Origin of the sequence: Streptomyces sp. NRRL F-2664, assembly GCF_000719345.1 — a bacterium.
GTDB lineage: Bacteria > Actinomycetota > Actinomycetes > Streptomycetales > Streptomycetaceae > Streptomyces.
This window is the reverse complement of sequence record NZ_JOFX01000038.1, coordinates 1-57,357: the sequence shown is the minus strand read 5'-3', so window position 1 is coordinate 57,357 and position 57,357 is coordinate 1. Positions and strand designations below refer to the sequence as shown.

Genomic DNA, 57,357 nt, shown 5'->3' with positions numbered 1-57,357 from the left:
TACGAGGAGCCGGACCTGACCGCGGTGCCCGCTGAACTCCGCGAGGCGATCGGCGCCTGTCTGGCCAAGGACCCGGCGGCACGGCCCACCCCGGCCGCCTTCCTCGGCGCTCTCACGGTCCGCCACCCGGACGGTGACTCGTGGCTGCCCGCGGCGGCCACGCAGCTGCTCCCGCCCCCGGAACCGACGGTGACGGCCACCGCCCCCGACAGCCCGCCGGTGAGCCGTGCGGAGGAGCTGTCGGAGAGCCCGCAGGCGGAACCACCGGCCACCCCGCAGCCCCTGCCGACGTCGGACACCGCCCGGCCCGGCGTGGCGGAGCCCCGTACGGAAGAGCCCCGTACGCCAGAGCCCCGTACGCAAGAGCCGCGTGCCGAGCGGCCCTTGGCGGAACAGCCCCGAACGGTGACGGGACCCGTGGTGGCGCCCTCGTCGTCCGCAGCCGCGACCGCGCACGCCCCGCATGCCCCGCATGCCTCGCACGCGCAGCAGGCGGCGACGGAGCGGCCCCGGCGTCGTCCCGCCCTGGTGGCGGCAGCGGTCGTGGTGGCCCTCGTGGCTGCCGGCCTGTCCGCGTGGCAGCCCTGGAACGATTCCGCCAAGGACAGCGCGAAGCCCCCGGCCGAGTCCCCCACCGGATCGGCCTCCGCCCCGGGTCCCGCCCCGTTCCCGACCGGGCCCCTGCTGATCCGGCAGGACACCGCCCCGGGCTGGCCCGCCACCTGCCACGGCGTCATCGCCCGCCGGGACGCCGGGACGGAGAAGCCGGTACCGCTGATCGCAGGAGGCGCAGGCGCCTGCGACACGCTTCCCCAGTGGTCTCCCGACCGGAAGTCGTTCGCGTTCACCCGCACTACGCCGGAGGGCACGGCCGTGTGGACCGCCGACGCCGACGGTTCGAACGCGCGCCGGATCGCCCCCATCGCCGCCGGCCGGGTGTCGTGGTCGCCGGACGGCAGCCAGCTGGCCGTGCTCCGCAAGAAGGACGGCGTGCAGCAGCTGTTCGCGGTGAGCGTGGCCGACGGGGCGTCCCGCCAGCTCACCTCGGGCTCGGCGCAGGTCGAGGATCCCGCATGGTCGCCGGACGGCAGGAGCATCGCGGTCTGCCTGCAGGCAGGGCCCGAGAACTGGCAGATCCACGTGGTCGACCCCACGGCCCCGGACCGCGCCCCCCAGCAGGTGACCCGGCTCCCCCACGCGGCACTCGACCCGGTGTGGTCACCCGACGGCACCACCTTCGCCTACACGGCGGGCATCTACGGCACGGGCACCCAGGGCGACATCCGCCTCGTGGACGCCGACGGCAGCGACGACCGCGGACTCGTCACCACCGGCGACCACGAGATGGACCCCACCTGGTCGGTCGACGGCGCGTGGGTGGCGTTCGTCCGTGGCCCCTACGAGAAGCCGGCGATCCGGGCCGTCCGCAAGGACGGGTCCGACGAGCGGGCCCTCACGCCGGGCGGCTCCGCGGAGGGGCACCCCGCCTGGCGGTGAGCCGCGGAATCGGGGCGCCGCCGGAGGACGCGGGCGTGGGCCGCGGCTCCGGGGCCACGTCCGCTGCCCGGTCCCCCGACCGGTCGCTGCGCTGCTCCGCTCCCTCCCGCGCAGTGCCTTCAACGCAGTGCCTTCCGTCCGCGCCGGAGGGGGCATGTTGACGCCGTACGCCGCCCCGCTTCCGCCCGCTCTGCCCGGCGGGAGCTACGTCGTGCCCGCCGGGCCGTCCCGGCTCCGTGGCGAACCGGTGCTGTGCAGCCGGCAAGCCCCGATTCGTGACGCCGTCACCACCGCCCGGATGCGGGGGCCTTCGGAACCGCTCACCGGCGTGGTGTACCCAGGCCCCGCCGCAGCGTTGACGCGCGAGAAGCGGTAGCGGCGGCGCGGACCGCGTGCCGGGAGCGGTAGGCGAGTGACGGTTTGCCGTGGGTGTCCGCGGCGGTGATCAGCAGACCGCCCAGTGCGGACAGGTCCGTCAGGAAGTGGGTGCGCTGCCGTGCGCGCTCCTCCGGGTCGTCCTCCGTCCAGAAGGCGTGTGCGGCGAGGGAGGTCGGCACCAGCGTGGCCGCGAGGGTGACCGCGGCCAGGCGTGGGGCGCGCCCCGTCGCCAACAGCAGACCCGCCGTGGCCTGGAGCGCGCCCGTGGCGCGCAGCAGTTGCCGCGGATCCGCGGTGGCGAGGGCCGGCAGGCGGTCCGAAACGGAGATGCGGTCCGCCGGCGGAGTACGGTCCGCCGGGATGCGGTCCGGCACCGTGGTGGGGTGCGTGGGGATGCGATCGGCCACCGCCCGTACGACGGACTGTACGAGGTCCGCCGACGCGGTGTCGGGCCGGCGTACGGTGTGCAGCCCGGCGGTGATGAACGGGGCGGCGAGCAGGGGGCGTGCGAGTTTTCGTAGGAGAGCCATGTCGCGCTGCTGCCCCGCCCGGAGGCGTCCATCCGGTCCATCCGGGCCGTACTGCGCGTCAGGACTCGCCGTCGATGCCCGTGACGGCGGGAGGACCGAGCGGGGCGTCCTTCTCCGCGAAGCCGAGTTCCTGGAGGGTGGACGACAGGAGCCGGACGGCGTCGGCCTCGGCGTTCGACCGGTCCAGGGCTTCGACTTCGAGCCGTACGGAGAAGGTGCCGCCCTCGTGGACCGTGAGCAGTTCCACGTCTTCCGTCTCGCTCAGGTCGGTGTGGTGCGAGGCCAGCCTCTTTGCCAGCTCGGAACGGGTCGCGTCGTCGATGTCCCTCAGGAACGTGCCGGGCACGGTGATGACGTAGGTGGTCACTGCTGCCTCCAGTCGGTCGGCTGGGCTGAGTTGTGTGGATGCCCCGGTATCGGCCTTCGAATCCCCCGCGGTGGGCCGGCGCAATCCCCGGGGCGACCGGTCGTGCCCGATGTGGTGAGGCCGTGAACGGTTGCCGCGCCACCGAATAGAGCCACCCATAACGGCCAGGAGAGGGAGGAAGGACATGGACGAAGACGAACCGGATGGAGGAACGACGATGAACTGGCGCCATGAGGCGGCCTGCCGGTGGGAGGACCCCGATCTCTTCTTCCCCGTCGGCTCCAGCGGCCCGGCACTCCTCCCGATCGAGGAGGCCAAGGCGGTGTGCCACCGTTGCCCGGTGCGGGAGGCCTGCCTGGAGTGGGCCCTGGACGGGGGTCAGGAGTTCGGGGTGTGCGGAGGCTTGAGCGAGGAGGAGCGCCGGGCCGCCAGGAGGCGCAGGGCGCGGGCTCGGGCGAGTCGTTCCGGCGGATCCTCCGGCTGATGCCCCTGATGCCCCGGCGGTGGCGGCGGGAGGGGTGTGGTGCGGGAGAGCGGTGCCCGCTCGGCTGCCCCGGCACGCCGGAGGGCGCCGCTTCCTCGGCGGTCAGTGGAGCCCTCGGTCGTCGCCGCGGAACGCGAAGGACTCGCCGATGGTGCGGCCGGTGCACTGACCGGCACATGCGCCAGAAGCGGGTGGTGAGGTGGTCGAAGCGGGTGGCGATCGCGACGCGGAATTGCTCGACGTGTATGCCGTGTTCGACCAGGTTGCGGGGCTTGAGAGCTCCCGGTCGGAGGCCGGCGGCCTTCCGGCGGCCTGAAGCCCGCCGCGCCCGGTCGGCCCTCGGATCCGCCGGTTCCGGCGTCACCGCACGGATGGCCCCCGCGCCGCACGAACCGGCGGATCGCCCCGGACAGTACGCCTTGTCCGCGGTGGGCGCGTCGGACCTGCGGCGGACCTGTACGGGCTCAGGACCGCAAGTAGGTGAGGACGGCGAGAACCCTGCGGTGGTCCGGCGCCGAGGTCCACGCCGGCTCGTCGAGCGCCGTATTCGTCCTGGAGGACGGCGTGGCGCTCGTCGGGTCCGACGCCCGGGCTGTTGAGCCGGTGTCCCTCGCGGTAACGGCCCGCCTTCCGCTCGCCGCGGGGAAGGTGAGCGACCTGGACGACGACTCGATCATCGTCAACGAGGCGCGGTGGAGCTGGCGGGTACAGCCCTGCAGGCGCACCGAGGTGACGGCTCGGCCCCCCGCCGGGACGGTGTGTCCGGCCCCTCGGGGCCGGACACACCGCGGTGCGGGGCAGGGCTCGCAGCACGCGCCCGCCGCGCACTCGCCACGGGGACGACCGTTTCTCCGTGGCCGACAGGCCCGGGACCACGCCTGCGCCACGGGCCCGGGGGATCCCCGCCTGCCTGCCGGGTGTCGTCCTCGGATCAGCCAGTCGTCCGCGAGGGAGCGGTGGCCGTGGCGTCCGCCACCGCGTATCCGGTCATCCGTACCGGTTCGGTCCCGGCAGCGTTGTGCCGTGCGGCCCAGTTCTCGAGGGCTGCCCTGCAGGCGTGGTCCAGGTGCCGGACGTCGGTCAGGTCGAGCTCGATGGGCCGGTCCTTCGGGAGTGCCTCCAGGGTGTGCAGGATGCGGGGCAGGCGGAGGAAGGTGGCATTGCCGGAGAGGACGACCACGATCCGCCCGCCGGTGAGTGGCCGCGTTTCGAGGTGAACGTGGGAGGTCTCCCATGCCGACTTCGCCACCGCAAGCACCAGTCCCAGCACCACCCCTTCGAACATGCTGGTGGCCAGAATGGCGACGGCCGTGATCACGAGGATGAGGAACTCGTCGCGGTGGCTGCGCCACAGCGCGACGAGGTCCTTGACGGGGATCAGCTTGCAGCCCGCGTGGACCAGTACGCCGGCGAGCGCTGCGAGCGGGATGACTCCGATCGCCGCCGGGAGCAGCGCGGTGAAGAGCAGGAGCCACAGTCCGTGCAGGATGCGCGAGGCTTTGGTCTTCGCGCCGGCCTGGACGTTGGCGGAGCTGCGGACGATGACCGCGGCCATGGGGAGCGCTCCGAGTGCTCCGCATACGGTGTTGCCGATGCCCTGCGCGACGAGTTCCTTGTCGTAGTGCGTGCGCGGACCGTCGTGCATCCGGTCGATCGCCGCTGCGCTGAACAGCGATTCCGCCGACGCGATCAGCGCGAAGCCCAGGACGGTGCCGAGCGCGGCGGCGCTGCCCAGGGATGCCAGGTCGCTTGCGGCGGGCGGTTGGACCGCCTCCAGGAGACCCTGCACCTGCACACTGGCGGTGTCCAGGCCGCCGATCGCCGCGGCGGCGGTGGCGAGGGCCACGGCGGCAAGCGGGGCGGGCACCCGTTGCACTCCGGCAGGGAGCCTCTTCCATCCGACGAGGACGGCGATGGTCCCCAGGCCGACCGCGAAGGAGGTGAGCGCGGTGCCGCTGGTGGCGATCTGCCCCATCAGGCCCGGGGTTCCCAGGACCTTCTCCGGTCCCGAGCCCGGCTGCTTGGCGCCTGCCATCGTGTAGAGCTGCCCGAAGATGAGCACGAGCCCGATGCCGGCCAGCATGCCCTGGACGACGGACACGGAGATGGCCCGGAACCAGCGCCCGAAGCGCAGCAGGCCGAGCGCGATCTGGAGCATTCCGGCGGCCAGCACGATGGCGCCGAGCTTGCCGAGGCCGAATTCCCGTACGGCTTCGAAGACGAGCACGGTCAGTCCGGCTGCCGGGCCGCTGACCTGCAGGGCGCTGCCGGGCAGGAAGCCCACGACCAGTCCGCCGACGATGCCGGTGACCAGGCCGAGTTCGGCGGGCACGCCCGAGGCGACGGCCACCCCGACACAGAGCGGCAGGGCCACGAGGAACACCACCAGCGAGGCGAGCGCGTCCTGGCGCAGCGTGGCGGGGTTCCCGCGAACGGCACGCATGAGTAACTGTCGTCCCGATGTCATGGCGCGCCGGTTCACAGGACGCCGAACGCGGGGTTGCCGTCGTCGGCCCGGTGCGCCCTGACGTAGCCGGTGTGCACCTCGTAGTACCAGGCGTGGAGCCCCAGCCGGCCCGCCTCGACGCCTTCCCGCACGCAGGGGTAGCCGCGCAGGGCTTCGAGTTGTGCGAGGGCATGGGCCTGCACAGCGTCCGCGACGTCGGACGAGTGGCCCGGCAGTGAGCGGACGGGCGCGTCCGCGGGTACGGCCACGTCCAGCCAGTCTCGGACGGCGGGTACGGAGGAGAGGTCCTCGCCGCGGACCACGGCCCCTACCGCGCCGCAGTGGGAGTGCCCGCACACGACGATGTCGCGGACGCCGAGCACGCGGACGGCGTACTCGATCGTGGCCGCCTCACCGCTGGGGCGGCCGTCATCGGGACAAGCCGGGACGATGTTGCCGGCGGTGCGGAGTTCGAAGAGCTCACCCGGGCGCGCCCCGGTGATCAGAGCGGGTACGACGCGCGAATCCGAACAGGTGATGAACAGGACTTCCGGGGACTGCCCTGCCTCCAGGGCCTGGAAGTGTTCGGCGTGTCGGGGGTCGGCGACGTGCAGGGCCGAAAAGGAGCGCGCGTTGTCGATCAGTGACTTCATGATGGCCTGCCTCCTGCGCCTGCGCGGCTTGCGGCCGGGGCGCGGTGTGGTCGGTCGGGTCGGTCGGGAGGGGTCGGGTGTGGCCGGGTTTCATCGGTGCCGCGTCTTCGGGGCATGCGTCACACCCTGTTGCGGCGGAGGGCGTTCGCAGCCGCAACTCCAATTTTTCTAGCACATTACCTATCGGTGACAGATTATTTACTGTCAGAATCTGTACAAAAATGAAACTTGACCTTGAGGCGCGGCTTCGGGCCCTCGCTCGACCTCGTCGGGGCCAGGTACTTCGCATCCGGAATCAGGAGCGCGGCGCCCTCAAGGCGTCTGCGCCCCGAGCCGTCCGCAGCCGTGCACCGGATCCAGCAGTCACCGAACGGCGGCGCGTGCGACTCGACTACTCTCAAACGCGTGATCGAGTACGTGCATCAGCTCGGAGCCGCCCCGGCCGTCGCAGGCCCCGCGCCCACCACCGCAACCCCCGTGGTCTGGGCCCTGAACACCACCATCGACGTCGTCGGCGGCCACCCGGTCGCCGACGCGGACTCCGTCCTCGACGGCGAGGAGCGCGAGCGCGCCGCCCGCTTCCACCATCCCGGGCTGGCCCACCGCTACGTCGCCTCCCACCTCGCCCTGCGCATCCTGCTCGGCATCCACCTCGACCGGGCGCCCCGCACCATCCGGCTGGGCCGCGAGGACTGCCCGTGCTGCGGCGCCCCGCACGGCCGCCCCAACATCCCCGGGAACCCGCTCCACTTCTCCCTCTCCCACAGCGGCGACCACGCCTACATCGCGCTCGCCACCACCCCCGTCGGTGTCGACATCGAGGAACATCCCACCCCGCAGACCATCACCGACGTCCTCCACCTCCTCCACCCCACCGAGACGCAGGAGCTCACCGCCCTGCCCGCCGAGCGGCGCACCACCGCGCTGGCGCGTTGCTGGGCCCGCAAGGAGGCCTGCCTGAAGGCAGCCGGTACCGGCCTCGCGAACGGCCTTGCCGACCCGTACGTCAGCACCCTCCCCCGACCGTCCGCGGTCCCGGGCCACTACCTCACCGACCTGCCGGCCCCCGCCGACTACGCGGCCGCTCTCGCCACCCTCCTCCCCGCCTGACGACGGTGCTCCGGCGGGCGCGCCCGTCAGGAGGCCGGGGGCGGAGCAGCCGGGCGGCCTGTCGGGGGTGGGCTCAGGTGCTCTTCAGGCGGCGGACGAACTCGTCGCCCAGGCGCCGCTGGAGGTCGGCCAGTTGTTCGTCGGTCAGGCCCTTGAGGTCACCCGGGTCGCCCCCGCCCTTCGCCGCGCCGTCCTGTTGCTTCTGCTGCTCGCGGCGTTCGAGTTCCTGCTGCTCGGGCGAGCCGGGCGCCGCGTACGCGCACCGGATGAGGGCGCCGTCGGCGGCCTTGAGGCAGGTGGCCTCGCGCCCGTCGACGGGGCCCCGCCCCTCCACGCGGTAGCGGATGTTCTGCTCGCTGCCGATGGTGGCCGTCCACGTGCTGCCGCCGGTGGGGACGATCTCGAACACCTCGTCGTCGTTGTAGCAGCAGACGTCCCGGTACTCGGCCTTGATGAGCGCCACGAGGGCCTTCGGCGAGGACCAGGCGGGATCGAGGCGGTAGACGGTCATCGGGGCGAGGGCTCCGCCCTGGTGGCGGGTCGGCACCGTCGACACGGCCACCACCGAGCTGGCGTCGCCCTGCGGGGTGAGGGGGGTGACGTAGGCACTGCCGCCGGTGGAGGCGCCGTGGCGGAGGGTGAACTCGGACTCGTTGCCGTCGTTGGCGCCGTCCTCGGATGCGTCCCAGCCACTGCGCTCGAACCACCAGTCGCCGAAGCCGCCCACTGCGGCCGTGCCCTCGCGCTGGCGCGCGGCGAGACTGAGCGGGTAGGAGGGGCCGGGGACGTCGGACGTGTCGGCGGTGACCGTGAGCCGGCCGGTCCTGCCGTCGTAGAGGGCCACGCCCGCGGGGCGTTCGGTCACGACCAGGAGCCCGGTCTGGCGCTTGAGGGGGACGACGACGACCGGATCGCCGTTCGAGCAGGTGACGTAGGCGTCGTCGGCCTCGAAGCGGACCCACCGCTTCACAGCCGAGATCTTCCGGCCGAGGTTGTGGGTGAACCAGCCGCCGATCCGGGCGTCCGCCTTCTCCACGTCGAAGGGGCAGCGCTCCTGGCTGCGGCCGGTGCCGCCGAGGGGGACCTCTTGCACGAGGCCGACCTCGTAGCCGGCGAGCCAGCCGCGACGCTCGACCAGGGCGCCGAAGCGGTCGGAATCAGGGAGGTAGGTGATGTCCGCTATCTCACCGGTCACGTCGCCCAGGTGCGGGGCGGCCTGCGCCTTGCCCACCACGTACGGGGAGCGGGCGGACAGTGCGGGCACCGGGTCGGTCACGATCTGCGCGGAGGTCATGTAGGCGCGGTCCTGCAGGTAGGCCCCGTACACGAGCCAGCCGACGGCGAGGACCAGCGCGAAGGCTCCGCCGAACCAGCCGAGGACGATGGCCGCGGTACCGCCGCCCGCGGGACGGCCGGCGCGCCGCCGGAGCCGTCGCAGGACCAGCCCCACCGCGATGCAGCCCGCCACGGTGAAGAGGGGCAGGGCGAACCAGGCGAACAGCTTGCGCAGTTCCCAGACCATGACGGTCGTGTAGTAGGAGGCGTACCACAGCACGAATGCCGTCGTCAGTACGGTCAGTCCCCAGCCCCATGCCCGTGCCATCGGTGCCCCCGCCCCCGGACCGGGCCCCCGCCCGGTGCCGCTCGATCGATTCTGCACCTCCGGGCCGGACCGTGTCAGCGGTCATGCGTCATCCACCGCGAGACATGGGCGGGCCCGCACGGGCCGAGTCGTACGCGCCCGTACGTGCGCCGGCGCGCCTCCGCACGCCCCCGCGGGAGGTGATGACCGCATGCTTCGCCACCTCGACCATGGCCTGCACCACCACGATCCGGAACGCTCAACTGTCACGGGGGAAGCATGGGACGACGCTGGCTGATCACCGGATGCTCCTCGGGGCTCGGACGTGCGCTGGCCACGGCCGCGGCACGGGCCGGGGACGCACTGGCGGTCACCGCACGCAAGACCGCAGATCTGGAGGACCTCGCCGCCGCCCTGGCCGGCCGCATCGTGCCGATCCCGCTCGAACTGCGGGACGCCGCCTCCTGCGAGGAGGCGGTGCGTCGTGCCGCCGACCGCCTGGGCGGCATCGACATCCTCGTCAACAACGCCGGGGGCGGGCTGTTCGGCGCGGTCGAGGAGGTCTCGGACGCGGAACTGCGCGACCAGTTGGAGACCCTGGTGGTGGGTCCGTGGCGGCTCGCGCGCCTCGTCCTGCCGCTGATGCGCGCCCAGGGCCACGGCCACATCGTCAACGTCTCCTCCGTGGCCGGCCGCATGGCGTTCCCGGGCCTGGCCGCCTACGTCGCCGGCAAACACGCCCTGGAAGGCATGAGCCAGGCCCTGGCCGCCGAGGGCGCCCCGCACGGCATCCGCGTCACGGTGATCGAGCCGGGCATGTTCGCCACGCGCTACGGCGCGTCGATGACGCAGGCGCACCGGAGGATCCCGGCGTACGACGTGACCAACCGCGAGATGCTCGAAGGCGCGCGGGGCATGGCGGACAACCCGGAGACCGGACGCCCCGAGGACTTCGCTGCCCAGGTCCTGGGCATCGTCACGGCCGAAGAACCCACTCCGCTGCGCATCCCGGTCGGCGCGGACGCCTACGGCTACCTGGAGCAGGCCGACGACATCTGGCGCGAGGAATTCGCCACGGCCCGAAGGCTCACGCAGGGCACACCCCCGCCGTCGCCCTGAGCGGGGCGGCCGAGCCGGATACGGATGCCCGCTGCGCGAGCCACGATCGTCCGCGGCACAGGACGGGCGACCGCCGAGTACGTCCCCGCCACCACCAGTTCCGCCCGCCCGTTCGTGACCGGGCGGTCGGGTCGGGGGCGGCCGCTCGGTGTCGAGGGGGGTGTGTGAGACTCCTTGCGGATGATCACTCGGGGGAGTCGTGGTGAACGCACTGATGAAGAGGGTGTGGAGCGGGCTGGCTGCGACGCTGATCGTGAGTCTGGCTGCCGTGGTCGTGCCCGATCACGTCCAGGTGGACGACGACGGGCGGATCCGGCTGGGCGAGCCGGCGCCGTCCGCGTCCGCGGAGGCGCCTGCGTCGGAGCCGACGTCGCCGCCGCTGACGCGGGACGCCGTGGACGAGGTGATCCGGACCGCGCTCGCAGCGGCAGGCCTCGATCCGGCGCAGGGTCGCCCGATCGCCCCGGCCGGCGCCGACTCCGACCGGACGGGCTGGACGGCCGTCCGGGAGAAGAGCGCCGCGCAGTCCGAGATGAACGCCGTCTGCGCCGACCTGGAACGGCAGGGCTGGACGCCCAACCCGAACGGCGACCGGCCCGACGCTTCCCGCAGCTACAAGCGCGGGGGCTGGCACCTGCTGGTGAGCACGCGCGGTAAGACCCTGGCGCCGTCCACCACCTCCGCCCTGACCGACTCGCAGACCCATCTGACCCTGGCCGGGCTGCAGTTGAACCTTTCCGGCCTACCCCTCCCGGAGATCACCGTCCGTATCGGCTGAACCGTCGCGGGGCACCGGGGCGGGAGCGGGCGGCGCCCCGGGCGGAGTGCCGCCCGCGCGAGGTGCCGGCGCACGGGGCGGGGCCGCGAACAGCGGCGGGCCACTTGGTGCCGGGGTCCGTTCCGACCAGCAGGCCGGCACGGCGTCGCTGCGCCCTATGATCCACCGATGGAACGGGTGCTCGTCCTCGGGATCAGCGGAGCCGGGAAGTCGACCTTGGCCAGGGCGCTGGGGCGGGGCCTCGACCTGCCCTACCACGAGGTGGACGCCCTGCACTTCTGCGGACCCCAGTGGCAGGTCAGCCCCACCTATGCGCAGGACACGGCCCGCATCGCGGCCGGGGAGCGGTGGGTGTTGGACGGCCAGGGTCCGGCGGCGGTGCGCGACCTGATGTGGGAACGGGCCGACACCGTGGTGTGGCTCGACCTTCCGCGGCGCGTGGTGATGCGGCGCGTCCTGCTGCGCTCGCTGCGGCGGAGTCTGCGGCGCGAGCGGCTGTTCGGCGGAAACCGGGAGGCCTGGCGCGATTGGCTCCAGGCCGACCATCCGGTCCGGTGGGCCTGGTCCCGGTTCGCGGAGCGGCGCGCCGGGATCGGTCGGCGGGCGGCGGACCCCCGGTTCGCGCCGCTGCACGTGGTCCGCCTGCGCAGCCCGCGCGAAGCGGCACGGTGGCTGAGCGGTCGTACCGGTGCGGCCTGATCCGGGTGCCCCGGGAAAGGGCCTGGACGGTGCCCGCTCACGAAAATTTCACAACTCGTCTCCCGCTGGTGTGAGCTCGCGCTCCGCGGAGTCCGGGTGCCGCTCCCCCGGCCCTGGCGGTGGGGCCGCTGCCCGGCGCCGGGGCGATGCGGCCGGCCTCGGTCCCTCCCGGTCACGGCGGCCGGGCCCGTATGCGGGTGGCGTGAACACGCCCTCTGCGCGGGGGTGGTGGAGCGGGTGGCTCCGACCCGGGGGCGCCGGGGAGGATGCAGGCAGCGGGCTCGGTGGGGCGGGAGGTCGGGGGGAGGACGCCGCCGGGTGGGCGCTCTGCGCGGCCGCATCGCTCCCGGCGTGAAATCGAGCCTCTGGTATCCCCGCGGCCCGACCAGTCCCAGCGGTGTCGGGACGCGTCGGGGGCTCCTGCGGCCCCCGCGCCGGCCGCAGCGGCCGTGCCCGCGTCATGTGCGGTGCGTCTTTGCCCGTTCATGGCCGGAGCATGGCAAGGATGTTACGCGCCCGTCGGACTCTTGTGGGCGGGCCGGGGGTGGGTCAACCTTTCGAGGGCGAGGCGGAGTTGACGGGTTGTCATGCACATGACGGCATGGCGGTCGCTCGTCGGCAGTTGCTCCCCCGCGCTCCATCCCCGTCCTGCACCATCCATGAGGAGGACCCCCCACATGTCCGTGATGCGTTACACCCGTCGAAGGCTCGCCGGCATCAGCGCGACCGCGGTCGCGGCCCTCGCCCTCGGCGCGGCCGCCGCCCTGCCCGCCTCGGCGGCCGACACCGGTGCGCAGGGCGTCATCGAGAACGCCGGCGCCGCCGGGACGATCTCCGGCAGCTACATCGTGACCCTGAAGGACTCCGCGGCCCGTTCCGACGCCGACAGCGGCAAGGCCGTCGCGAAGCGGTACGGCGCGAAGATCGACCGGACCTACAGCGCGGCCCTCAACGGCTACTCGCTGAAGGTCTCCGAGGCCCAGGCCCGCAAGCTCGCCGCCGACCCGGCGGTCCAGTCGGTCGTGCAGGACCGCGTCTTCACCGTCGACGCGACCCAGCCGAACCCGCCGTCCTGGGGCCTCGACCGGATCGACCAGCGGGCGCTGCCGCTGAACCAGAGCTACACCTACCCCGACAAGGCGGGCGAGGGCGTCACCGCCTACATCATCGACACCGGTGTCCGCATCACCCACCAGGACTTCGGCGGCCGCGCCTCCAACGGCTACGACGCCATCGACAACGACAACACCGCCCAGGACGGGCACGGCCACGGCACGCACGTCGCCGGTACCGTCGCGGGCGGCGCGTACGGCGTGGCGAAGAAGGCCAAGATCGTCGGCGTGCGCGTCCTGGACAACAACGGCTCCGGCACGACCGCCCAGGTGGTCGCGGGCATCGACTGGGTGACCCGCAACGCCGTCAAGCCGGCCGTGGCCAACATGTCCCTCGGCGGCGGAGCCGACTCCGCGCTCGACACGGCCGTCCGCAACTCCATAGCCTCCGGCATCACCTACGGCGTCGCCGCGGGCAACGAGTCGACCAACGCCTCCACCAGGTCCCCCGCGCGGGTCACCGAGGCCATCACCGTCGGCGCCACCACGAGCACCGACGCCAAGGCCGGCTACTCCAACTACGGCACGGTCCTGGACCTCTTCGCCCCCGGCTCCTCCATCACCTCCTCGTGGGCCACGGGCGACGCGGCGACGAACACCATCTCCGGCACGTCGATGGCCACCCCGCACGTGGTCGGCGCGGCGGCCCTCCACCTCTCGCAGAACCCGGCCGGCACGCCGGCGCAGGTCCGCGACGCCCTGGTGGCCGCCGCGACCCCGAACGTGGTGACCAGCCCCGGTACGGGCTCCCCCAACCTGCTGCTCAACGTCGGTGACGGCGGCACCGTCCCGCCGGGCAAGCGCTTCGAGAACACCGCCGACTACGCGATCAGCGACAACGCGACGGTCGACTCCCCCGTCACCGTCAGCGGGGTCACCGGTAACGCCCCGGCGGCCCTGACCGTCGCGGTCGACGTGAAGCACACCTACATCGGCGACCTCAAGGTCGACCTGGTCGCGCCCGACGGCACCCTCTACAACCTGCACAACCGCTCCGGCGGCAGCGCGGACAACATCATCAAGAGCTTCACCGTCAACGCCTCCTCGGAGGTCGCGAACGGGGTGTGGAAGCTCCGGGTGAACGACAACGCGAACCTCGACACCGGAAAGATCGACTCCTGGGCGCTGCAGTTCTGAGCGCACCGTGCAGCACGTGACTCCTGAGCCGCGATGAACAGGCGGGGGCGACCACGGGACGGTCGCCCCCGCCGCACGTGCAGGTCCGTGGCCGGGCCCGGCGGGCGTGGCAGGCGGCGCCCGTCAGTCGCGGCCGCCCCCCGCTCCGTCGAGGGCGGTGACCGTGCCGCCGCCGGCGAGGCTGCCCGTCAGGAACACCTTGCCGTCCGGGCCGGTCCAGGGGGCGGCGAGCGTGCGCTCCGCGGCGCCGGCGCGGACCGCTCCGGTCGCCGTGATGCCGGTGACCTGCCGGCTCCCGGCGGCCAGCAGGTACCAGCGGTCCGCGGGCGAGCGCCACCGGAAGCCAGCGAGGAGGTGCTGGCCGAACCGCCCGCAGGCGGCGGTGGCGCGGGCCCGTGCCACGTCCTGCGGTGCGCCGGACGGCAGGCGCAGCCGGACCGTGACGTCACCGGGTCCGGCCCAGCCGGAGGCCCGGGTGCAGGACCAGACCGCACGGCCGGCACCGTCGGGCAGCTGGGCGGCCGCGAAGTCCCAGACGTTCACGGCCCGGTATCCGCCTGCGCGCAGTTCGCCGAGCCGGCAGGCCTGGGCGGCCCAGGCGGCGCGCGCCTCGGGACCGGTGGCCTCGCGCGGCTGGCGGGCGGGGGCGGCGGCGAAACTGTCCGGCAGCGGGGTGTGGGTCAGGTGGACCGGGGACAGCGCTCCGAGGTCGGTGAGGACGAAGGAGTGCTTCTCGACGATGCGGGCGGAGGAGGTCAGCTCCAGGACGGGCCAGGTGGCACACGCACCGCCGGCCGACGGCACCGCAGCCGGTGCGGTGACCCCGTCGCCGGTGACGGCGAGCGGCCGGGCCGGGTCGCCCGCCCGGAGCAGGTCGCGGGTGGCGGCCGTGGCGATCCAGGGCGCGAGCAGGTAGCGGGCCGACGCCCCGTCGGGGGCCCGGGACAGGGTGAGGGCGGCCGCGGTGGTGACCCCGGCCTCGTCGGTACGGGTGACGTCGAGGGTGCGGCCGCCGGACCCGGTGGCGGGCTCGCTGTAGCGCACGACGCGGTCGCCGTCCCGCAGGAGCACCACCGCCCGGCCCTCGACCGCGCCCGCGTACAGCAGGTGGGACGGCCGGGCGGGGGGTTCGGCCGTGGTGCCGGGCGCCGTGGTGACCGGGGTGGCGCCCGGCGTGGCCCACGTGCCGAGGGCGCGGGTCAGCAGTGCGCGGTCGCCGGTCCGGGCGCCGCGGGCGGGCCAGGCGGTGAAGTCGACGCGGGCCGTGTCCGCCCAGGCCTCGGCGGGGACGCGCTGGAGCCGGGCGGGGTCCAGTACCGCGGCGGCCGCGGGGCCGGAGGCGGGCCGTACGTCCAGGTCGGCGGGCGGGCCGTGGACGGCGAACACGGTGACGGTCAGTGCCAGAGTGGCGAGGCCGGCCCAGGCGGCCCGTACCCTGCGGCGCCGGCGCAGCAGGTCGGTGGGGCGGGCGCTGACCACGCTGGCGTCGAACTCCGGTCGGCGCAGGGCCCGCAGAAGGTCCTCTGCGACGGGCAGCGCGAGGGCGTCCCGTACGGCGCCGGCGGGGTCGGCGCTGCCGGCCAGGCGCAGGAGGCGGGCGGTTTCGTCCTCGGCCAGGTCGTCCAGGTGGTGGAGGACGAACGCGGCCCGCACCGGGGCGGGGGCGCCGCTGAGCGTCCGGGCGGCCTCGTCGATCCCGCCGGCGGGCGGCCACAGCCTCAGGCCCCACACGAACGGCGGGACGGGCGGCCGGCCGAGGCGGGCCCGGGCGGTGCCGGCGGGGCCCGCGGGCGTGAGGGTGGCGCGCAGGACGCGGGTGCGGACCAGGGCGAGGTGCCGGTCGGGCCCGTCCGGGGCGTCGTCGGCCCGGTCGGGGCCGGCCGGCGTGCCCGGGCGGGGCAGCGCGCGCTGGACGGCCTTGTGGGCCAGCAGGACCCGGGTGTGCCGGCTCATCGAGTCCGGGAGCGTCAGGTAGGCGAGCCGGACCAGTCGCGGATACTGCTCGACCAGGACCGCCTCGGCGTGCTCGACGGCGGCCGAGCCGAATCTCTGAGAGGTGCTCACGTCCGCGTCAAACGAGTGAATCCTGCGATGGTCACACCCCCGCGGTTCCGATCACCGGCAGGCGCACCCGGACCCCGCGCGTCCGCCGCGGCGGGGGGTGCGGGGGCCCGCCGGGCATGCCGCCCGGCAGGGCCGGCGCCCCGGTGTGGGGGGCGGTTTCACGCGCGCGGCTCCTGGCCGGCCGACGGCGCGGCGGGCCGCTTCTCCTCGGGAGGGCCACTGCGCGGGGCGGCGCCGCTGCGGCGCATCGCCTGTGCCTGCGCACTCGGTGCCGTGAGGTGGGCCAGGGTGCCGGTGATCTCCAGGAGGCGGTCGAGCTGCACGGTCCGGCCGTCGAGGTGGAGTCCCGCGCCCGCCTTGTCGGTGCGGCGCCGGACCATCAGCAGCGCTGCCAGGCCGCTGGAGTCGACGCAGGACAGTCCGGCGCAGTCCAGCCACAGGTCGCGGACCTCGGCATGCGCGGCCAGGACCCGGTCCACGGTTTCGATGAGGCGGTCGGCGTGGCGGTGGTCGAGGTCGCCGCTCAGCTCGATGCGCACGGCCTCGTGCGAGGTGGAGTACGTCAGGCCGAGCGGGGCGGAGGGCAGGCTCGTCATTCAGGGGTCCCGGCAGCGGTGAGAGGGGTGAAGGTGAGGCGGGCGGCTCCGGCCCGCAGGGTGGCGGTGGCGCGGGGGAAGTCCTGGAGTTCCCGCTGCAGGAGCTGTACCGCCGGCAGCAGCGAGGTGGCCGGCACGCCGCGGGCCTCCAGGACCCCGGCGGTCCACGCCAGGAAGTCGCAGAAGAGGTCCTGGTCGCCGGTGTAGAGGGCGGCGGCGAGGAACTCGACGATGTGCGACAGGTCCTCGGCCGTGCGCTCGCGCTGCGCCTCGGTGTAGGCGCGCATCGCCGGACTGGCGTCGTCCAGTTCCTTGAACACGGCCCGGACGAGCCGGGGGCGGCTGCGGGCGACCAGGGTGTACTCCTGGTCACTGAGGTGCGGCAGGTCGTCGATGGCCTGGTGGCCGGGCCGGGGCCGGGGCAGGGGGCCGCCGGCCAGGTCGTCGGCCGCGGTCCGGGCGTCGGGGGCCCAGGCGTCCGCGCCCAGCAGGCGCGCGTAGCGACCGCCGGGTCCGAAGGCGGCGCCGCCGACGATCACGGGGGTCCCGACGGCTTGGCAGGCGGTTATGGTCGCGTGCGCGGCGGGCAGCCGGGTCGCGAGGGAGCCGGAGAGAGCGACGGCGTCCGGGCCGGTGCGGTGCAGGTGGGCAACGAGATGCGGGGCGGTCACCTGCGCCCCCAGGTAGTCGACGCGCCAGCCCCGGATGCGAAGCACCTCGGCCAGGAGGCGGGCGGGCAGGGCATGCCATTCGCCGTCCACGCAGGCCACGGTGAGACGGCCGCGGGTGGCAGTCGTGCGGGTCGCGGGATGCAGGGCGACGGCGGCGACGGCCCGGTCGTTGATGGCGGTCGCGGCGTGTTCCTGGGCGACGGTGATGCGATTGGCGGCCCACTCCCGGCCGACGCGCCCCTGTACGGCGGCGATGACGTCGATCAGGAGGTCCTCCGCGTCCATGCCCCCGTCGAGTGCGCGGAGCACCGTACCGATGGTGGTGGCCTCGTCGAACGCCATCACCGACTCCCACACCTGCGCGCGGAGTTCGTCCGACGCCGAAGCGGGAAGCGTGGCGGTGGCGGAAGCGGCGGGTGGGGCGGAATCGTACGGGCTCACGCGGTGAACCGCCCGCGGGTGTGGCCGTCGACGGCGCTGAGGTGGTTGGTGCGCGGCGCCGCGATCACGACGACGGCCATGTCGTCGTGGCGGCCCGACCCCACCCACTGGGAGGTGAGCATCTGCACGTGCTCGACCACTGCCTCGGCGGGCATCGCCGCGCACTGCGACAGGGCGCGGCGCAGCCGCTCCTCGCCGAACATGGCACCGCCCATGGGTCCTCCCCGTGCTTCGCTGATCCCGTCGGTGTACAGCACGCAGGTGTCCCCTGGGGCCAGGGTCACGTGGGCCGTCTCGGTGGTGATGTCGGGCAGCGCACCGACCAGTGTGCCCTTCGTACGGGCCTCCTCCACCCGGCCGTCGGAGCGCAGGATCAGCGGGGCGGGGTGTCCGGCGCTCGTCAGGCGCAGCCGCACCGCGTTGCCGTCCCGGGCCGCGGAGGCCAGCACCATGGTGGCGAAGCGGGTGTTCTCGGAGTTCAGCAGCGCGGTGTTGAGCAGGCTGAGCATCCGGTGGTGGTCGTCCGCCATGGGCAGGAGGGCGTGCAGCGTGTTGCGGATCTTGCCGGTCATCACCGCCGCCTGCAGTCCCTTGCCGCACACGTCTCCGAGGACGACGAGGGAGGGTGCGCCCTCGTGGGTGGCGGGGTGCACGTCGTAGAAGTCGCCGCCGACCCGTTCGTGGTCCTTCGACGGCCGGTAGCCGCCGGCGTACTCGACTCCGGAGACCTGGTGCAGCGAGGGCGGCAGCAGCTCGCGCATGAGGGTGTCGGTGATCGATGCCTGCTCCGCGTAGAGCCGGGCCGCGGACATCGCGGCGCCGGCGCGGGCGGCGAACAGGCGGGCGAAGACCTCCTCGCCCTCCGTGAATGCACTCTCGCCGTCGGCTCGGAGCAGGACCAGCGCGCCCGCGGGTACGCCGTGGCCGGGCAGGGGCGTGATGACGATCGACCCCAGGGTGTCAAGGCCCTCGGGCACCAGCCAGGCCGGGGCTGCGGACGGGTCGAGCCATCGGGAGGGGACGGGCGGGAAGCCCTGCAGCGCCTCGGCGAGCCCCGGGACCGCCTCGGGGTCGACGGCGGCGCGGGTGACGGACGGGCTGCCGCCGCGGACGCAGGACACGATCGGGAGCTCGTGGCCGTGCGCGGGGGCGATCACCAGGGCGGCGTCGGCGAGGTGGTCGGCCGCCATCTGCGCGGTGACGTCCATGCACCGGTCGAGGTTCAGGGACGACAGCAGGAGGTTGGAGGAGCGGACCAGGAACTGCGTGCGCTCCCGTTCCGTCCACAGCGCCTCCCGGGCCAGCCGGTGGTCGGTGTCGTCGACGAGCCACCACACGACGGTGCCGTCGGGGCGGGGGGTCGGGTGCGCCTCGTACGAGCGCTCGCCGACGGGCCCCTGCACGGTGCCGGACCCGGCGTGCGGGCGCTGCGCGGGCAGGTGGGCGGTGTGGCGCGCGTGCGCCGAGGCCAGCCAGCCGGGGACCGCGTCCGCCATCGCCGATCCCGGGCGGGCGTCCGGGAACACCAGCCCTGCCGCCTCGTTGGCGTGGACCACGACGGCGTCGGCGTCGGCGACCAGCACCGGGTAGGGGGCCTGACTCCACGACAGGCCCGCGGTGGGCGAGTTCGGCGTCGTCTCGGTGGAAGGAACCAAACGTTGAAGGCCCGCTGCGCGAACCCCTCACCTCTTTATCGTGTTCATCACGTCGGCCAGACCGCCGGGGGAGACCGCCGGAATCACCTCGGGACAACAGTTGTCCTCCGGCAACCATCCTCCATGGGCCGTGCACGACGCAACCGGGCATGCGGGGGACGCGGGAGCGAAGCCTCCTCCCTGGGGGTGACGAAAGGCCGAACCGCTTGCTCTTCCGGGTACCCGGTCACAAGGCCCGCGAACGATGTAGGAGGATGTCCCGGTGACCGGAGAGGAAGCGGTCGTCACCACGACGACAGAACACGACGCGACCGTCATCAGCCTGTGCGGCGAAGTGGACGAGGACTACGCGCCGTTGCTGGCCAGGGCCCTCGCGCGGGCCGCGGCGAGCGACCGGCCGCGCACGGTGGTGGACCTGTCGGGCACCCGATTCGTGGACTCCTCCGTGCTGCACGCGCTGTTCGACGCGCAGCGCGCCCACACGGCCGCGGGGGCGGTTCTCGTCCTCGCGGGCCCGTTGCACACCGCCGTCCGGCGGCTGTTCGACGTCACCGGATCGGCCCACGCTTTCCGCATGGCGGACAGCGTGGCGGCCGCGATGACATGCTGACCCCAACACCCCGTCCCCGAACGGGTCGTCACGGTACGACCCGTGCGGCCATGGGCAGGCGATGAGTATGAACGCACCCCAGCCGTCCGAAGTCCCCCAGGACTCGCAGCGGCACCGCGAGGACGACGTAGGGCGTCGCCCCGGGGGCGCCGCCGGCGACCGCCCGGCAGCGCCGCCCGACTCGGCGGCCGCGGCCCGGGACCGGGTCCGCGAGCTGCTGGTCCTCGCGGGCGTCAGCCTCGACAGCGTCACCGCCGCGGACGCGCTGCTCGTCACCTCGGAGCTGGTGACGAACGCGATCCGGCACGGTGACGGTGTCATCGCCTTCCGTGCCGACGTCGCGGACGACGTGCTGCTGCTGTCGATCGCCGATGCCAACCCGCGCATCCCCGTGGCCCGTACGGGTACGGTCGACCAGCCCGGCGGATACGGCTGGCCGCTCATCCAGCGCCTGACGGAGCACGTCGACTGCAGCACCCGCCCCGACGGCAAGACCATCACGACGTCGCTCCGCCTGAGCTGACCGTCGGCCGCGGAAAGCGACCGCCCCCCGGGGCGGAGGTCGTTGCGGGCGCCATCGGCGTCGCAGCCCGGCCGTCGGCCGCGCGGCGGGCGCTCTGCGCATGCGGTCGCCGAGGTGGTTGCGGGCGGGGCGCATCATCGGCGCGCGGCGGGCAAGACGGGGCTCATGACGACCGATGGCGGCGGGGCCGCGAGACACAGACGCGCACGGCTGCTGTGGTTGCCCGCGGTTCAGACCCTTTTGATGGTACTTGTGGGCGTTTGGGTGACCCGGGTGGCGGCCGGGCACGGGCCGCTGGCCCTGGAGGACCGCCTGTCCGAGGACGTCGTGACCCGGCGGAACCCGGTCGGGAACGCCGTCACCGAAGGGCTCTCGCTGCTCGCCAGCACGGAGGGCATCATCGGTGTGACGCTGATGTGCCTGGCGGCGCTGCTGGCGCTGCCGCCCGGCCCCCGGTGGGTGGAGGCGGTGTTCCTGGGGACGTCGGTCGCCGTCCAGTCGGCGGTCTTCCTCGTCGTCACCTTCTTCGTGGAGCGGCCCCGCCCCGACGTCGTGCAGTTGGACGGGGCGCCGCCCACGTCGAGCTTCCCCTCGGGGCACGTGGGAGCGTCCGTCGCGCTGTACGGGGGGCTCGCGGTCCTCGTCCTGACCCGTACGCGCGGTCGCCTGCGGTACCTCACGGCCGGGCTGCTGCTCCTCGTACCGTTCGCGGTCGGCGTGTCCCGGGTCTACCGGGGGATGCACCACCCCTCCGACGTGCTCGGCGGCCTGCTCAACGGCGCCCTGACGCTGCTGGTCGTGGGCTCCGTGGTCCTGGCCGGCCGGAGCGCCGCCGAGGGCCGGACACCGCAGGCGGCTCCGGGTGGCGGCTCGGCCCTGCCCGCGGGGCCGGGCCGGTCCGGTCCCGCGGCAGAGCGGCGCCGGGGCGGCAGGGTCGTCGTCGTACGCCATCCCCTCGGCTGCCGGGACGCGTTGGCCGCCGAGGTGCGGGCGCTGCTCGACCGGCACGGTTTCACCGTCCAGCGGTGGACGTCGACCACGGTGGAGCGCCCGGGCGGGCGCCTGGCCGAGGAGTGCGCCGCGGGGGACGTGGACCTGGTCGTGGCATGCGGCGGCGACGGCACCGTGCGCGCCTGCGCCGATGTCGTCGCCGGCAGCGGCATCCCGCTGGCCCTGGTGCCCTGCGGCACCGGCAACCTCCTCGCGCGCAACCTGGACCTCCCGTCCGACCCGGTGGCGGCCCTCGACGCCGCCCTGGCCGGTGGTGACGTCCCCATCGACGCGGGCCGGGTGGAGGGGGACGGGCTGGCGCCGACGCGCTTCACGGTCATGGCGGGAGCCGGCTTCGACGCCGCCATGGTGCGCGACGCGTCCCCCGTCCTGAAGACGCACCTGGGCTGGGCCGCCTACGCCCTGTCGGCGGTCCGGCACCTGCGCGACCCGCACATGCGGCTGACCCTCCGCCTCGACGGCGGCCGCCGCATCCGGCGGCGCGCCCGGATGGTCGTCGTCGGCAACGTGGGAGCGCTCCAGGCCGGCCTGGAACTGCTGCCGCGGGCGCGGCCGGACAGCGGCCGGCTGGAGGTCGTGCTCTTCGACCCGCGGGGCGCGGCCGGCTGGCTCGCGGCGGCGGCGCACCTGGCTGCCCGTCTCGTACGACGTCCCGCCGCGGACCCGGCACCCGACGGCGCGGCGGTGTCCGTCGCCGCAGGCTCGCTGGAGTACTTCAGTGCCACCCGGATCGAGGTCCGTTTCGCGCGGGCCCAGGTCCGCGAGGTCGACGGGGACACGGTCGGCGACGGCGTCCGGCTGACCGTCGACACCGAACCTGGCGCCCTGCTGTTGCGCCTGCCCCGCGTACCCGGCGGCGCCGTACGCGCCGCCGATACCGTACCTTCCGCACGTTCCACGCATTCCGCACCCGTCGCACAGCTCTGAGCTGCTGGGCCCACCTGTCAGGAAGGGAGACGCATTATGGGAACCGCCACCCGGGTACCGCAGCGGCGCGACGTGCGGGGCGACGAACTGTCCGGCGACGAGGCCTGGGCCGCGCTGCGCCGCTACGGCGGCTGGCACCTGGCCCGGGACTCCTTCGTCCGCTTCCGCTACGCGGACGGCTTCAGCCATTCCCGGGCGCTCGCCCTGCAGACCGTCCTGTCCATCGTGCCGCTCGCCATCGCCGCGATCGGCCTCTCCAGCGTCCTGCACACCGAGGACATCGGGCGCGTCGCCGAGCTGACGATCAGCCGGATGACCAGCGGGCCCAGCCAGCAGATGGTCGACGAGGCCCTGCGGGAGAGCCGTCGGCACGCCGGCGACGGCGGGCAGGCGGCCCTGTGGCTGGGCCTGGTGTTCTCCCTCGTCAACGTCACCACCAGCCTGTGCCAGGTCGAGCGCGGCGCGAACCGCATCTACGGCAACGAACGCGACCGGCCCTTCCTTCGCAAGTACTCGCGCGGCCTGGCCATGGCGGTGCTGGCGGGGCTCCCGCTGGGACTGAGCTTCGTCCTCATGGTCCTGGGCGCCGACCTGACGCACGCGTTCGCCGAGGTGTACCACCTGGGCCCGGACACCATCCAGACCTGGGACGTCCTGCGGTGGCCCGTCGGCGTACTGCTGGCCGTGCTCGCCACGAGTGCGATCTTCCGCCTCTCCCCGCGCCGTGACCAGCCCGGCTACACCTGGCTCGCCTTCGGCGCCGTCGTCCACCTGGTGCTCTGGCTCGTCGCGACGTGGGCGCTGAGCCTGTACGTGGGTGCCAGCAGCTCCTTCACCAGCGTGTACGGGCCGCTCAGCGCGATCATGTCGCTGCTGCTGTGGTCCTACCTGACCTCGGTGGCGCTGTTCCTCGGGCTGTCCTTCGCGGCTCAGCTGGAAGCGGTGCGCGCGGGGACGAAGGAGCCGGTGGCCCGGGATCCGGGTGTCTGATCGGCACCGCCCCGGTGACGGCCTCCCCGTCGCGCCCCTCCCCCGCCCTCTCCTTCCTCATGGCTTTCCCGAAAGGCAGGATCCGCCGTCATGACACAGCGCACGGCCCGTTCCCGACACCGCTTCCCCGCCGTCCGGGCGGTGCTCGCCCGGCATGCGGGGCCCGACGTGGCGTTCGGCCGCAGGCTGGTGCTGGCGGTGGCGGCCACGGCCGTGGTGGCGGTACCGTTCGCCCTCGCCCTGGTCCTCGTCGAGGCGCAGTGGCCGCCGCTGCACCGGCTCGACCGGGCCACCGCTGAACGGCTGCACCGTACGGCCCTCGAACACCCGGCCTGGGTGCGCGTCCTGGACTTCTTCACCGACGTGGTGTGGGACCCGGTGACCATGCGGCTGCTGGTGGCGGCCCTGGTGGTGTGGCTGCTGACCCGGCGGGCATGGCGGCTGGCGGCCTGGGCCGGGGTCACCGCGGCGGCGGGGGGACTGATCGGGTTCCTGGTCAAGAACGTGGTGGAGCGGGCCCGCCCGCATCTGCCGGAACCCGTCGCGCACGCCCCCGGCTTCTCCTTCCCGTCCGGACACGCCATGGCGGCGACGACCTCCTGCGCGGTGCTGCTCCTGGTGCTGCTCCCGTTGGTACCGCGGCGCTGGCGTGCGCTGCCGTGGGCGCTCGCGGTGACGGCGGTGGTGGGGGTGGGCTACACACGGGTCGCCCTGGGGGTGCACTGGGTCAGCGACGTCGTCGGGGGGTGGCTGCTGGGACTCGCCGTGGTCACGGCGACGACCCTGGTATTCGAGGCCTGGCGGGCCGACACCGGCCGGGCGCGGATTCCGGTGAGCGAGGGCCTGGAGCCGGAGCTGTCCTCCTCCGAGGAGCCGGAGTCCCCGCGGTCCTCCGGTACGGCTTGAAGGCGGACGGTCAGGCCGTTCGGGAGGAGAAGGACTCGGAGGACGGCAACCGCAGGGGCTTCGTGACGGCCGCGCAGAAGTCGGCGAGGCCGGTCGCCAGTGCGGCGCGGGAGGCTTCCGGCATCTGCGCCATCGCCTCGGCGAGCACCTCCTGTCTGCGGGCGCGCAGGCCTTCGAGGTACGCGCGGCCCGCCGGGGACAGCGTGAGCAGGACTTCGCGGCGGTCGTCGGCCCCGGGGTGCCGTTCGAGGAAGCCCACCGCCTGCAGGCGGTCGCACAGGCGGCTGACGGACGGCGGGGCCGCTTCCAGCAGCCGGCCGAGTTCGCGCAGGTTCAGTCGGTCGTTGCCGTCGACGAGGAACAGGACGCGGGCCTGCGCGGAGGAGACCGGCGGGGCGCCGGCGGTGTCCCGGCCGCGCTCCCAGACCACCTCCAGCAGCTCGATCAGCGCGCTCATCTCCACCACCGCCGACACGGAGGGCCGCGGGGAGCCGATCGGCCGCTGACTCATGTGACACTCCCTACCGGACACACGCGCAGCCCTTCCCCGGCGGACCGGCGGCGTCGTGGTCCCCCATCTTGGCAGTTGCGAGCGAGACAGGTACGGGACCGGTGACTGAAGGCGTATGCGGCGAGGGTGTCAGGGGCGGTGGGAACGTCGAGCGCGTGCTGCGCGGCGCCGCCCCGCACGAGCTGGTCGAGGAGGTCCGCCGCATCCTGGGGCGCGACCACGGGGCGGTCGGCGCCGAGCTGCTGATGGCGGACTACGCCTCGGCGCGGCTCCAGCCCGTCACCGCGCAACCCTTCACCGCCGATTCCGTGTCGGCGTACAACAGCCCCGAGGGCCGGGCGTACGGCGCGCAGGAGGCGTACATGGTCGCCGGGGAGGGCGGGGGGACGACCGTGCACCTGCCGGTGAGCGTGCGGGGGGACCGGCTGGGGGTGCTGAGCGTGCACTACCCGGTCGGCGTCCCGGTGGGCGGCCTGCTCGACGCGCTGCAGGACGTGGCCGACGCGTTGGCCCACGAGATCCTCGTCGCCGACCGGGACACCGACTTCTTCCTCCAGGCGCGGCGGGCCAAGCGGCTCACGCTGGCCGCCGAGATGCAGTGGCAGCTCCTGCCGGGGCGGTCCTGCTCCCGGCCCGAGTACGACCTCGGGGCGCAACTGGAGCCCGCGTACGCCATCTTCGGCGACAGCTTCGACTGGTCGGCCTCCGCCGACCACCTGACGCTGACGGTGAACAACGGCATGGGCGAGGGCATCGACGCGGCGCTGCTGACCAGCCTGGCGGTCAGCGCCCTGCGCAACGCCCGGCGGGCCGGCCTGAGCCTCGCCGACCAGGCGGCCCTGGCGGACCAGGCCGTCTACGGCCAGTATCAGGGGCGGCTGCACCTGGCGATGCTGCTGCTGCGCTTCGACCTGGGCACCGGCGAGGTCGAGGTGATCGACGCCGGGTCGCCGCGCATCTGGCGGCTGCGCGCCGGGGTCGTGGAGCCGTGCACGCTGGAGGCGCAGCTGCCGCTCGGCATGTTCGAGGACACCGTCTACACCTCCCAGCACTTCCGGGTCCTGCCCGGGGACCGGCTGTTCTTCCTGAGCGACGGCGTCTACGACGTCCTTTCCCCCGTCGGGGAGCCGTACGCCCTGCACGCCCTGACGCGGGCCGTGATGAACACGCGGCTGCTGCCCCCGTCGCAGGTGCCCCGGGCGCTGCTGGAGGAGCTGCCGGGGTACCGGGGCGGCGGGGACGCCGCCGACGATGCGATGGTCGTCTGCCTGGACTGGCACGGCCGCCCCGGTGCGCAGCCGGCCGCGGGCGGGCCGCAGGGCGACCTGGTGTAGGGCGGGGGTGGTGGGCCCGGTGGGCGCCGAGCGGGCCGGACGGTGGCACAGTGGTGGCATGCCCCGTCCCGGCCGCTCCGGCGCGTACGAGGACTCGGCCGCGGCGGTCGCCGCCGCGGCGGAACTCCTCGCGGTGCTGCATGCCAGGGGCCAGGACGGTGCGGCGCCCGCGGTGTCACCGTCGCAGCTGCGGGCCCTGCTCGCGGTGGAGGGCGCCGAGGGCGTCAACCTGCGGACCCTGAGCGAGGTGCTGGGCTCCCGTCCGCCGTCGGTGACCCGCCTCTGCGACCGGCTGGAGGCGATGGGCCTGCTGACCCGCTCGCAGCACCCGTCCCGGCGGCGCGAGGTGGAGGTCCGGCTCACGCCCGTCGGGCGGGCGCTGCTGGAGGAGCGGCGGGCGATCCGGGTGCGCGAGCTGTCGGCGGTACTCGGGCGGATGGCGCCCGAGGCGCTGGACGCGCTGGTGGCGGGGCTGGCGGCGTTCCGGGAGGCGGCCGCGGAGACGTACCCGAGCGGTGGGCCGCCCGCCGACGGCTCCCCCGCGCCGGCATCCGGCGAGCCGGCTCCGGCCCGCGTCCAGGACAGCGCCTGACGGCCCGGGCCCCGAGTGGGCCCGCTCACCCGGCAGCCGCTGCCGGCAGGCCCCCAGGGCATGGCAGAATCATTGAGTTCGTAAAATATTGCCCAGCGGCAAATGATCACTCTAGGCTTACCCGACGCAACCACGCGTCCGACGGGCGTCCGCCGTCCGAAACGAGAAGGGACTGACGCGACGCCATGGTGAGCACCTCCGGGCTCGGCGCCCAGCGCCCGGCCGCCCCCGCGCCGCAGCAGGCGGTGATTCCTCCTCCGTCGGCATCCGCGGACAGGGCGGAGGACTCGCTGGCGCTGTGGAACGGCGCACCGCCGTACGTCCTGCTCATCGAGGACGACGAGGGCGACGCCGTGCTCGTCGAGGAGCTGGTGGAGGACAGCGGGATCGAGGTCCGCCTCGGTCGGGCCCGGTCCCTTGCCGGCGCCCTGGATGTGCTGGAGGCGGAGGCGCCCGAGTGCGTCCTGCTGGACCTGCACCTGCCCGATGCCCAGGGGCTCGACGGGCTGAAGAAGGTCCTCGCCGTGTCCGCCGAGTCCGCGGTCGTCGTCCTGACGGGACTGTCGGAGGAGCAGGCGGGCCTGGCGGCCGTCGCGGCCGGAGCCCAGGACTACCTGGTCAAGGGACGTCTGGAGCCCGACGTCTTCATGCGGGCCATCCGGTACGCGATCCAGCGCAAGCGCACCGAGCTGGCGGCGTCCGCCCTCCAGGCGGGCCGGCTGCGCGCGGAGGAGAACGCACGCCTCGAACGCGGCCTGCTGCCGACGCCGCTGCTGCTGGAGGACGCGGCCGACGCCGTCACCGTCTGCGCCCGCTACCACCCGGGACGGTCCCAGACGCTGCTCGGCGGGGACTTCTACGACGTCGTGCAGACCCCCGACGGGGCCACGCATGCCGTCGTCGGCGACGTCTCGGGCCACGGCCCGAGCGAAGCGGCGCTCGGCGTGTGCCTGCGGGTGGCCTGGCGGTCCTTCGTCATGGCCGGGGCCCGCGGCGCCGAACTGCTCGGCCTGCTGGAGCGGATCCTGCTGGCGGAGCGCTCCGGTCCCGAGATCTTCGCCACACTGGTCTGCGTCACGCGTCCCGCGGGCGCCCGCGCCGTCTCGGTGCAGCGCGCCGGGCACCCCGGCTTCCTGGTCCGTTCGGCGGCCGGCGTGGAGCTGCGCACCGTGCCGGGAGGGCCCGCCCTGGGCCTCGTGCCCGGCTGGGGCGCCGGCTGGCCCGTCACCGACGTGGACCTGGAGGCGGACGGCGCCGTGATGCTCTTCACGGACGGCCTGATCGAGGGGCGCGTCGGCCCCGGTCCCGACCGCCTCGACGAGACCGGCCTGCTGGAAATCGCCCGCAAGCACGCCGAGCTGCCCGCGGAACCGTTCGTCGACACCCTGATCCAGACGGCGCAGGCCCTTGCCGCGGACTGGGGCGGTCTGGCCGACGATGTCGCCGTCCTCCACCTGGAATGGAACTCCCCCACGTGACCATCCCCGCACAGCCTTCCGCAACGTCCCGAGGGCGCGCCCCGGGCCGCGGAGGGCCGAGCCTGCAGACCTGGCTGACGACCGTGCTCGTCGTCCTGGCCCTCATGGTCGTCGGCACCGGCGCCCTCGGCGCCACCCTGCTGTCGCACACCACCACGGTGGGGAACCGGCTGGTCGACGGGATCCTGCCCGCCCAGCGGGACGCCCTGCGGTTGGAGACGGCCCTGCTGGACCAGGAGACCGGCGTGCGCGGCTACCTGCTGGCCGACGAGCCCGCGCTCCTGGAGCCGTACGAGCGCGGTCTGGCCGACGAGACCGCCTCCGCCGAGCGCCTGGCGAAGGTCCTGGGCGGCGACAAGAGGGCGCGCGAGGACCTGGCGGCCGTGCAGGAGGCGGCCCGCAGCTGGCGCGAGCAGTTCGCGGCCCCGGCCGTCTCCTCCGTGGACAACGGCACCGCGCCCCCCTCCCTCCAAACCGGCAAGGACCTCTTCGACGAGGTACGCCGCCGGATCGCCACCCAGCAGGCGCACCTGGACGGCATGCAGGCCGAGGCCCGCACCACCTTCGGCGAAGCCCGTACGCAGCGCGACCACATCCTGCTGGCGATTGTCGCGGCGTTCCTGCTGGCGGGCACCGCCCTCGCGGTCCTGCTGCACGTGGGCGTGCTGCGCCCGCTCGCCAAGGTGCGGACGGCTTCCCAGCGTGTCGCGGACGGCGCCTTCGAGGAGGAGATCTCCCTGCAGGGCCCCTCCGACCTGCGGGCGCTCGCCCGCTCGGTGGAGGCCATGCGGCACCGCACGGTGGCCGAACTGAACGCCTCGCGGAGCAACGCCGAGCGGCTCGACCGCATCGCCGCCGAGCTGGACGCGCAGGCGATGGAGCTGCGCCGCTCCAACGCCGAACTGGAGCAGTTCGCGTACGTGGCGTCGCACGACCTGCAGGAGCCGCTGCGCAAGGTGGCCTCGTTCTGCCAGCTGCTGGAGAAGCGCTACGGCGACCAGCTCGACGAACGGGGCGCCCAGTACATCGGCTTCGCCGTGGACGGCGCCAAGAGGATGCAGGTGCTCATCAACGACCTCCTGACCTTCTCGCGGGTGGGCCGCGTCCAGGACGCGCGCGAGACGGTCGCGATGGACGGCCCGCTGGACCGGGCCCTGCGCAACCTGGCCGCGGCCGTGGAGGAGAGCGGCGCGGAGATCGTCCGGCCCGAGCGGCTCCCGGACGTGGTGGGCGATCCGACCCTGCTGACCATGCTCTGGCAGAACCTGGTGGGCAACGCCGTCAAGTTCCGCTCGCCGGACCGGGCACCGCGCGTCGAGGTGGCTCTGGTCGACGATCCCGCCGCGGAGCCCGGCTTCCACACCTTCACGGTCACCGACAACGGCATCGGCGTGCCGGCGGAGTTCGCGGAGAAGGTCTTCGTGATCTTCCAGCGGCTGCACGGCCGGGAGACCTACGGCGGCACCGGCATCGGACTCTCGCTCTGCAAGAAGATCGTGGAGCACGCGGGCGGCCGCATCCGGATCGACACCGACCACCGGGAGGGCACACGGATCGTCTTCACGCTGCCCGTCGCCGCCGCGGCCGAGAACACGGCGTCCGGCGCCGGTGCCGCCGCCGAGCCCGACACCGCCTCCGCTGCGGAGCCCGACGCCGCATCCGGTCCCGGCACCCATGCGTCCCCCTCCCCCGTACCCACCGAAGGAACCGTCCGATGAGCACTCCCGCAGACCGGCCCCAGGCCGCCCCCGCCGTCGTCCTGCTGGTCGAGGACGACGCGGGCGACGAGCTGATGACCCGCGAGGCCTTCGAGGACAACAAGATCGGGAACGTGCTGCACGTGGTGCGGGACGGGCTGGAGGCCCTGGACTTCCTCTACCGCCGGGGCGAGCACGTCGACGCGCCGCGCCCCGACCTGATCCTGCTGGACCTGAACCTGCCCAAGTACGACGGACGGCAGGTCCTCGAACAGATCAAGACGGATCCGGACCTGAGCCACATCCCCGTCGTCGTGCTCACCACCTCGGCCGCCGAGGAGGACATCCTGCGCAGTTACAAGCTGCACGCCAACGCCTACGTCACGAAGCCGGTGGACCTCGACCAGTTCATCCGGGCGATCCAGCAGATCGACGACTTCTTCGTCACCGTGGTCAAGCTGCCCCGGACGGGGTGAGGGCGTGGCCGGGCCGAGAGCGAAGCGGAAATGTTCTGGAATGCGAACGGAAATGTGGGGAAGACGGACGTGAGCAGCATGGACACGCACAATGCCGAAGCACGCAGCCATGTCGAGACCCGGTCCGACGGGGATGTGCGCATCGTCGTGATGGCGGGAGAGTTCGACATGGACAACGTGGCCGACCTGCGGACCGCGATGGATCCCGCAGCGCCCGGTGTCTCCCGGTACGTCCTGGACGTGGCCGGGGTCACCTTCGTGGACTCGACCGCGCTCAGCGTCATGCTGCAGCCCGCCCTGGACCGGCCGGTGGTCCTGGCGGGGACCGTGCCGGGCCGGCTGGCCCGGCTGCTGGAGCTCACCGGCGCCGACCTGGCCTTCGCCACCGCGCCCAGCGTGGCCGAGGGCGCAGTCATGATCGTCCCACCCCGCACGGGCTGAGGACGTACGAGGAGGTGAACGGTGCTGCACCCCACCGTTCTGAGCGACATCCGCAGGAGCCCCGGCGTTCCGTGCAACGCCGGGGAGGCACGTGACCGCATACGGGCCCTGTGGGAGTCCCGCGGGACCCCGCGGGCCGGTTCCGCCGCCCGGGAGGACGCCCTCACCGACGTCCTGCTGGTGACTTCGGAGCTGGTCACGAACGCCGTGCGGCACGGTGGCGGGCTGCTCGGCTTCGAGGCAGTCCTGTGCGCCGGTGGGAGCGCCGTACGGCTCCGGGTGTCGGACGGCGTGAGCGCCGCTCCCCCACAGCCGGCGGTTCGCCCCGCCGGCGCGATGACGGGGCGGGGCGGTTTCGGATGGCCGCTGGTGCACCGCCTCGCGCGCAGCGTGACGATCACCCCCGGCGCGCACGGAGGCAAGTGCATCGAGGCCGTCGTGCCGCTCGGCCCGGTGGTCGGCCCCCGGGACGGTCCGCTGCCGGACTGAGGCCGCCGCCGATCCGGGGTCGGGTTTGAGTCCCGGAATTTCGGCCATACGGGCGTCGAACGGGCTTCGGCGTCTGCCGCGGTCCCCGCCCCGACACCGGTCGGGGCGGGGACCGCGGTGTGCCGGGGCGGAAGGGGGAACTCGTATGACCACACCGGAGGACGCGCCCGCGTCCCTGCGCGCCGCCGGATCCGTCGGGCGGCCCGGAGCCCGGGGGCGCACCGGCATGGGGCGCACCGGCATGGGGCGGGACGCGGTGCTCGCGCTCGGTCTGCTCGGCACCGGCATAGCGGGCGTGGCCGCCTTCGTGAAGGCCGCCCCGGCGGACGGCCTCGGGCTCCCGGTGATGCCGGTCGCGGCCCTAGCCGTCCTGCTGTTGGGTGTGCTGTTGGCGAAGTGGGGCTTCGCGCCCGAGCGGCGCCGTCCCGGCATCGCGCCGACCGCCGGGTGCCCGCACGATCCCGTGGAGCTGCCCGAGGTCGGGAGCGCGGCGCTCGACCACGCCGCGGTGGACGCCGACGGATTCGAGCACGCGGTGGCCGCCCTGTGCGCTCGCGACGGCTGCACCTCGGTGGAAGTCGTCGGCGGTGCCGGCGACCTGGGCGCGGACGTCCTCGCCACGACGGCGGACGGGCGACGTGTCGTGCTCCAGTGCAAGCACTACGCCGAGGACAACCGGGTCGGCTCGCAGGACCTCCAGCGCTTCGGCGGCACCTGTTTCGCGGTGCATGAGGCCGATGTCGCCGTGCTCGTGACGACCAGCTCCTTCACTGCGCCCGCCGCCGAGTACGCCGACACATGTGGGATCGTCCGCGTCGACGGTGAGGCCCTGGCCGCCTGGACCGAGCAGAGCGCGCCGCCCCCGTGGGACGCCGCAGGCGCACCGGCCCCCGCCCCGTCCGCCCCCGCCCGAGGAGCCACTTCATGATCAGCACCGACACCGGCACCACCCTGGCCGAGGTCACCGACCGGGCCGACGAGCGCATCCACCGCATCCGCCGCCGCCTCGAACGCCTCATCGGCATCGCCGCGACCGAGGGGAACTCCGTACGGCCGCTGCGCAACGGCGACGAGATCTTCGCCGCGATGCTCGACGCCATCTCCCGCGCCCGGCACACCGTGGACATGATGACCTTCGTGTACTGGAAGGGCGACATCGCCCGCCGGTTCGCCGAGGCCCTTGCCGAGCGGGCGCGCAGCGGTGTGCGCGTCCGGCTGCTGCTCGACGGCTTCGGCAGCCGTCTGATCGAGCAGGACCTTCTGGACCGGATGAGCTCGGCCGGGGTGCACGTCGCCTGGTTCCGCAGACCCGTGTTCCTGTCCCCGCTGAAGCAGAACCACCGCTGCCACCGCAAGGTGCTGGTCGTCGACGAACGGACCGCCTTCACGGGCGGTGTCGGCATAGCCGAGGAGTGGTGCGGCGACGCCCGCAATCCGCACGAGTGGCGCGACACGCATGCCGAGGTCCGCGGCCCGGCCGTCGACGGGATCGCGGCGGCGTTCGCGCAGAACTGGGCGGAGTGCCATCCCGAGCTCTTCGACGACCGCGACCGTTTCGTGAGCCACGAGCCGGCCGGGAACGCGGTGGTCCAGGTGGTGCGCGGCTCGGCCGCCTTCGGGTGGCAGGACATGCAGACCCTGATGCGGGTGGTCCTGGAGTCGGCGGAGGAGCGCGTGCGCCTGGCGACGGCGTACTTCGCCCCCGACGACTACTTCGTGGAGCTGCTGTGCGCGACCGCCCGGCGGGGCGTCACCGTCGAGATCCTGCTGCCCGGCCCGTACACCGACAAGCGGGTGTGCCAACTGGCGGGCCAGCACCACTACGAGACGCTCACCGCCGCCGGGGTGCGCATCCACCAGTACCGGCCGACGATGATGCACGCCAAGATCATGACGATGGACGGGGTGGTCTCCCTCATCGGCTCGTCGAATTTCAACCGCCGCTCGCTGGACCATGACGAAGAGGTCATGCTGGCCGTCATGGACCCGGCGGTGACCCGGACCCTCGACGAGCACTACGACGAGGACCTGCGGGCCAGCACGCGCATTGCCCCGGAGCGCTGGCGCCGCCGCTCGGTCCTCCAGCGCGCCCGGGAAATCTCCATTCAGCCGCTGCGCCGCTTCCTGTAACGGGGCGGCAGCGCGCCACCCGGTCGGGAATTCCGGTTCCATATCCGCTCGCCCGTACGAATTCTTCACGGCCCGCGGATTCCCGCAATTCCCACACTTCCGTTCGAGCCGAAATCAGAGCAACCGTCTTATTGCTCGCGTCCGGTGACGGACAGTCACGAAGTGACGGCCTCACTGATCGTTTCAGAATGAGTTGAGCCGTGGGTCTTGCGCTCGACGATCTTGGTCGGCAGGGTGTCCGGCGTGCGTGCTGATCTTGTTCCTGACGACCTGTGGGAGCGGGTGGCCCCGCTGCTGCCGCCCGCCCCCGAACGGTGCCATCGCCACCCGGGGCGGCTGCGTGTTCCCGATCGAGTGGCGCTCACCGGCGTCATGTACGTGCTGCGGACCGGTGTTGCGTGGCGGGACGTCCCCGTGGAGGCGGTGGGCTGTTCCGGGGTGACGGCCTGGCGCCGACTGCGGGACTGGACCGAGGCCGGCGTCTGGCCACGCCTGCACACCGCCCTGTCGACCGAGCTTCGTCGCGCCAGCCTGCTGGACCTGGAGGACTGCTCCGTGGACGGATCGCACGTCCGGGCGCTCAAAGGGGGGACCACGTCGGACCCTCGCCCGTCGATCGGGCCCGCTCTGGCTCGAAGCACCACCTGATCGTCGACCGTCACGGAACTCCGCTCGCCGTCACGCTCACCGGCGGCAACCGGCACGACGTCACCCAGCTCCTTCCTCTGCTCGACGCCGTTCCGTCGATCCGGGGTCTGCGGGGGCGTCCTCGCCGCAAGCCCCGGCGTCTGTATGCCGACCGGGCCTACGACTTCGACAAGTACCGCCGCTTGCTGTGGAAGCACGGGCATCAAGCCGATGATCGCCCGACGCGGCGTCGCTCACGGCTCCGAACTGGGCAAGGTGCGCTGGGTGGTCGAGCGCGCCTTCACCTGGCTGCACCAGTTCAAACGGCTCCGCACCCGCTACGAGCGCCGCGCCGATCTCCACCAGGGCCTGCTCGAACTGGCCTGCAGTCTCATATGCCTGCGTCGCCTCCGAACTTCATTCTGAAAGATCAGTAAGGGGCGACGCATAGAAGTCGGTGGCAGGGTAGCGAAGTCGGGTGTCTTCCCTTCCGAGCTGAACTCAGGTGAGGTCGAAGGTGACGCTCACGGAGCCGTCCCAGTCCGGTGCCTCCACGAGCGTGAGGGTTCCATCCTCGGCCTCGACAACTCGCACCGTGATCCCGCCGCAGTCCTCACCTGGAAACGCAATGGAGAAGTGGGGATCCATCTCCATGAGGAAGTCCCAGCCCTCGCGTTGGGTCGCGTCAAGGGCGTTGGCATGCCGACCGGTCGCCCGCCACTTGCCATCCGCGTCGACAGTGGCAGTGATGTTAATGTCGTATATTTCAAGGCAAATCGACTGATTAGCCCACCATTCGAGGCGGCCCTGACCCACGAATCGATCCATGAGCACACTATGCAACTGTGCAGGCCGACCGGGCGAGCCTGCACGGCTGCCGGCCGTCGTGGGACAGGCCGCGACACAGAATTGCATGGGGCAGACCGGACGGGCCCTCGCCTCATCCGGCGGTACCCCATACGCCTTCGCCGCCTCGCGACCTCATTCTGAAACCATCAGTCAGTCGGGGCGTTTGAAGCGGTGGGCCGCCCAGAGGAGCGCCAGGACGCCGGCGGCCAAGAGGGCTCCTGCTTCGAGGACCAGTGGGGGCCGGTGGCCGAACCACTCGATGCCCGTCACGGCGGTGCGGTCCGGCAACCGGAGGGCGACGGCACGCCGGAGCAGGTCGACTCCGTAGGCGATCGGGTTCACGGCCGCCAGCGAACGGGCCCAGCCCGGGAGCCCTTCGAGGGGGAAGAACCCGCCGGAGAGGAACAGCAGGGGCATCATCACGACGCCGAGCAGCATGTGGAAGGCCTCGGCCCGCCGGATGGTGACGGCCAGGGCCAGGGACAGGGCGGTGAGCGTGAAGGAGACCAGGATCATGCCGGCCATGAGCAGCACCAGCAGGAGCGGGTCGTAGGGCAGGCCCACCGCGCCGGCCAGCGCGAGGAGCACCGCACCCTGGACCGCGGCGACGGCGGTGCCGCCGGCGCAACTGCCCAGCAGCAGCGTGGTGCGGCTGACCGGGGCCATGAGGAGCTCGCGCAGGTAGCCGCTCTGCCGGTCGGTGATCAGACGGATGCCGACCATGATGGCGGGCGTCTGCACCGTCATCATCAGCATCCCGGGGAAGAGGTATGTCCGGTAGCCGACGCCCAGCGTGGAGACGGGGATCAGGGCGGCCAGTCCCCCGCCGAGGATGAAGAGGTACAGCACGGGCTGCAGCAGCATCAGGGCCGTGTGGGTGGGCTGGGAGGACAGCCGCAGCAGATCGCGGTGGACCAGGGCGTGGACGGCGCGCAGTTCACGTCGCGGACGGGAGGGTGCGTGGCCGGTGGTGCCGGTGGCCGCGGGGGTCTTCGAGGCGTCGGGCGCGGGTGCCGTCATACGTCCTTCCCGGCTTCCTTCGTGGTCTGCGGGGGCCGTGCGGTGGTGATGCTGCGACCGGTGTGGTGGAAGAAGACGTCGTCGAGGGTGGGCGGGGCAGCGGACGCGGCCCGTACGGGGATGCCGTGGGCGGCCAGCGCCGCGCACAGCCGGGGAATCCAGGCACTGCCGTCGGGTACGCGCAGGCGGACGCCGTCGGCGTCCAGGGTGAGGGCGGTGCCGGGTGGTGCGCTGCGCCGGACGACTTCGCGGGCCGTGTCGTCGTCGCCGGTACGCAGGACCACGCGGTCGTCGCCGATCGCGGCCTTCAGGGCGGAGGGGGCGCCCTGTGCGACCAGGCGGCCCGCGTCGATGATGGCGAGGCGGTCGCAGTGCTCGGCCTCCTCCAGGTAGTGGGTCGTGACGAAGAGCGTGGTGCCGTGCCGGTCGCGCAGGGCGCGCAGGTGGTCCCACACCTGGGCGCGGGCGTGCGGGTCCAGTCCGGTGGTGGGCTCGTCGAGGAAGAGGATGCGGGGCTCGTGCAGCAGTCCCCGGGCGAGCTCCAGTCGTCGCCGCATGCCGCCCGACAGGGTGCGCACGAGGGCACGGCGCCGGTCGGCGAGGGAGACCGCTTCGAGCGTCTCGGTGACGCGCCGGCGCGCGTGGCGGCGGCCCGCTCCGTACAGGCGTGCATGGATGTAGAGGTTCTGCTCGGCCGTCAGGTCGGGGTCCAGGGCGCTGTGCTGGAAGAGCATGCCCACGTGGCGGCGTACGAGGTCCGGCCGGGCCAGGACGTCGGCGCCGGCCACGACGGCTCGGCCGGCGGTGGGGCGGGCGAGGGCGCACAACAGGGCGATGGTGGTGGATTTGCCGGCGCCGTTGGGGCCGAGGAAGGCGAAGGTCTCGCCCTGCCGCACGTCGAGGTCCAGGCCGCGGACGGCCCGGACGGTGGTGCCGTCCGGACCGGGGTAGTTCTTGACCAGTCCGCGCGTGCTGACGGCGTGGGCCGGCTCGGGCGCGGATCCGGCGGGGTCCGGGTCCTCGGGCGCGGCGGCCGGGAGAAGGGCCCGGGCGGTGGCGTCGTCACCGGCGAGTGGCTGCATGGGCGGTCCTCGTCTGCGGGGTGTGTGCTGCGGACCCGGGGTGTGCGGTGGGGGCGGGCGGGGTCTGGTGCTCCGGCCGAGAGGGCCCGCCGTCAGGCTCAGGCGCAGCTGACGCCCACGCAGACGGTGTTGAGGAGCGTCAGCAGGCCGACGCACTCACAGGTGGCGGCGAAGGGGGCTCCGTCGACGCCGACCGGGTCGGTCTCCGGAAGGGCGTGCAGGTGAGCCAGCAGTTCGAGGTCGCGGTTCTCCATGACTTTCTCCTTCTCTGTGACGTGGCGGCAGGGTCCCTGCCGCTCAAACCGGCTGCCGGATCAGATCATCCAGAGCCGGGGTCCTGGGTGGCGGATGCGCAGGAGGAAGGCGAGGATTCCTGCGGATCCGTCGCTCCAGCCCGTCGAGACGTCCCCGTACTCGTTGGGGAAGACGACGTGGCCGGCGCGGTGTGCCCGTTCGGCGACGATGAGGCGGGCCAGGTCTTCGGCCGTGCTGCGGTAGGACGACTCCCCCGTGGCGTCGGCCATGTCGAGGAGGAAGTCGCCGTTGCCCGCCAGGCCGTGGCACTGGGTGAGGGCCGCACGGGAGGCCCGTTCGACGACGGCGTGCGTGGCGCGGCGCGCGAGATCACCGAACCGGTCGTCGCCGGTGGCGCGCCAGAGCCGGACCAGGAAGGTGCCGGTGCCGGCCGAGCCGTGGCACCAGTACGGGGCTGTGGGCGGGTCGGTGGCCTGGGCGGGCCACTGGGCGGCCTCGCCGACGCGCACGGCGTTGGCCACGAGGTGTTCGCCCGCGGCGACGGCCAGGGCGGTGTGGTCGGCCCGGCCGGTGACGGTGGCGGCGGCGAGGAGGAAGCAGCCGATGCCGGCGGTGCCGTGCGCGAAGCCCAGGTAGCGTTTGCCGGCTTCCTCGGAGACGGCTTCCGCGGGGACCGGCCAGCTCACGCCGGACGGCTCGGGCCGCGCGGCGGCGGCGAGCCGGTCGGCGGCGTCGGCGACCCGTTCGGCGAGGCGTGGGTCTGCGGTGCGGTGCCACAGGTGGGCGGCGGCGAGTCCGCTGCCCGCGGCACCGTGGGTGATGTCATGGCTGGGCGTAGGGGCCTGGGGCGCGAGCGCGAGTGCCAGCGCGTGGTCCATGAGGGCGCGGTCGTCGACGGCGTGACCGGCGTCGTACAGCGCCCAGGCGGTGCCGCGGCCGCCGAAGTGCAGGCCGGGCCGTACGGATGCGGGGTCGGTGCGGGCGGCGATCCAGTGGCCTGCTGTGGAGATCAGCTCGGGCAGGCGGGGGTCGCCGGTGGTCTCGAAGGAGCGGGTCAGGACGGCCAGGACGCCGGCCGCGCCCTGCTGCACGGTGCACGGGTCGGTCTCCCCCGCCAGGGTGGAGACGGGCCACAGCCGTTTGTCGTCGTGCGGGGTCATCGAGTCGACGAGGTGCTGCACGATGCCCTCGACAGCGGTCCGCGTGGCGTCCCCGCGGCCGTCCGTGCGCTGCGCGCCGCCGGCCCGGGGATGCGGGGGCCGCTGCTCCGTGCGGCGCAGTGCCTCACGCGCCGTGGCGGGGTCCCAGCGCTCGGCGGGGTCGTCCCGCATCAGGCCGAGGATCGTGGCGCGCACCGTGTCGGGGAGGCCGAGCGCCGCGTCGCAGGCGGTGAGCCAGTCGGCGAGCCGCTGCTGCGGGTCTCGGGTGGCGGGCTCCTCGGGCAGCAGGTTGGGCACCTTGCCCGCGAGGACGAAGCAGACGGTGGCGCCGAGGCTGTAGTAGTCGGCCGTGGGTGAGACGGGCGCGTCCTGGAGGCGCTCGGGGGCACTGAAGCCCGGGGTGCCGACGGTGGTCGGAAGGGCGGGGTCACCCTTCAGGACGGCGAGTTCCAGGTCGATCAGGCGCAGTTCGCCGTCCGGCCGGACCATGATGTTGCCGGGGGTGAAGTCGCGCAGGACACAGCCGTGGGCGTGGGCCGCGGCGACCAGGTCGACGAGGCGGGCGGCCTGGGCCAGGGCGTCGGTACGGTAGCGGCCGCTCCCGGCGTCGCGGAAGTGCTCGGCGACCCAGGTGCGCAGCGGGACGCCGGGTATCTCCTCCTGGGCGAGGAAGAGGTGTCCGCCGTGCTCGAACATCGCGAGGGGTTCGGGTGCCAGGCCCGTGCCGTGCAGGCTCTCCAGGGTGCGTGCCTCGGCGCGCAGCCAGTCGCGCACGTCGGAGCCGGACGCGTCGGCCTCCACGTGCGGGCGGGCTTCCTTGATGACCACGCCTGCGCCCGTGGTGACGTCGGTACCCCGGTAGACGCCGCCCTTGTTGGTGTGGCGGATCGCCTCGCGCACCGAGAAGCGGCCGCCGAGGAGCACCGGCCCGTTCGCCGCGTTCCGGTCGGGGGGCGGGGCGGTGGCCGGGTCGGGGAAGGGGCTGACGGCCCAGGGGGGCGGGGCGTAGTGGCCGGTGCGCCTGTCCTCGACGGGGTTGCCGTCGGGGTCCTCGATGAACCAGACCAGCAGACCGTCGTCCGAGAGCCGCCGGCGGCCGACGAAGGCGCCGTAGCGGTAGTGCACCAGGCTGTTCACGGCGTAGGGCTGGTCCGACAGGATCCGGGGGCCGGCCAGTCCCGTCGTGGCCCGATGCAGTGCGAGCGCGATGCGGGCCGCGTCGGCGTCGGAACCGGGGTAGACGGTGAGGAACTTGCCGGAGCTGCCGCGGGGTGTGGCGCGTGAGTTGAGCGCGCCCACCTTCTCCAGGGACCGGGCGAACTTGAACGCCGACTGCTCGGGCAGCAGCACGTCCAGGGCCGCGGCGAGGACCGCGGGGGCGGAGGCGGAGGTCGCCGACACGTGCAGCTTCCACCCCTGGTCGCGTCGGGTGGCGGTCAGGGGGGTGAGGCGGCACCACATCTCGTCCGCGTCGGTGGTCCAGCGCGGGCCCGCACCGGAGGCTTCCAGCGCCCGGCGGAGCAGCTCTTCGAGGTCGACTTCGGTTGCGTGGCTCGTCATGCCTGTCCCTCTCAACGGCGAGGACCGCTGGTGGAATATGCCTTCGGTAAGCAAGAACGTATCGGCCGTTCGGGACGGGCGTCACTGGCTGCGACGAGCGCACGGTGTCGTTGCGCCACCGGAAGGGGGCAACCGGCGCAGAAAAGAAGCACGCAGGAGTGCGCGGGGTGGAAAGGAACGGACGTGCGGACGGTCCCGGCGGGCGGAGGGGAATGTCCCCGGGAAGGCGAGTGCTCCGGTTCCGTTCGGCGTCTCACCATTTCCCGCTGCTCGAATGCGAATGCGAAATGAGAACGAGAACCCGGCTTCTGCGGGGTGTCGACCGAGAAACGACGACCGGACTTCCCCCGGGTCGATCGGCGCATTCACGGCGCATGGGGTCGCGGGTACGGCTGGGGGTGTGCGGTGTCCTCTCGCCGTGAGAGGGCCCCGGCCGCACGGTGGTGCGGCCGGGGCCCTCGGTACGGCATTTCAGGCGACTCAGGTGATGCGGAGCAGCGGGGTGTCACTGCCGAGGAGCTCGCGGAGGGCCGGGATGTCGGTCCATGCGAGGCCGAGGGAGCGGGCCGCGTACCGGAAGGTGAGGTGGGCGGCACCGCCCGCTGCCTCGTGGAGTGCCTTCACGGCGACGTCGCGGTCGAGGAAGGCGGCCGCGCCGGCCGGGGGTTCCTGCCGGGCCGTACGGGCGCGCTCGGGCGCCAGGCCGTGGATCCCGGTCAGCCGGTGGGAGAGGTCGGCGGCCTCCCCGAGGGTCCGGGGCCGCTCGTCGAGCAGGGCGCGCGCGACCGGGTTGTGGCCGACGGCCTCCTCCAGCGGCAGGTCGTACAACCGTGTCGAGGCCGCGCCGAGTGCGAGTGTGTGGTTGACCGCCCGGACGGTGCCCCGCGCGCCGTGGACGGCGGCCGCCCACAGGGCCGAGGCCTCCGAGGGGTGCCAGGCCAGGGCCTGTGCGGCAGCGCCGGCCGCGTCCGGGCCCGGGGTGAGCGCACGGTGTCCGGACAGGCGTGTGAGCAGGGTCGCCTCGTCGATCTCCCCGTCGAGGCCGGGTCCGGCGACATGGACGGTGGTGGGGATGCCGGTGAGGTGGCAGGCGGCCAGGGTGAGGGCGTCCCCGAACGGGCTGCACAGGCCCGGCTCGTCGCCATGGGTGAGGATGTCGCCCCCGATGTCGACGATGCGGATGCGGCCCCCCGCCGCCGCGGCCGTCGCACCGATCCGTTCTGCCAGTGCGTCGAGCCCCCGTGCGGGGTCGAGCAGCAGCAGCCGGGCCGGCAGGTCCCGGGCGAGCCCGGGCAGGGTGGATCCGGCAGGGGGCCGGGCCCGGGTGGCGGGGGTGAACGCGGGGGCGCCGCCCACTCCCCGGGCGAGCCCGGCGAAGTGGTGTTCCCCGAGGGGCCCGGTGGTCTCGCTGACCTCGGGGCGCTCCCAGGCGTAGGTGGCGATCAGCGGCGGGTCCGCGGATGCGCTGAGGGCGCGGGCGGCGATCAGGGTGCCGAGGGGGTCACCGCCACCGCCCGCCGCGACGTACAGGTCGCTCACGCCGCGCCCTCGCGCAGGTCGACGCCGGTGATCCGCACGGGGGTCGCCCCCATGTTCTTGCGTGCGCGGGCGTTCGCGGCGTGCAGCTTCTCGTAGTACTCGCGGTCCAGGTCCTTGACGGGGTCGGAGTAGAACATCCAGGACAGGACGTCGCGGTACTTGAAGCCCTTGGGGGTGAGCTGGATGCGCCGGCCGAGCCGGTGCAGGAGGCCGTTGGCCTCGGCGGCGTCCAGGATCGGTTCGAACTCGTCGGCGTGCTTGCCGTAGCCGAACCGGTCCAGTTCGGAGAGGTCGAGGTCGAAGGAGTCCAGGACCAGGCGCTTGCGGACGATCTCCTCGGCGGTCAGTTCGATGCCGGTGACCGGCACGATCTCGTGGCTGCGGGCCTTCCTGATGTAGTCGGCCACCTCGGCCGTGGAGGGCTTCACGCTGCCCGTCATGTAGTCGAGCACGCTGGTGTAGGAGCGGGCTCCGACACCGAGGCCCAGCAGGGGCACGCCGTGGAAGGTGAGCACCTTCTGGGCGTAGCCGCCGCGGCCCGGGATTTTGTAGCGGACCGAGCCCTCCTGGACGTAGCCGTGGTCGAGGAAGACCTGGCGGGCGTAGTCGTAGCGGTCGTAGAGCTCGGGCTGCCACATGTACTGGTAGGCGCCGGTCTTGGAGAACCAGGCGTCCGGCCGGACGGTGAGGAAGTAGGTGCTGATGGTGGTGGGTTTCAGCGCGGCCAGCTCGTCCACGCTGTGCCGCCAGCTTTCGGGGGTCTGTCCTGCGAAGCCCATGATCAGGTCGGTGGACAGGTCCGGGAGGCCGAGTTCGTGTGCGGTGCGGACCGCGCGGCGGATGACGTTCTCGTCCTCACCGCCGCGGCCGGCCTCGCGGATCTCGCGCGGCACGAGGGACTGGATGCCGACATTGGCGCGGGTGAGGCCCATGTCGATGAGGGCCTTGAACTCGTGGGGCGCGTCGGCGATGGAGGACGGCGTGGCCTCCACGGCCACCTCCTCCACGGTGGAGCGCCAGTTGGGGTAGATGCGGGCGAGGGTCGTGAAGATCTGCTCGAAGTGGCGGGGCTTGAGCAGGGCCGGGGTACCGCCGCCGATGTAGACGGTGCGCAGTCGGCGGGCCTGGATGATCTCGGCGTGGTCCTCGATCTGCGTACACAGGGCGTCCGTGTAGGCGTCGAAGACGTCCTCGTCGGTGCTGATGATCGTGTAGAGGTTGCAGAAGCCGCACTTGCGGTCGCAGAAGGGGACGTGGAGGTACAGGTTGAGTTCGGGGACCTGGTAGTTGGCGAGGTCCGTGGCCCATACCTCGGCGATGCTCCACTTGCCCTCCGGCAGGGGCCGGTAGGTCGAGCGGGGCGGGTAGGAGTACTGGTAGGGCGGGATGACGCCCTGGTCGATCTGGTCGGCGATCTGGTCGGTGAGCCGGTCGGTGTGCTGCTGGCGCAGGCTGGTCACTGTGCTCGTTCCCCGTTCGGGTCGCAGATGCGGGTTTACCTGGCGTGGTGATCCGATCACGGGACAGTTGTGCGATTCCATGAGCGATCTGCACCAAATGCCTTGCTGTTACTGGTCAGTTGCTTGGTCTTTGCTCCAAGTGCGCCTGCTCTGAGGCGAGTTATTTTCGTTTGTCAGGCCCATAGCCGCCGCTCCCCACCTGCGGCTTTGCTGGGCGAATGACGATCGGTGCGGGCCTGCGCGGCCCGGGAGTGCTGGTGATCGAGCCGATGGGGAACGCCGGGCGCTTCCTCACGGAGGCCGCTGACCGGCTGGGACTGCGCCTGTACGCAGCGACCCACAAGGAGGTCCACGACGCCTATCCGGACCGGCTGCGCTCCGCCCTCGCAGGGCTGTGCGCCACGGACCTCACGGACACCGCGCGGGCCCTGGACGACATGGCGGCCTTCTGCCGCTTGCACCGTCCGGCGGGTGTCGCCGCCTGCTTCGAGCTGTTCACCCCGCTCGCCGCGCTGCTGGCCGAGCGGGTCGGACTGCCCGGCAACGACCCGCGCCTCGCCCGGGCGGCGAGGAACAAGGTCCTGATGGCCGAGGCCTTCGCCGCGGCCGGGGTCCCCGCGCCGCGCTGGGCGGCGGCCCGCGACGCCGCGCAGGCGCACCGGATCGCCGCGACGGGCGGGCTCGGCCGGCCCCTGGTGGTCAAGCCCGCGGAGCAGGGCGGCTCGTGGGGGGTGTCGGTGGTGGACGGCCCCGGCCCGCTCGGCGCCGCCGTCGCCGCGGCCCAGCGGTTCACGCACGCCCGGCCGCACGGCCTGCGGCTGGACACCACCGTCCTGCTGCAGGAGTACGTACCGGGGCCGGAGTACTCCTGCGACACGGTGGTCGCGGACGGGGTGGCCCACCCGCTGCCCGTCGTACGCAAGGACACCACACCGGGCAGGTACCGCATCGAGACCGGGCACACCTGCCCGGCCGGCCTGGACGAGGAACTGACCGGGATCGTCCAGGCCACCGCGGCCCGCGCCGCGCTCGCCGTCGGCATCCGCAACGGCATCGCGCACACCGAGCTGAAGATCCCACCGGGGACCCGCACGCCGTACGTGATCGAAACCGGGGCCCGGCTGCCCGGGGACAACCTGTGCGAGGTGGTCGAGGCCGCCACGGGCATCAGCGAGGCCGCGGCCCACCTGCAGGCGGTGCTGGGCCGGGTCCCCGACACCGCCCCCACGGCCGCGGGCGCCGCCTCGATCCGTTTCCTGCTCCCGGAGCGCGGCGGTGTCCTGCGCCGGGCCGCGATCCCCGCCGTCCCCGGCACCCACAGTGAGCTGTACCTGCGTCCCGGCGATGCGGTGCCGGAGCCGGCCGACTCCTCGTGCCGGATCGGGCACGTCGTCGCGCGCGCGGGGACCGCCGAGCGGGCACGGGATGTGGCCGCCGAGGTGGTCGCCCGGTCCCGGGTGGAAGTGGGCTGACACCGTGCGGAAGATCGCGTTTCTCCGGTCGGTGGGCATCCGGCGCGCCGACCCCTACATCCAGCAGGCCGTACGGGGGCTCGCCGCCGAGGGGATCGAGGCGGGCCTGTTCCACACCAGCGGCAGCCCCGGCGACGAGGACTTCCCCGGCCACCGGCAGCGGCTGGAGCGGGGGGTCACGCCCCGGCAGCTCGCCGATCTGGTGGCCGCCTGGGGCGCGGACGCCGCGGTGTCGATCTCGTTGCCCTGCGAGAACGCGCTGCGCGATGCCGCGGCCGCGTCGTACCTGGAGGCGGCCGGCATCCCGACGGTCGTCACGCCGCTCGCGTCGACCATGCTGCTGGTGGACAAGTGGGAGACCAAGCAGCTCTGCCGCCGGGCGGGCCTGCCCGTGCCGGACGGGATCCGCGCCGACGCCGACCTGCTCGCGGGCCGCGGCCTGCCCGTCCCCGGATACCGGGACGCACTGCGGGCGCAGGCCGTACGGATCGGCTACCCGCTGATAGCGAAGCCCCTGTGGGACTCCACCAGCGCCGGCATCCGCACCCTGCGCACCCCGGCCGCACTGGACGCCTGGCTCGCCGACCCGCCGGAGTCCTCGGCGGTACTGGAGAAGGTCGTCGAGGGCGACCTGTGCAGCGTCGACATCGTGGGGCGGCCCGGCGCCTACCGGGTCCTCCCCCTGTGCTGGACCGGCCGGGCCGGCGCCGAGCCGGTGTTCACCTTCGCCGACCTGCGCTGGTGCGGCCCCCGCCCCGCAGCGGACGCCGCCTTCGCCGACACGGCCCGCGCGCTGGTCGCCCTGTGCGGGCAACTCGGGGTCCACGGGTCGGTCAACGTCGACATGGTGCACACCGGGGGACGGTTCGTGGTCCTGGAGGTGAACCCGCGGGTCGGCGGCGCGACCACCCTGTCGTGCGCGGCATCGGGCACGAACACCTTCGCCACCCTCGCCCGGATGGCCCGCGGCCTGCCGCCGGCCGCCGGGCCGGCGGGGCGCACCGGGTGGGCCGTCGAGTTCCTGGCGCCCGAGGGCGTCCCCGTGGCGGCGCTGGCCCGGCTGCGGGACATCGCCAGCGTGGTCACGGCGCACGAGCTGGTCATCGACGGCGTCTCGCGCGGCGACATCGTCGTGTTCACCCTCCCCGAGGGCGAGGAGGCCGCCACCGTGCAGGGCCTGACGGACCTCCACGCTGTGACGGGCTTCCCCGCGGCCGACGTCCTGGGCAAGATCACGTCGCTGCTGCACCGACGCGCGGTATGACCACGGCCACCGCCCGCCGGGGCACTGCAACCGCCGCGCGCCTCGGTCTGCCCGCGCTGCGGGGGCACGGCCGTTTCGTCACCGGCAATCTGATCGACTCCGTCGGCAATGGCATGCTCCTGCCCCTCGGACTGCTGTACTTCACCGACGTACGGGGCCTGCCGGCCGCGCAGGTGGGCGTCGCGATGACGGTCGGCCAAGCCCTCGCCCTGCCCGTCACCTTCCTCGCGGGCCGCCTGATGGACCGTACGGGGCCGCGAACGGTGGTGGTCGCGGCGAACGTGCTCTCCGCCGTCGGGTTCACGCTGTTGCTGTTCGCGGACCGGCTGTGGCACGTGGCCGCCGTCCACGTCGTGGTGCAGGCCGGCATCAACATGTACTTCACCGCCCAGCGCACCCTGATCACGCACGTCACCGCGCCGGGCGAACGGCGCGCGTGGTTCGCGTTCACCGGGTCGCTGCGCAATGTCGGCCTCGCCGCCGGAGCAGCGGGGGCCGCGGGAGCCCTGGCGCTCTTCGGGAAGGGCGCCCTGTCGTGGATGATCGCCCTCGACGCCGCGACCTACCTGCTGGCCGCCCTGTGCTTCGCCACGCTGAGAACCACCCCGCCCGGGCGCGAGGAGACCCCCGTGGGCGGGCCGGTGACGCGCAGCGCTCACACGCGGCGCTACCTGCTGCTGGTCGCCGTCAACCTGCCCTACGTGCTCGCGCAGGCCGCCCTGTCCGTGCTGGTCGCCCTCTACACGACCCGCTCGCTGGGACTTCCGGCCTCGGCGGCGAGCCTGCTGTTCGTGGTCAACACCGTGATCGTGTCCGCGTGTTCGACCGTGGTGACGGCCCGTCTCGCGCCGAAGGCGCCCCGTCGCGCCGTGGCGGCCGGCTACCTCGTCATGGCGGCCGGCATGGGCGCCTTCATGCTGCCCGCGCTGCCGTCGCTCGCCTCCACCGCCTGGGTGGCCCTCGGCTGCGCGATCACCCTGTTCAGCGTGGCGGAGATGCTGCTCGGGCCGGCCTTGAGCGAGCTGTCCGTGACCCTCACCCCCGGGGCCGCCGGGGGCTTCACCCAGGGCCTGTACCAGTTCTCGTGGGCCGTCGGGATGGTCGCCGCCCCGGCCCTGTTCACGCTGCTGCTGGAGGCCGGACCGCTGCTGCCCTGGGGCGCCGAGGCCGTGGCATGCCTGATCGCCATGGCCGCGGCCCCCGCCCTGAAGGCCCCCGCCCGCCACCGCCGGAGGAACGCCCGTTGATCACGACGCTCGTCGAGTCCGTCCACGCCGTCCCGGCCGCCGAGTGGGAGCGGCTCGCCCGCCCGGCCGGTCTGTACCTCTCCCACCGGTGGCTCGCCGGGGAGGAGGCGGACCCGACCGCCGACGCCGCGTACGCACTGGTCCGGGACGACGACGGCACCCTGCTCGCGGCGGCGCCGCTCTACGTGGTGCACGAGGAACCGAACGACGCCTACCGGCCCGCGGGGCTCCTGCCGCCCCCGCACGAACCGCGGGTGATCGCCGGTGCCCGGCGCGGCTACCGGAACACGCCGCTGACCGCCCCCGGCCTGGACGCCGTACGGCGCGGCGCGTGCCTGGCCCTGCTGCGGGACGCGGCGCGCGCACTGGCCGACCGGAACGGAACCGTGCACTGGTGGCCGTACCTCACCGCGCAGGCCGCCGCCCGACTTTCCCCGCTCTATCCCGGGGATCCCCTCCACCTGGAGGACGACGCCCTGATACCGCTGCCCGGTGCGGACTTCGAGGCCTACGTCGCCTCCCTGCCGTCACGGCGCCGCGTCGGCGTGCGCCGCGAACGGCGGGAGTTCGGCGCCGCCGGACTGGACGTACGGCACCTGGCGCTCGCGGACTGCGCCGAGGACGCCGGGATCCTGCTGGCCGGGCACCAGCAGGACCACGGCCACGACGGGGACGGCGCCGACGCAATGACGGGCCTGCTGAAGCGGCAGGCGGCGTCGATGGGCGACGCGGCCCGCGTGGTGGCGGCCTACGCGGGCCGGCACATGGTCGGTTTCTGCCTCTACTACCACTACGCCGCCACCACATGGATCCGCGCGGTCGCCGTCGACCGCACGCGTCCGGCACCGCACCTGTACTTCAACCTCATGTACTACCTGCCCGTCGAGGACGCCTACGCCCACGGCACGAGGGCACTGCACGCGGGCATGACGACGGTCGAGGCCAAGCGACGCCGCGGAGCGGTCATATCGCCCCTGTACGCACTGACGGACCGCCCCCTGCCCGCGGCGGGCGCACCGTCGTCGTCGCGGGGTGGCGGTCCGTGCGGGGAACAAAGCGGCTCTGTGCCCCGTTGACGGGTCGCCACGTCCTGCTGCAGATCGAGGAGTACCTTGCCCGACACCGCTTCCACCGCCCTGACCCCCCTGCCCCCGCTCAGCGCCCAGGCGGAGCGCCTGATCGAGCTCGGGGTGCACGAGCTCGCCGGGATGACCGCCGACGACCTGCGTGCCTTCGCCGCCGAGAACGCGGGCGCCGCCGACGCCGAGGACAACACCCTGCTCGCCGTCCATCCCGGCCGCGTCGCCGCCTCCGCACTCGCGCCGCTGCTCCAGCGCGACGGCAAAGCCGGTTTCGTCGTCGTCGACATGCCCGACGTCGACCTCTTCGGTCCCCACGCCCTCGACCTGCCGGACGCCCCCCTCTACCTCGTCACCGGTGTCGACCGCGGCGACCGCATGGCCAACTGGAGTCCGGAAGAGGCGCTGCCCGCGCTCACCGCGGAGGGCCGCACCCCCCTGCTGCTGACCGAAGGCATCCACTTCGTTCTCCAGCAGCCCGCCGCGCTGGAGCGCAACCGCTGCTTCATGACCATCGGCTCCCGCCTCCGCAAGGCCGGTGGCGCCCTGGACTCACGCACTCCGGCGATCTGGATCAGCAACGGCTCCGGACGCGACGGCCGCGAGCGACGCAACGCCCCCAAGGTCGGTTGGTGCTGGTGGGGCAACCGCCACACCTGGCTCGGCTTCGCCTCGGGCACGGGCCGCCGGCCCCAGTGACCCGAGTCGGAGCCTGGGGAGGGTCGCGCGGCACCGCTCGCTGATCACGGCGGTGACATAATCCGCCGAAGGGGGGCGCGATCCGCGCCGTGGGGCGAGTGGTTGATGGCCGGGGGAAGCCGATGACACAGCAGGGGAACGCCGGCCTGCCGGGGGCCACCGCCGGGGATGCGTCGCGCTCGCGCGCCACCTGGGACTCCGCGCTGTCGAGCGAGGAGTTCGCAGCGATCGGCGGCGTCGGGTTCGAACCGGTGGGGCAGGTGCTCGGTACGGCGGTCTTCAACATCGGGTACTCGGGTGTCTGGGGCTGCCCCGGCAGGTGGTCGGTCACCGACGACGACGCCGCGGTGCCGCCCTCCCGGTGGTCGTCCTCCTTGTCGCAGCTGGTGCGGACGATGTACGCGGCACGCAGGTCGGCTCTGGCCCGCGCGGTCGCCGAATGCGGTGCCCTCGGCGGTGACGGGATCGTCGGCGTGGAACTGCAGGTCGGTGAATTCCCGGCAGAGGGGATGGAATTCACGGCCCGCGGTACTGCGGTCCGGGGCCGCTCGCGCATCCGGCCGCATACGCCCTTCACCTCGCACCTGAGCGGTCAGGACTTCGCCAGGCTCGTGAAAGCCGGGTGGGTTCCCGTCGGACTCGCCTTCGGCGTCGCCTTCGCGATCACACACGACGACTGGCGCACCTCCTTCCGGGTCCCCCTCACTGCGCGGAACCAGGAGGTCGACTGCTACACCCGCCTGATCGGCCACGTCCGGCGGGAGGCCCGCAAGCAGCTGGTCGTCGACACGGGCAGGCACGGCGCCGACGGGGTGGTGGTGGACGACGTGGAGCTGCGGGTGGAGGAGAGCGAGTGCCCCACGTACGGATCGACGCGCGACCTCACGGCCGAGGCGGTCTTCGTGGGCACCTCGATCGCCCGGTTCGGCCGCTCCGCACAGCGGTCGGGCACCCGACCACCACTGACGATCATGAGACTGGAGCGTGAGGGCTGAGATGACCGAACGAACGGGGCGGGACGTCCTCGGGAACGCCGCACAGCCGGCAGTGCAGGACGTGGCCGAGGACGCCATGCGCCGGCTCGCGCGGGTCCAGCCCGGGGGGAAGGACCCGCTCTTCACCTCCGACCTGACGGTGAGCGAGTTCCTGCTGGTGCGCGAGGCCGGCTTCCGCCCGCTCGGTCTGGTCCTCGGTTCCTCCGTTCACCACGTGGGCCTGCAGCTCGGCCGGTGGTCGAAGAACCAGGAGCTGACCAAGTTGTCACAAGCCATGTACCAAGCACGCGAGCTGGCGATGAGCCGGATGGAGGCCGAGGCGAGCGCCCTCGGGGCGGACGGGGTCGTGGGCGTGCGGCTGGACATCGAGTTCAAGGAATTCGGTTCGGACATCGCCGAGTTCATCGCGGTCGGCACGGCCGTGAAGGCGGACGGGGCGGACCCGGGACCGGGCGGGACCTGGCGCAACAACAAGGGCAGGCCCTTCACTTCGGACCTGTCCGGCCAGGAGTTCTGGACGCTGATCAGGGCGGGCTACGCGCCCCTGGACCTGGTCATGGGGTCGTGCGTGTACCACGTGGCGCACCAGCGCTTCACCCAGGTACTCGGCAACGCGGGACGCAACGTCGAGATCGAACCGTTCACCCAGGCGCTGTACGACGCGCGGGAACTGGCCATGAGCCGTATGCGCGCGGAAGGCGAGGCCCTGGAGGCCGAAGGCATCGTGGCCGTGCAGCTGAAGCAGCACACGCACGGCTGGGGAGGCCACACCACCGAGTTCTTCGCCATCGGGACGGCGGTGCGACCGCTGCGCGACGACCACATCATCGACCGACCGACCGTGGTGGTGAGCCTGGATGGCTGAGACGGACGTGGAACTGCTGGCCGCCGCGCTGCGTCGGGACAGCGCAGACCTCACCCTGTACGCGCGGGTGCTGTCGGCGAAGCTGGCGGATGCGCTGCCGCCCGGCGCCGTGCACGTCCGGCGCAGCCGTTCACTCGCGGAACGGCTGGCCGGGCGCGAGGGTTCCGTCGTGGAACTGGACGTCGCGCTCGGGGAGCAGCGGCTCTCGCTGCGGACGGAGCGGGGGCGGGTCGTGGGCGAGGTCCGGCACGAGGTCCGGGGCATCGTGCTCTCCCGGCGCCAAGTGGACCTGGACGTATGGGTCGACGCCCTGGCACGGTGCCTGGCGCAGGCCGCGGCCTCGAACGCCCGCGCCCGCGAGGCTCTGGAACGCTTTCTGGCGTGAGCGGCACGGCGGACCGCGGCCTCACGTCCGCTGCGTGAGCCGCGCGACCGCCGCGTCGTATCGCGCCCGGAGATCCGCGTCTGCGGACACCCGCAGCAGCGCGCCGAGTGCCCGTACCGCGCCGTCCTCGTAGCCGGACGACTCCGCCTGCCGGGCCGCCAGGTCGAGCTGCCCGATGCCCCCGGCCTCGTCCCCGAGTCCCAGCAGCGCCTCCCCCTGCACGATGAGGAGCAGGATGCGGGGCACGTCGGCCGTGTCGGTCGGTCGTCCAGGGCCAGGGCCGCGGTCGCCGTGTCCAGGGCCCGGCGCCAGTGGCCGGCGTCCGCGCGGTGCCGGGCGAGGTGCTGCAGGGCGAGCCTCTCCACGGTCCAGTCGTCGGCGGCGCGCCAGCTCCACCGCCCGCTCGCATCCCTGCGCGGCCTCCTCCACGTCGCCGAGCGCGGCGCGGGCCAGGGCCAGGACGATCAGGGCGTTCGCCTCGGCCACCGCGTCACCTGCCCGGGAGGCGCGCGCGGAGGCGGCCCCCAGGTGCGTCAGCGCGTCCGCGGTGCGTCCTTCCTCGATGAGCACCCAGCCGAGCACGTTCAGGACCCGTGTCTCGCCGTGCGGGTCGGCGTCGGCCCGTGCCGCCCGGAGCGCGGTCCGCGGAAACAGGGTCCGCTCCTTGTGCGGGTGAGGGCCGGGGCTGCTCGCGCTCTACAGCGGGCCGAGCACCTCGCCGGGTAGCGCTGTCAGCTCAAGGGTTTCGAGCACGGTCAGCAGTTGCCGCTCCTCGTAGCGGAAGTGGTTCTCCATGAGTGCGGCGATGCCTTCGAGGTGCTGGTCGAGCTCGTCGGGCGGTGCCGCCCGGTCGACGGCGGCGCGGAGACCGCCCAGGAGGTGGGCGATCATCGAGTGGTCCTGCTCCAGCGCGCGCAGCACGGGTCGCAGCTCGGGGTGTGCGGCCGCGATGGCCGGGAACAGGGTTCGGTCCTCGCCCTGGTGGTGGCCGTCGAGGGCAGTGCAGAACCCGTGGCAGTACAGCAGCAGTTCGCGGGCGGCCGCCTCACCGGGAGTGCCGTCGGCAAGGGAGGCGCGGGTCAGGGCCAGCGCTTCCCGCAGCCGGTCGTGCACCCGGCGGAGTTCTTGGCTCCAGGCGACGAGCCTGGTCGTCTCGCGCTCAGTCACGCGAGAGCGAAGGGTACGACGAGTGCATCGTCGACCTCCTTCGGTTCGGCGCCTCCATGCCTGACACGGTCTGCCACCGGCACGCGACGCTTCGAACACCGTACCGCACGTGGCGGGCGGTTCACGCGGCTGCCGCCTGCCGCCCCCCTGTGATCCGCGCAACACCCGTGGTTCCGGGCGCCGTTGGGCCGCCCCGCCCCGGGCGGGGCACGGCGACGCGGTCCGCCCACGTGTGCCCGTCGCCCGCGGACGGTGAAGTGCGGTGGCCGAGGTCAGCGGACCTCGATGCCGATGAGGCAGGTGTCGTCGTCGGTGTCGGAGGCGCTGTATGTCAATACGCTGTCCAGTCGCTTCTCCAGCGTGTCAGCAGACCGGGATGCGATCTGGAGCAGCTGGGCGATGGAGTCGGTGACGGCGATGTCCCTGCGCTCCACGAGCCCGTCCGTGTACATGAGGAGGATGTCGTCCGTTTCGAGCTGTACCTCCTCCTCCTTGAATGTGGCCTCCGGCAGTGCACCGAGGAGGAGGCCGGCGGTGAGGGGGAAGGACTGGGCCTGTGTGCCTCTGACGAGGACCGGTGGCAGATGGCCGGCGCGGGCCCATTGCAGCTTGCGGGTCGTGGGGTTGAAGAGGGCGCAGACGGCGGTTGCGGTGAGGTGGCCGGTGAGGTGGAAGGCGACGTGGTTGAGCCAGGCGAGCAGTTGCGCCGGGCCGGCGCCGGTGACGGCGAGGCCGCGCAGGGCGTTGCGCAGGGCGACCATGCCGGTGGCTGCCTGGACGCCGTGGCCGGCGACGTCGCCGACGCTGAGGAGGACGTTCCCATTGGGAAGGACGACGGAGTCGTACCAGTCACCGCCGACGAGGGATTCGGATTCGGCCGGTCGGTAGCGGACCGCGATCCGGATGCCGGGTACCTCCAGGAGTGCCGGCGCCGGAGGCATGATGGCGTGCTGCAGTTGGAGGGCGAGACGGCTGCGGTCGGCGGATTCTGCCTCGGTGTCGGCGAGCTGGTCGCGGGTGGCGGCGAGGGCGACCTCGGTCCAGTGCTGGGACGAGACGTCCTGGCATGCGCCGCGCACCGCGTAGAGGCGGCCCTGGCTGTCCAGGACCGGTTCGGCGACCATGCGGATGTGCCGGGTGATGCCGTCGAGCCGTTGGAGGCGGAACTCCACGGACGATTCGCGTCGGCTGTGCAGGAGGGTGCGCAGGAACCGCCCGATGGAGTTGATGTCGTGGGGGTGGGCGTGGGCGGCGAGGTCCTCCAGGGGGACGGGCGTGGCGGTCATCGGCAGCCCGAACAGGGCGAACAGCTGCTCGTTCCAGCTGATCTCCCCGGTGTGCATGTTCTGTTCGAAGCCGCCGACGCGGCCGAGTCGCTGCGCGTGCTGCAGCAGGTTCGCCAGTCGCGCCTTCTCGTCCTCGATCTTCCAGATGAGGAGGAGGGCGGAGCCGTGCCGGCTGATGCGCACGTCGGCGACGGTGGTGAGGGGGACCTCTCCGACGAGGTTCGTCAGGACGGTGCGTGAGGCCTGGGAGGCCTCACCGGTGGCGTAGGTCCTCTCGAGCTTGTCGAACAGGCCGCCGTTCTCGGCTGCTGCCGGGTAGATCTCGAGGAAGGGGCGCCCGGTGACCATGGAGCGGGGCCGGCCGCCCGGGTCGATGAAGCTGTTGTTGACGTGGTGGATGCGGAAGTCCGCGAGGTGGCCGCCGGCGTCGAGGAGCGGGGCCAGGACGAGGACGGGGATGTCGAGGTGGTCGGCGAGGTCGTCGAGTTCGGCCAGAGCGGCGTGGTGGGCCGCGCCGGACGGGTCCGGAGTGCTGTGGGAGGGCTGTTCTTCCAGGGTGTGGGCACAGAGTTCGGCCAGCGCTTCGAGCTGGCGGATGACCTGGGCGGGCTGTGCGGGCAGCGGCTGGGGCCAGCCGATTTCCAGAACGCCGTGGATGCGGCCGCCGGTACCCGCAGGGATGACGATGCGGCCGCCGTCGGGGTGCTGGCGCCGCCCGATGGTCGGGAGACTGGCCTGCGAGAGGCTGGTGACCATGGAGAGCTCGCGGTGGGTGAGGGCGAGCCGGGCGCAGGTGGCGACCTCGGGCGGGACGTAGTGCCAGCGGTCGGCGTCCTCCGGCGTGAAGCCGGCCTGGCCGGCCAGGGTGAGGGAGGAGTCGGCTCCGGCGAGCCAGATCGCGACGGCGTGGGCGCCGAGCGGGGCCAGCGCGTTGTCGAGGAGGGCCGCGGCGACGGCGGGCGTGTCCCCGGCTGCCAGGACACGGCTTTCGGCTGTCCTCAGCCGGACGGCCGGAGCGGCTTCTGCGGACCCCTGCTCGGCCACAGCGGTCGCGAGGAAGTCCTGCGCGACTTCGCTGACGCGGTCACGGGCCGCTTGGTTGACGACGTCGACGGCGAGGGCGAGCAGGGTGGTGCCGGACTGCTCGGCGAGCTTGGCGAGCTGCCGGGACGCCTCGGCGGGGCCGCAGCCGAGGCGTCCGACCAGGATGCCCTTGGCCAGCTCGACCAGGGCACGGCCGTCGGCGGCCGACTGGGCTTCCAGGGCCTCCTCGCGCAGTCTCTCTACGGTCGCGGCGAGCCGGCCGGCCTCCGTGGCGGCGGAGGCGGACGGCCTGGTCTCCAGTCCCCCGTGGGGCTCCGTGCGTGCGTCGGTCGGGGTGCTGTCCCCTTCGGGGCCGGTGGTGGTGGGGGGCTGATGTGCTGCGTTGTCGTCTGGAGTGGTGTTCACCGTGCGTCGCGTTCCTCCGTCGAGTGGCAGGGTCGTCAGGCGGGGGTGGGGCCTGAGGTGCTCTGGTGCGGCAACCACCGGCGGAGTCGGGCGATGAGGTCGTTGGCGTCGACGGGCTTGGTGACGTAGTCGTTCGCGCCGGACGCCAGGCTCTTCTCGCGGTCTCCCGGCATGGCCTTCGCGGTGACCGAGATGATGGGGAGAGCGCTGTATTCGGGCATGCGCCTGATCTCCGCGGTAGCGGCGTACCCGTCGAGTTCCGGCATCATTACGTCCATCAGGATCAGGTCGATACCCGGTGTGGCGGTGAGGGTTTCGATACCCCTGCGGCCGTTCTCGGCGTGCACGACGTGGATTCCGTGCAGTTCCAGGATCCCGCTGATGGCGTAGAGGTTGCGCGGGTCGTCGTCGACGACGAGGACCGACCGGCCCGCGAGGCTGGCGTCGACGACGGCGTGGTCGGGGCCGGCGGGCCGGCTGTCGTCGCGCACGAGGGTGGGGACGTCGCCCGGGCGGTCCGCCGACAGGTGCAGGGCGATGCGCTCGCGCAGTTCGTCCAGGCTGGTGAGCACTTCCAAGGGGTGGGCGGCAGCGTGTTCGGCGACCTGTGCCTGCTGTTCTCTCGTCATGCGCCGGTTGTCGTGGGCGAGGACCGGCAGGGAGGCCAGTGCGCTGTCGCCGTCGAGCGCCTGCAGGAAGCGCAGGCCCTCCCCGTCGGATGCGAGTTCGAGGACCACGCAGTGGAAGGGCGCCTGGGCCAGTACGGCTGCCGCGTCGGCTGCGGTGACGGCGGTCACGACCTCGGCGCGTTCGGCGGGCACGGTGACGGCTCGTCCTGCGGTCAGGTCACCGGCCGCGCTTTCCGCGACGAGGCTGAGGAGACCGTTGCTGCGCTGTTCGATGACCAGGATGCGCCGGGGGTGGCGCTGCTCCTCCGGAGCCGGCGCGCCCTCCTCGTCGGCCCGTTCGAGCATCGGGATGCCGGCTTCGGCGCTGTCCAGGGCCGGCGTCTCCTGCTCGCCGGGTTCGCGTCCGGAGACCGGCAGGTAGAGGGTGAAGGTGGAGCCCTTCCCGATCTCGCTGCGGGCGGTGACGGCCCCGCCGAGGAGCCGGGCGATCTCCCGTGTGATGGACAGGCCCAGGCCGGTGCCGCCGTACTTGCGGCTGGTGGTGCCGTCGGCCTGCTGGAACGCGGCGAAGATGGCTTCCAGTTGCTGCTCGGCGATCCCGATGCCGCTGTCGATGACGTGGAAGGCGACCACCGATCCGGCGTGCGTCAGCTCGTCGGGGAGTTCCGCCGCGCTCGCCGGTTCGATCTTGACGTGGACGCTGCCGTGTTCGGTGAACTTCACGGCGTTGGACAGCAGGTTGCGCAGGATCTGCTGCAGCCGGGCGTCGTCGGTGAGGAGGTCCACCGGCACGCCGGGAGCGGTGGTGATATCGAATTCGAGGCCCTTCTGGCTGGTCAGCGGCCGGAAGGAGGCTTCGAGGTAGGTGAGGAGCTGCTTGAGGGAGACCCGCTCAAGATTCACGTCCATCTTGCCCGCCTCGACCTTGGACAGGTCGAGGATGTCGTTGATCAGCTGGAGCAGGTCGGAGCCCGCCGAGTGGATGATGCCGGCGTACTCGACCTGCTTGGGGGTGAGGTTGCGGGTGGGGTTCTGCGCGAGCAGCTGCGCGAGGATGAGCAGGCTGTTGAGCGGGGTGCGCAGCTCGTGGCTCATGTTCGCGAGGAACTCGGACTTGTACTTGGAGGCCAGCGACAGCTGCTGCGCCCGGTCCTCCAGTTCCTGACGGGCCTGTTCGATCTCCAGGTTCTTGGCCTCGATGTCGCTGTTCTGGCTGGCGAGGAGGGCTGCCTTCTCCTCCAGCTCGGCGTTGGAGCGCTGGAGCTCCTCCTGCTGGACCTGGAGTTCCTCCGAGCGGGCCTGGAGCTCGGTCGTCAGCCGCTGCGACTCGCCGAGGAGCTCGTCGGTGCGGGCGTTGGCGACGATCGTGTTGACGTTGACGCCGATGGTCTCCATCAGCCGGCCCAGGAAGTCGCGGTGCACGGGGGTGAAGGGGGCGAAGGAGGCGAGCTCGATGACGCCGAGCACCTGGTCCTCGACGACGATGGGCAGGACGATGAGGTGGGCGGGGGTGGCCTGTCCGAGGCCCGACGAGATCAGGTAGCCGGGCGGCACGTTGTCGGTGGTCAGGATCCGGCGGCTGCGGGCCGCCTGTCCCACGAGGGTCTCCCCGTGCCTGACCGTCGTGGCGGCGGGGCTTTCCACCGGCCGTCCGAAGGACCCGATCAGCGTGAGTCCCGCCTGACCGTCGATCTCCTCGCCGAGGTAGAAGGCGCCGTAGCTGGCGTCGACGAGGGGGGTGAGTTCGTCCATGACGAGCTCGGCGACGACGGCGAGGTCCCGGTGGCCCTGCATCAGACCGGAGATCTGCGCGAGGTTGGACTTGAGCCAGTCC

50 protein-coding genes and 1 pseudogene (1 of these 51 only partly in view) are annotated in these 57,357 nt (G+C 73.1%); 30 read left to right on the top strand and 21 right to left on the bottom strand.

Going from position 1 to position 57,357, the window contains the following annotated elements; all coding sequences use genetic code 11:
* Positions 1–1,497 carry the 3' portion of a protein kinase domain-containing protein gene (locus tag IF89_RS41005; protein WP_051807699.1) on the top strand. 681 nt of this gene lie to the left of the window's left edge, so the window shows 1,497 of its 2,178 coding nt (coding positions 682–2,178); its start codon lies beyond the left edge, outside the window; its stop codon occupies positions 1,495–1,497.
* Positions 1,498–1,817: 320 nt separating this feature from the next.
* Here IF89_RS41005 and IF89_RS0127230 read toward each other — a convergent pair whose 3' ends face one another.
* Positions 1,818–2,405, bottom strand: a complete 588-nt coding sequence (locus IF89_RS0127230; protein WP_051807697.1) for a DoxX family protein — start codon at positions 2,403–2,405, stop codon at positions 1,818–1,820.
* Between the two features lie 58 nt (positions 2,406–2,463).
* Positions 2,464–2,772: a hypothetical protein gene (locus tag IF89_RS0127225; RefSeq protein ID WP_030773498.1), complete on the bottom strand. Its 309-nt coding sequence runs from the start codon at positions 2,770–2,772 to the stop codon at positions 2,464–2,466.
* A 217-nt stretch (positions 2,773–2,989) separates the two neighbouring features.
* Here IF89_RS0127225 and IF89_RS0127220 point away from each other — a divergent pair, with 217 nt between their 5' ends.
* On the top strand, positions 2,990–3,256 hold the full coding sequence (locus IF89_RS0127220) for a WhiB family transcriptional regulator (RefSeq protein WP_030773495.1): 267 nt from the start codon (positions 2,990–2,992) through the stop codon (positions 3,254–3,256).
* Between the two features lie 931 nt (positions 3,257–4,187).
* Here the strand turns inward: IF89_RS0127220 and IF89_RS0127205 are convergent.
* Entirely contained in the window at positions 4,188–5,699 is a 1,512-nt protein-coding gene (locus tag IF89_RS0127205; RefSeq protein ID WP_107047366.1) for a SulP family inorganic anion transporter, read from the bottom strand.
* A 35-nt stretch (positions 5,700–5,734) separates the two neighbouring features.
* The gene (locus IF89_RS0127200) at positions 5,735–6,355 is read right to left on the bottom strand and encodes a carbonic anhydrase (protein WP_030773488.1); all 621 of its coding nucleotides are present in this window, start codon (positions 6,353–6,355) and stop codon (positions 5,735–5,737) included.
* Between the two features lie 405 nt (positions 6,356–6,760).
* Between IF89_RS0127200 and IF89_RS0127195 the strand changes: the two genes are divergently transcribed.
* Positions 6,761–7,465, top strand: a complete 705-nt coding sequence (locus tag IF89_RS0127195) for a 4'-phosphopantetheinyl transferase family protein (protein WP_030773485.1) — start codon at positions 6,761–6,763, stop codon at positions 7,463–7,465.
* Between the two features lie 73 nt (positions 7,466–7,538).
* On the opposite strand, the gene IF89_RS0127190 is transcribed toward IF89_RS0127195, so the two are convergent.
* Positions 7,539–9,068 carry a hypothetical protein gene (locus IF89_RS0127190; RefSeq protein ID WP_030773482.1) on the bottom strand — a complete coding sequence of 510 codons (1,530 nt, stop codon included), beginning with the start codon at positions 9,066–9,068 and terminating at the stop codon, positions 7,539–7,541.
* Between the two features lie 258 nt (positions 9,069–9,326).
* On the opposite strand from IF89_RS0127190, the gene IF89_RS0127185 reads away from it, so the two are divergent.
* The 4 genes from IF89_RS0127185 to IF89_RS0127170 all read left to right on the top strand — a co-directional run bounded on the left by IF89_RS0127185 (position 9,327) and on the right by IF89_RS0127170 (position 13,892).
* Positions 9,327–10,166 carry an SDR family oxidoreductase gene (locus IF89_RS0127185; RefSeq protein ID WP_030773479.1) on the top strand — a complete coding sequence of 280 codons (840 nt, stop codon included), beginning with the start codon at positions 9,327–9,329 and terminating at the stop codon, positions 10,164–10,166.
* Positions 10,167–10,368: 202 nt separating this feature from the next.
* Positions 10,369–10,944 carry a hypothetical protein gene (locus IF89_RS0127180; protein WP_030773476.1) on the top strand — a complete coding sequence of 192 codons (576 nt, stop codon included), beginning with the start codon at positions 10,369–10,371 and terminating at the stop codon, positions 10,942–10,944.
* A gap of 168 nt (positions 10,945–11,112) precedes the next feature.
* Positions 11,113–11,643, top strand: a complete 531-nt coding sequence (locus IF89_RS0127175) for an adenylate kinase (RefSeq protein WP_030773473.1) — start codon at positions 11,113–11,115, stop codon at positions 11,641–11,643.
* 677 nt (positions 11,644–12,320) lie between these two features.
* Positions 12,321–13,892 (top strand): S8 family peptidase, encoded by a 1,572-nt coding sequence (locus IF89_RS0127170; protein ID WP_030773470.1) that lies wholly within the window; start codon positions 12,321–12,323, stop codon positions 13,890–13,892.
* 123 nt (positions 13,893–14,015) lie between these two features.
* Here IF89_RS0127170 and IF89_RS0127165 read toward each other — a convergent pair whose 3' ends face one another.
* The 4 genes from IF89_RS0127165 to IF89_RS0127150 form a co-directional block, all read right to left on the bottom strand.
* Positions 14,016–15,956 (bottom strand): hypothetical protein, encoded by a 1,941-nt coding sequence (locus IF89_RS0127165; protein ID WP_030773468.1) that lies wholly within the window; start codon positions 15,954–15,956, stop codon positions 14,016–14,018.
* Positions 15,957–16,114: 158 nt separating this feature from the next.
* Positions 16,115–16,552: an STAS domain-containing protein gene (locus tag IF89_RS0127160; RefSeq protein WP_051807693.1), complete on the bottom strand. Its 438-nt coding sequence runs from the start codon at positions 16,550–16,552 to the stop codon at positions 16,115–16,117.
* Positions 16,549–17,565, bottom strand: a complete 1,017-nt coding sequence (locus IF89_RS0127155) for a cobalamin B12-binding domain-containing protein (protein WP_107047367.1) — start codon at positions 17,563–17,565, stop codon at positions 16,549–16,551. The genes IF89_RS0127160 and IF89_RS0127155 overlap by 4 nt, the downstream gene beginning before the upstream one ends.
* A gap of 95 nt (positions 17,566–17,660) precedes the next feature.
* Complete coding sequence (locus tag IF89_RS0127150; RefSeq protein WP_420706971.1) at positions 17,661–19,319, bottom strand: PP2C family protein-serine/threonine phosphatase; 1,659 nt, start codon at positions 19,317–19,319, stop codon at positions 17,661–17,663.
* Between the two features lie 262 nt (positions 19,320–19,581).
* Here IF89_RS0127150 and IF89_RS0127145 point away from each other — a divergent pair, with 262 nt between their 5' ends.
* From IF89_RS0127145 to IF89_RS0127125, 5 genes are all read left to right on the top strand, one after another.
* Positions 19,582–19,929, top strand: coding sequence for an STAS domain-containing protein (locus IF89_RS0127145; RefSeq protein WP_030773459.1), 348 nt, complete (start codon positions 19,582–19,584; stop codon positions 19,927–19,929).
* A gap of 67 nt (positions 19,930–19,996) precedes the next feature.
* Entirely contained in the window at positions 19,997–20,452 is a 456-nt protein-coding gene (locus IF89_RS0127140; RefSeq protein ID WP_063831355.1) for an ATP-binding protein, read from the top strand.
* Between the two features lie 252 nt (positions 20,453–20,704).
* Positions 20,705–22,390, top strand: coding sequence for a diacylglycerol kinase family protein (locus IF89_RS0127135; protein ID WP_158717930.1), 1,686 nt, complete (start codon positions 20,705–20,707; stop codon positions 22,388–22,390).
* 36 nt (positions 22,391–22,426) lie between these two features.
* Positions 22,427–23,380, top strand: a complete 954-nt coding sequence (locus tag IF89_RS0127130; protein ID WP_030773451.1) for a YihY/virulence factor BrkB family protein — start codon at positions 22,427–22,429, stop codon at positions 23,378–23,380.
* A gap of 90 nt (positions 23,381–23,470) precedes the next feature.
* On the top strand, positions 23,471–24,286 hold the full coding sequence (locus tag IF89_RS0127125) for a phosphatase PAP2 family protein (protein ID WP_051807688.1): 816 nt from the start codon (positions 23,471–23,473) through the stop codon (positions 24,284–24,286).
* Positions 24,287–24,296: 10 nt separating this feature from the next.
* Here IF89_RS0127125 and IF89_RS0127120 read toward each other — a convergent pair whose 3' ends face one another.
* Positions 24,297–24,797 (bottom strand): MarR family winged helix-turn-helix transcriptional regulator, encoded by a 501-nt coding sequence (locus IF89_RS0127120; protein ID WP_030773446.1) that lies wholly within the window; start codon positions 24,795–24,797, stop codon positions 24,297–24,299.
* Between the two features lie 101 nt (positions 24,798–24,898).
* On the opposite strand from IF89_RS0127120, the gene IF89_RS0127115 reads away from it, so the two are divergent.
* The 10 genes and pseudogenes from IF89_RS0127115 to IF89_RS42475 all read left to right on the top strand — a co-directional run bounded on the left by IF89_RS0127115 (position 24,899) and on the right by IF89_RS42475 (position 34,487).
* On the top strand, positions 24,899–26,131 hold the full coding sequence (locus tag IF89_RS0127115; RefSeq protein ID WP_051807685.1) for a PP2C family protein-serine/threonine phosphatase: 1,233 nt from the start codon (positions 24,899–24,901) through the stop codon (positions 26,129–26,131).
* Positions 26,132–26,189: 58 nt separating this feature from the next.
* Complete coding sequence (locus IF89_RS0127110) at positions 26,190–26,723, top strand: MarR family winged helix-turn-helix transcriptional regulator (RefSeq protein ID WP_063831354.1); 534 nt, start codon at positions 26,190–26,192, stop codon at positions 26,721–26,723.
* 185 nt (positions 26,724–26,908) lie between these two features.
* Entirely contained in the window at positions 26,909–28,201 is a 1,293-nt protein-coding gene (locus tag IF89_RS0127105; RefSeq protein ID WP_078628545.1) for a PP2C family protein-serine/threonine phosphatase, read from the top strand.
* Positions 28,198–29,919, top strand: coding sequence for a sensor histidine kinase (locus IF89_RS0127100; RefSeq protein WP_324605363.1), 1,722 nt, complete (start codon positions 28,198–28,200; stop codon positions 29,917–29,919). Before IF89_RS0127105 ends, IF89_RS0127100 begins: the two co-directional genes overlap by 4 nt.
* The gene (locus IF89_RS0127095) at positions 29,916–30,374 is read left to right on the top strand and encodes a response regulator (RefSeq protein WP_030773433.1); all 459 of its coding nucleotides are present in this window, start codon (positions 29,916–29,918) and stop codon (positions 30,372–30,374) included. Before IF89_RS0127100 ends, IF89_RS0127095 begins: the two co-directional genes overlap by 4 nt.
* Positions 30,375–30,452: 78 nt before the next feature.
* Positions 30,453–30,815, top strand: a complete 363-nt coding sequence (locus IF89_RS0127090) for an STAS domain-containing protein (RefSeq protein WP_063831357.1) — start codon at positions 30,453–30,455, stop codon at positions 30,813–30,815.
* Between the two features lie 21 nt (positions 30,816–30,836).
* Entirely contained in the window at positions 30,837–31,304 is a 468-nt protein-coding gene (locus IF89_RS0127085) for an ATP-binding protein (protein WP_051807678.1), read from the top strand.
* 145 nt (positions 31,305–31,449) lie between these two features.
* Entirely contained in the window at positions 31,450–32,232 is a 783-nt protein-coding gene (locus tag IF89_RS38325) for a restriction endonuclease (RefSeq protein WP_078628543.1), read from the top strand.
* Positions 32,229–33,434 (top strand): phospholipase D-like domain-containing protein, encoded by a 1,206-nt coding sequence (locus IF89_RS0127075; RefSeq protein ID WP_030773421.1) that lies wholly within the window; start codon positions 32,229–32,231, stop codon positions 33,432–33,434. Before IF89_RS38325 ends, IF89_RS0127075 begins: the two co-directional genes overlap by 4 nt.
* A 243-nt stretch (positions 33,435–33,677) precedes the next feature.
* A pseudogene (locus IF89_RS42475) lies at positions 33,678–34,487 on the top strand (IS5 family transposase).
* A 75-nt stretch (positions 34,488–34,562) separates the two neighbouring features.
* On the opposite strand, the gene IF89_RS0127060 reads toward IF89_RS42475, so the two are convergent.
* From IF89_RS0127060 to IF89_RS0127030, 7 genes are all read right to left on the bottom strand, one after another.
* A complete protein-coding gene (locus IF89_RS0127060) occupies positions 34,563–34,889 on the bottom strand; it encodes a hypothetical protein (RefSeq protein WP_030773415.1) in 327 nt (108 codons plus the stop codon).
* 171 nt (positions 34,890–35,060) lie between these two features.
* Positions 35,061–35,930 (bottom strand): ABC transporter permease, encoded by an 870-nt coding sequence (locus tag IF89_RS0127055; RefSeq protein ID WP_030773411.1) that lies wholly within the window; start codon positions 35,928–35,930, stop codon positions 35,061–35,063.
* Entirely contained in the window at positions 35,927–37,012 is a 1,086-nt protein-coding gene (locus IF89_RS0127050; RefSeq protein WP_030773408.1) for an ATP-binding cassette domain-containing protein, read from the bottom strand. Before IF89_RS0127050 ends, IF89_RS0127055 begins: the two co-directional genes overlap by 4 nt.
* A 98-nt stretch (positions 37,013–37,110) precedes the next feature.
* Positions 37,111–37,266: a VenA family class IV lanthipeptide gene (locus tag IF89_RS47115; protein WP_199820569.1), complete on the bottom strand. Its 156-nt coding sequence runs from the start codon at positions 37,264–37,266 to the stop codon at positions 37,111–37,113.
* A gap of 60 nt (positions 37,267–37,326) precedes the next feature.
* Positions 37,327–39,987, bottom strand: a complete 2,661-nt coding sequence (lanL, locus tag IF89_RS0127040) for a class IV lanthionine synthetase LanL (RefSeq protein WP_030773406.1) — start codon at positions 39,985–39,987, stop codon at positions 37,327–37,329.
* Positions 39,988–40,467: 480 nt separating this feature from the next.
* Positions 40,468–41,526, bottom strand: coding sequence for a DUF1152 domain-containing protein (locus IF89_RS0127035; protein ID WP_051807676.1), 1,059 nt, complete (start codon positions 41,524–41,526; stop codon positions 40,468–40,470).
* Entirely contained in the window at positions 41,523–42,986 is a 1,464-nt protein-coding gene (locus tag IF89_RS0127030) for a coproporphyrinogen-III oxidase family protein (protein ID WP_234327885.1), read from the bottom strand. The genes IF89_RS0127035 and IF89_RS0127030 overlap by 4 nt, the downstream gene beginning before the upstream one ends.
* 218 nt (positions 42,987–43,204) lie before the next feature.
* Between IF89_RS0127030 and IF89_RS0127025 the strand changes: the two genes are divergently transcribed.
* From IF89_RS0127025 to IF89_RS0126990, 8 genes are all read left to right on the top strand, one after another.
* Complete coding sequence (locus tag IF89_RS0127025; protein WP_043194451.1) at positions 43,205–44,458, top strand: ATP-grasp domain-containing protein; 1,254 nt, start codon at positions 43,205–43,207, stop codon at positions 44,456–44,458.
* Positions 44,459–44,462: 4 nt separating this feature from the next.
* Positions 44,463–45,722: an ATP-grasp domain-containing protein gene (locus IF89_RS0127020; protein ID WP_030773395.1), complete on the top strand. Its 1,260-nt coding sequence runs from the start codon at positions 44,463–44,465 to the stop codon at positions 45,720–45,722.
* A complete protein-coding gene (locus IF89_RS0127015; protein WP_030773392.1) occupies positions 45,719–46,969 on the top strand; it encodes an MFS transporter in 1,251 nt (416 codons plus the stop codon). The genes IF89_RS0127020 and IF89_RS0127015 overlap by 4 nt, the downstream gene beginning before the upstream one ends.
* Positions 46,966–48,045, top strand: coding sequence for a peptidogalycan biosysnthesis protein (locus IF89_RS0127010; protein ID WP_063831352.1), 1,080 nt, complete (start codon positions 46,966–46,968; stop codon positions 48,043–48,045). The genes IF89_RS0127015 and IF89_RS0127010 overlap by 4 nt, the downstream gene beginning before the upstream one ends.
* A 36-nt stretch (positions 48,046–48,081) precedes the next feature.
* Complete coding sequence (locus IF89_RS0127005; protein ID WP_030773387.1) at positions 48,082–48,747, top strand: DUF5701 family protein; 666 nt, start codon at positions 48,082–48,084, stop codon at positions 48,745–48,747.
* Between the two features lie 122 nt (positions 48,748–48,869).
* Positions 48,870–49,742, top strand: coding sequence for a heavy metal-binding domain-containing protein (locus tag IF89_RS0127000; RefSeq protein ID WP_051807672.1), 873 nt, complete (start codon positions 48,870–48,872; stop codon positions 49,740–49,742).
* Position 49,743: 1 nt separating this feature from the next.
* Positions 49,744–50,607, top strand: coding sequence for a heavy metal-binding domain-containing protein (locus IF89_RS0126995; RefSeq protein ID WP_199820568.1), 864 nt, complete (start codon positions 49,744–49,746; stop codon positions 50,605–50,607).
* Positions 50,600–50,992, top strand: coding sequence for a hypothetical protein (locus IF89_RS0126990; RefSeq protein ID WP_030773379.1), 393 nt, complete (start codon positions 50,600–50,602; stop codon positions 50,990–50,992). Before IF89_RS0126995 ends, IF89_RS0126990 begins: the two co-directional genes overlap by 8 nt.
* A gap of 21 nt (positions 50,993–51,013) precedes the next feature.
* Here IF89_RS0126990 and IF89_RS0126985 read toward each other — a convergent pair whose 3' ends face one another.
* The 4 genes from IF89_RS0126985 to IF89_RS0126970 form a co-directional block, all read right to left on the bottom strand.
* The gene (locus tag IF89_RS0126985) at positions 51,014–51,574 is read right to left on the bottom strand and encodes a hypothetical protein (RefSeq protein ID WP_030773378.1); all 561 of its coding nucleotides are present in this window, start codon (positions 51,572–51,574) and stop codon (positions 51,014–51,016) included.
* 114 nt (positions 51,575–51,688) lie between these two features.
* Positions 51,689–52,159: a hemerythrin domain-containing protein gene (locus IF89_RS0126980; RefSeq protein WP_030773376.1), complete on the bottom strand. Its 471-nt coding sequence runs from the start codon at positions 52,157–52,159 to the stop codon at positions 51,689–51,691.
* Positions 52,160–52,431: 272 nt separating this feature from the next.
* Entirely contained in the window at positions 52,432–54,894 is a 2,463-nt protein-coding gene (locus IF89_RS0126975; RefSeq protein ID WP_199820567.1) for a SpoIIE family protein phosphatase, read from the bottom strand.
* A gap of 35 nt (positions 54,895–54,929) precedes the next feature.
* Positions 54,930–57,357, bottom strand: a 2,428-nt coding sequence (locus tag IF89_RS0126970; protein ID WP_043194450.1) for an ATP-binding protein, incomplete at its 5' end; no start/stop codon positions are given.

What these genes read in the sequence shown, in the direction of transcription:
- IF89_RS0127230 (WP_051807697.1), bottom strand. Translation starts at nt 2,405, where the DNA reads ATGGCTCTCCTACGAAAACTCGCACGCCCCCTGCTCGCCGCCCCGTTC.
- IF89_RS0127220 (WP_030773495.1), top strand. Translation starts at nt 2,990, where the DNA reads ATGAACTGGCGCCATGAGGCGGCCTGCCGGTGGGAGGACCCCGATCTC.
- IF89_RS0127205 (WP_107047366.1), bottom strand. Translation starts at nt 5,699, where the DNA reads ATGCGTGCCGTTCGCGGGAACCCCGCCACGCTGCGCCAGGACGCGCTC.
- IF89_RS0127200 (WP_030773488.1), bottom strand. Translation starts at nt 6,355, where the DNA reads ATGAAGTCACTGATCGACAACGCGCGCTCCTTTTCGGCCCTGCACGTC.
- IF89_RS0127190 (WP_030773482.1), bottom strand. Translation starts at nt 9,068, where the DNA reads ATGGCACGGGCATGGGGCTGGGGACTGACCGTACTGACGACGGCATTC.
- IF89_RS0127185 (WP_030773479.1), top strand. Translation starts at nt 9,327, where the DNA reads ATGGGACGACGCTGGCTGATCACCGGATGCTCCTCGGGGCTCGGACGT.
- IF89_RS0127175 (WP_030773473.1), top strand. Translation starts at nt 11,113, where the DNA reads ATGGAACGGGTGCTCGTCCTCGGGATCAGCGGAGCCGGGAAGTCGACC.
- IF89_RS0127170 (WP_030773470.1), top strand. Translation starts at nt 12,321, where the DNA reads ATGTCCGTGATGCGTTACACCCGTCGAAGGCTCGCCGGCATCAGCGCG.
- IF89_RS0127160 (WP_051807693.1), bottom strand. Translation starts at nt 16,552, where the DNA reads ATGACGAGCCTGCCCTCCGCCCCGCTCGGCCTGACGTACTCCACCTCG.
- IF89_RS0127155 (WP_107047367.1), bottom strand. Translation starts at nt 17,565, where the DNA reads ATGGCGTTCGACGAGGCCACCACCATCGGTACGGTGCTCCGCGCACTC.
- IF89_RS0127140 (WP_063831355.1), top strand. Translation starts at nt 19,997, where the DNA reads ATGAACGCACCCCAGCCGTCCGAAGTCCCCCAGGACTCGCAGCGGCAC.
- IF89_RS0127130 (WP_030773451.1), top strand. Translation starts at nt 22,427, where the DNA reads ATGGGAACCGCCACCCGGGTACCGCAGCGGCGCGACGTGCGGGGCGAC.
- IF89_RS0127125 (WP_051807688.1), top strand. Translation starts at nt 23,471, where the DNA reads ATGACACAGCGCACGGCCCGTTCCCGACACCGCTTCCCCGCCGTCCGG.
- IF89_RS0127120 (WP_030773446.1), bottom strand. Translation starts at nt 24,797, where the DNA reads ATGAGTCAGCGGCCGATCGGCTCCCCGCGGCCCTCCGTGTCGGCGGTG.
- IF89_RS0127110 (WP_063831354.1), top strand. Translation starts at nt 26,190, where the DNA reads ATGCCCCGTCCCGGCCGCTCCGGCGCGTACGAGGACTCGGCCGCGGCG.
- IF89_RS0127105 (WP_078628545.1), top strand. Translation starts at nt 26,909, where the DNA reads ATGGTGAGCACCTCCGGGCTCGGCGCCCAGCGCCCGGCCGCCCCCGCG.
- IF89_RS0127095 (WP_030773433.1), top strand. Translation starts at nt 29,916, where the DNA reads ATGAGCACTCCCGCAGACCGGCCCCAGGCCGCCCCCGCCGTCGTCCTG.
- IF89_RS0127090 (WP_063831357.1), top strand. Translation starts at nt 30,453, where the DNA reads ATGGACACGCACAATGCCGAAGCACGCAGCCATGTCGAGACCCGGTCC.
- IF89_RS38325 (WP_078628543.1), top strand. Translation starts at nt 31,450, where the DNA reads ATGACCACACCGGAGGACGCGCCCGCGTCCCTGCGCGCCGCCGGATCC.
- IF89_RS0127075 (WP_030773421.1), top strand. Translation starts at nt 32,229, where the DNA reads ATGATCAGCACCGACACCGGCACCACCCTGGCCGAGGTCACCGACCGG.
- IF89_RS0127060 (WP_030773415.1), bottom strand. Translation starts at nt 34,889, where the DNA reads ATGGATCGATTCGTGGGTCAGGGCCGCCTCGAATGGTGGGCTAATCAG.
- IF89_RS0127055 (WP_030773411.1), bottom strand. Translation starts at nt 35,930, where the DNA reads ATGACGGCACCCGCGCCCGACGCCTCGAAGACCCCCGCGGCCACCGGC.
- IF89_RS0127050 (WP_030773408.1), bottom strand. Translation starts at nt 37,012, where the DNA reads ATGCAGCCACTCGCCGGTGACGACGCCACCGCCCGGGCCCTTCTCCCG.
- IF89_RS47115 (WP_199820569.1), bottom strand. Translation starts at nt 37,266, where the DNA reads ATGGAGAACCGCGACCTCGAACTGCTGGCTCACCTGCACGCCCTTCCG.
- lanL (WP_030773406.1), bottom strand. Translation starts at nt 39,987, where the DNA reads ATGACGAGCCACGCAACCGAAGTCGACCTCGAAGAGCTGCTCCGCCGG.
- IF89_RS0127025 (WP_043194451.1), top strand. Translation starts at nt 43,205, where the DNA reads ATGACGATCGGTGCGGGCCTGCGCGGCCCGGGAGTGCTGGTGATCGAG.
- IF89_RS0127015 (WP_030773392.1), top strand. Translation starts at nt 45,719, where the DNA reads ATGACCACGGCCACCGCCCGCCGGGGCACTGCAACCGCCGCGCGCCTC.
- IF89_RS0127000 (WP_051807672.1), top strand. Translation starts at nt 48,870, where the DNA reads ATGACACAGCAGGGGAACGCCGGCCTGCCGGGGGCCACCGCCGGGGAT.
- IF89_RS0126995 (WP_199820568.1), top strand. Translation starts at nt 49,744, where the DNA reads ATGACCGAACGAACGGGGCGGGACGTCCTCGGGAACGCCGCACAGCCG.
- IF89_RS0126990 (WP_030773379.1), top strand. Translation starts at nt 50,600, where the DNA reads ATGGCTGAGACGGACGTGGAACTGCTGGCCGCCGCGCTGCGTCGGGAC.